This window comes from Pseudomonas sp. Ps21-P2, assembly GCF_039672565.1.
Lineage (GTDB): Bacteria > Pseudomonadota > Gammaproteobacteria > Pseudomonadales > Pseudomonadaceae > Aquipseudomonas.
This window is the reverse complement of record NZ_JBDFPL010000009.1, coordinates 114,576-172,246: the sequence shown is the minus strand read 5'-3', so window position 1 is coordinate 172,246 and position 57,671 is coordinate 114,576. Positions and strand designations below refer to the sequence as shown.

The following is a 57,671-nucleotide window of genomic DNA, read 5'->3' as shown; positions in this document are numbered from 1 at the left end:
CGCGGTTGGCTTCCCAGCGCGCGCGATACCGGCGCTTGTCGATGCCGACGAAATCCACCTCGGCGTAACCGCTGCCGGTGCCGCGACGCAGCAGGTTGCGCGGATCGTTGGTGCTGATATCCCCGTCGATCTCCGGTACGCGGGACTGGCCGATGTTGTTCAGCCGGGGGATCGCGCCGAACAGCGCCAGACAGAGGGCATCCAGCAGCGTGCTCTTGCCCGCGCCGGTGGGGCCGGTGATGGCGAACAGGCCGGCGCTGGCGAGGGGTTCGGCGGTGAAGTCCAGCTCAAACGGGCCAGCCAGCGAGGCGAGGTTTTTCAGGCGAATGGCGAGGATCTTCATGGCTGCTCGCTCTCCAGCTGCACGTCCTGAAGCAGGGTCGCAAAGTCCTGCAGCGTCTGTTCGTCGACCTCGCTGCCGTAACTGTCCTGCCACGCACGGCTGAACAGTTCCTGCGGGCTCAGTTGGTCCAGCTCGATCAAGTCTTGATTGGCGTCTTCATCGCGACCGCCCTTGCCGGCGTATTCGGCGGCGATGCGCACCAGTCGCACGGCCTTGCCTTCCAGCGCGGCCTCAATCTGGTTGCGCAGATCCGGCTGCGGCTCGTCCAGGCGTACGCGGACTTCGAGCCACGGTTGACGGTCGACGTCGGCCAGCAGGTCGATGTCCGGGAGATCCCGCAGTTGCAGCAACAGCTCGGCCAAGCTTGCCGGGCCGACCCGTTGCAGGTTCACGGCGCGGGGGATCAGCAGCGGTTTGACGCTGACCAGTGTGTCGCCGTCGCACTCGATTTCGAGGATCTGGTGCTGGTAGCCGATTTCCGAAAACGACAGGGGAATCGGCGAGCCGCAGTAGCGAATGCGGTCTTCGCCATTGATTCGCTGGGGTTTGTGCAGATGACCCAGGGCCACGTAGGTGATGCTCTCGCCGAACAGGCTGGCGGGCAGGGCTTCGGCGTTGCCGATGATCAGGCTGCGTTCGGAGTCTTCCGACACCGAGCCGCCGGCCATGTGCGCGTGGCTGATAGCGATCAGCGCCTGGCCTTTCTTGCGCCGCTGGTTTGCGGCGGCGATGAGCATTTCGTGGACCTGCCCGATGCCGCGCAGATAGTTATCGCCCAACGCGGCGCCGGTCACTTCGGCGGGGCGCAGCAAAGGCAGCGCCAGGCACCAGCCGACGACTTTGCCCTTGGCATTGCTCAGTGGCAGCAACAGGCGATCGACGTCGAGCACGCCATCGTCGAGCCAGAGCACCCGGCCCAGGGCGTGGGTGCGCAGGCGTCGCATCAGCGGCGCGGGCAGTTCGATGCGCGAGCCGGAATCGTGGTTGCCGGCGATCATGACGATGGTCAGCTGCGGGTTCTGCTCGTGGGCGCTGACGATGAAATCGTACAGGCGCTCCTGGGATTTGACCGGCGGATTGACCGTGTCAAAGATGTCGCCGGCGATCAGCAGAACATCCGGTTTGCGCTCGGCCAGACGGGCCAGCAGCCAGGTCAGAAAGCTGGCGTGTTCGAAATCTCGCTCCTGACCATGAAGGTTCTGGCCGAGGTGCCAGTCGGAGGTGTGGAACAGACGCATGGGGGTACCTTGGTTTAACGATCAGCCTGTTTTCCAGTGTTGCCGGAAAACGCGCTGATCGATGGAAATCATTTTGGATACAGCGGCGGCAGGCTGTCGCCTCCGTTCGGGTCCTGGGGGTTTTCAATGGCGGGCAGCGCTTTGACGGCGCGCCAGAGGTCTTCGCCCAGCCACAGTTTTTCGGTCTCGCTGTACAGCGCGCCATTCAATCCGTCCAGCGCATGGGACAGCGGCACGAAGCGCGCGGCCATGTCGGCCAGGGTTTCCGGTTGTTGACGGGCCCAGGCGTCCAGCGCCTGGCGGGTCGCGTGTGGGTCGTTGGCCAGGCACGCGCGTTTCAGGTCGTCGAGCACTGTACGCGGACTCGGCCCCGTTTGCGCGACCCGGGCCAGTGCCGGTTGCCACCGCCCGCGCCACCACAGGCCGAAGCCCAGCAGCGTGGTGAAACTCAACACCACCGTGCTCAACTGCCACGGCCACACCGGCGGACCGATCACCGTCACATTACCGTTATCGCTCACGGGCGTGTCCACGGCGAACGCCGGATTGAGGCTGACCTGCAAGGTGCGGGCGGGCAGGGCGCTGTGCTCCAGGTGATCTTCCTGGGTGTTCCACCAGACCAGATCGACAGCGGGAATCTCGATGGCGCCGGGACGATTGGGCACCAGCGCCTCGCGTTCCTCACGCACGCCGGTCAAGCCGCGCTCACCGGCCTGATTGCTCAGTTGCGGCTGGTCCGGGTAGCGCCGCAACGCGCTGACGTCGGTGGCAGGCAGCGGCGGCAATTGCGCGCTGGACAGCCCTTCGGCCTTCAATTGCAGGGTGCGGGTGAGGGAATCGCCGACCTGGCTGTGGGCAGGTTCCGGGCTCCAGTTTTCACTGAGGCTGACGCTGCGCGCCGGCAGCCATGGCGTATCGGCGGGGTAGTGCGCCGGTTGCGGCTTGACGTCGAGGGTCAGGGGCAGCGACGTCACGTGCATCAGTCGGCCGGGTTTCGGCCCGCTGGCAATCGCGCCGGGCGCCATGGCGGCGGCCGCAGCGGCGTCGGTGGTGTCCTGAACCAGCGTGGCGCTGAAGGCTTGGGCGGGGATGGTCAGCGCACCGCTGTGCTGCGGGTAAAGCGCATAGCGCATTTCGATCACGCCGTGGCGAATGCCATTGATCTGCTTCTCGTACGTGCGCGTGTCGCCAAGCTTTTCGATGCGCGCGTCGGGCACTTGCAGCGGTGTCAGGCTGCTGTCGTCGAACAGCGACACCGAGTGGTAGATGCGCACGGTGAGCAAGACCTGCGCCTGAACATACACGCTGTCCTGCTCAAGGCTCGCCTCCATGAATACCGGCGCAAGCTTCTGCTCCTGACCCTGGGCGGCGGGGCCGACGTCGACCACTTGCAGCACGATCGGCTGGCTGGTCATTTCGCCCAGCTTCAGCGGAGGGATTTCAATCGAGCCGCTGTGGCGCGGCATCAGCGTGATCAGCCAGCGGGTCGTCGCGTGAACATTGCCTTCCAGCGTGGTCAGGCTGTTGAGCTGGCGGGTGTCGCGGACCTCGAAGTCGGCGTCCAGCGCGCTCATGTCCGGTCGGCCGAAGACGGTCGCGTCGTCGGTTTCAAGGGTCAGTTCGACGGTTTCGCCGGTGTTGACGCGTGTGCGGTCAACGCTGGATTGCAGCGTGGAGCCTGCACTGTCGGCCTGGGCCAACGGCGCCACCAGGGCGAACAGGCACCACATTCCTGCGATCAGCAACCTGTGCAGACGACTCATCGGGTTCTTTCCTGATGCTGCTGTTGTTCGTACCAGAATTTGCGCCGCAACAGCTCACCGGGTTCGTCGGGGATCTGCCGCAGCCATTGTTCGAGCGCCTGTTTCTGCTCGCCATCGATCTGTCCGTCGGCCGGTTTTCCGGAGGCACGCGCCGGCTCGTCGCTGTCGGATCCCGCGCCGGAAGCCTGCTCGTCGGCGGCGTTTTGCTGATCGCTGGCCGAGCGGTCGGCATCGGCATCCTGCTGGGCTGACGGCGCACTCGATGACGACTGTCCGGTATTGCCTTCGCGGGCATTGTCGGCGTTCTCGTCACTCTCCGCCTTCTCGTCCGCTTTCGCCTGGTTCGACGCCGTGTTCTGCTCCAGCACCTTTTCCACCAACGCCTTGTTGGCTGACGCCGCCGGGAAGTCCGGTTGACGCTCCAGCGCCTGTTCATAGGCGTCGATGGCGGCTTCCAGCTCACCGCTTCGGGCCAGTGCATTGCCGCGATTGTAATGGTCGGCGGCGCTGCTGCCCTTGGCAAAGCGCTGGACGGCGCCGGCGTAGTCACCGGCCTGATACAGCGCGACGCCTTGCCACTGCGGATCCTCGAAATGCCGAGCGGCTTCCGCCGGATGATGACGCTTGAGCAAGTGTTCGCCCTGTTGGTCGGGGCGGCGCCACAGGTCTTCGAAACCGAAGGCATAGCTGGGTTGCGGCACGGCCATCAGCAACAGCGGCAGGCACAGCAACCAACCGCGTCGCCCGGCGCAACCGGCCAGCAGCAGAAGCGGCAGCAGCAACCAGTAGCCCTGATCGGCCCAGCGGTCGAGCCGCACCTTCTGGCCCTGGCTGATCAGGCTCTTCGGACCGTCGAGCAGACCGAGGTCGTTCAGGTCCTGATTGTCCAGGCGCAGCGAGGCATAGCGACCGCCCATGCTGTCGGCGAAATCCTTGAGCACCGGCCCGTCCAGACGCGGCACAAGGATGCCGCCCTGGGCGTCCTTCAGGAAACCGCCTTTCTCTTGGGTGACCGGCGCGCCTTCCGCGGTGCCGACCCCGAGCATCAGTAAAGGAGGGGCATCGCGTCCGGTCATCGCGGTGCGAATGCCCTGACGCTCGGCGTCGCTGAGGGACGAACCGATCCACAGCAGCCGTCCTTGGCCGAGGTCACCCTGTTCCAGCAAATCCAGCGCCTTGCGCACGGCGAGGTCTGCGCGTTGGCCGGCTTCAGGCATGATCGACGGCTTGATCGCATCCAGCAGGTTTTTGCTGGTCGCCAGATCATCGGACAGCGGCACCAGCGTGTGGGCGCTGCCGGCATACACGATGATCGCGGTCTGTGAATCGCTGCGCGCCTGCAACAGATCGAGCAACTTGCGTCGCGACTGTTCGAGTCGGGTGGGCGGGCTGTCAGCCGCGAGCATTTCCGGGGTCAGCTCCAGCATCACCACCAGTGGATCGACCGGCCGCTGGCTGTTCTGCTCAACCCGCTGCCAGCTCGGCCCGAGCAGTGCCATTAGCGCCAGCAACCAGCCAAGACCCAGCACCACCCACGGCAATTTGCTTTCCCGACCGCCGCCACCACTGAGCAGGGCGGAATGAAAGGCACTGGGAATAATCATCTGCCAGCGCCCGACGCGCTTCTGCCGATTCCATAACCGCCACAACAGCCAGCCGAGCGCCGGCAGCATCAGCAGCCAGCCTGGGCGGGACCAATGGGGCCAGAGACCGGACAGGAATTCGATCATGGGCGCCTCGTCAGGCGCTTCAAGTGCTGACGCCACTGCGTACGCCACACAAAGGTCGGCCGGCGCACGAAGAAGCGATAAAACGCGTTGTTCGGCCAGCGCTCCTGAACCACCAGCAGCAGGCTCAACAACAGCGCCATCGTCAGCGGTACGTGATAAAGCGCCCGCGCCGGACGTGCCTGGGTCGGTTGTTGCGTTACGGGCTCCAGCCGGTCCAGCGCCTTGCCGATGCTGGCGAGTTCGGCGCCGTTGCGCGCGCGGAAATACTGCCCACCGCTGACCGCAGCGATTTCCCGCAGCGCAGGCTCGTCCAGATCCAGGCTGGGGTTGAGGCCGAGAATGCTGGTGGCGCCTTTGTCGGGATCGGCGCCAATGCCGATCGGGTAGATTTTCACGCCTTCGCTGGCGGCCAGACGCGCGGCGGTTCGCGGGTCGATCTGGCCCGCGTTGTTGGCACCGTCGGTGACCAGAATCAGCACGCGGCTCTGGGCCGGACGCTGGCGCAGACGCTTCAACGCCAGCCCGATCGCGTCGCCAATGGCGGTGTTCTTGCCGGCAATGCCGATGCGCGCTTCGTCCAGCCAGACCCGCACAGTCTTGCGGTCGAAGGTCAGCGGCGCCTGCAGGTACGCCTGACTGCCGAACAGAATCAGGCCGATGCGATCGCCCTGACGGTGCTCAAGAAAGTCCCCCAGCAGCATCTTTACCAAGGTTAAACGGCTGACTTCGTCGTTTTTCCAGACCATGTCCGGGTAATCCATCGACCCCGACACGTCCACCGCCACCAGCAGATCGCGGCCACTGGCGGCAACCGGCAACGGCTCGCCCAGCCATTGCGGGCGGGCGGCAGCGACCAGCAGCAGGAGCCAGACGGTAATGAACGGCAACTGGCGCCGCCAGCCCGGCAAACGGGTTCGGGCGCGGCGACCGGCGAGGCCTTCCAGCTCGGGGAGAAAGCTGATTTTCAACGCCGCTTCGCCGCTGTCTGCGGCGGGTAGCACGAAGCGCATCACCCAGGGCAAGGGGAGGAGGGCGAAAAGCCACGGCCAGGCGAATTCAAACATGCTTGCGAATCCAGGTCTCGACCGACTGGGTCAGGCCGTTGATGGCCTTGTCATCGAGTTTGCATTCCGGCTTGTAGGCGCCCTCGACGAGGATCATCCAGCGCGTGAGGCCGGCGGCCGGGCAGCGGTTGTCGAGAAACGCCAGCCATTTGCGGCCGTTGAGGGTGTGGCTCTGGCTGTAGGGGTAGTGATTGCGGCACAGGCGCTTGAGCAGACCGTTGATCTGTTGCAGCCAGGCACCGGCCGGCGCGCCGTCGTAGGGTTTGGGCATCTGCGCGAGTTCGACCAGCGCGGCCTGGCGCAGCGGATCCAATGGCTCGACGGTTTCGCGGCTGGCCTTTTTCGGCAGCAGCGTGCGCGCGCGCCACAGGCCGTAGCCTAGCGCCGGCAGCAGGATCAGCAACAGCCACCAGCCCGGCGCGGGCGGCCAGAACCCGACCGGCTCCGGCAGGATCAGCGGTTGCAGCTGGTCCAGCGCACTCATGGCTGTTTCACCGGACGCTGGCCGTTGAGGTATTCGCGCAGTTGCTCGACCATTTCACGCTGGGTGCTCAGCGGCATCATCAGCACGCGCAGCTTCTGCGCCAGCAATTCCCAGCGCGCCTGACGCGCCTCGCCTTGGGCACGGTAGCTCTGACGCAAGTCGGCGTTCAGCGTGTCGAGCTCAAGGTGCGCGCCCCGGTCAGCGAAGCGCAATAAACCGGCGGCGGGCAACGCGTGATCCAGCGGATCGGACAGCGGCAGCAGCAACAGGTCGCAGTGCCGTGACAGCAGAGTCAGCTGTTGTTCTGCGGAGTCGGACAACGCGCGCTCGTCGCACAGGATGATCGCCAGACTGCCCGGACGCATCACTTCCCGCGCGCGGCGCAGCGCCACGCCGAACGTGTCGCGGTCGGCAGCGGCCTCGGTGTGCAGCGACTGATTGACCCGCACCAGCCGGTTCAGCAGTTGCAGCAGGCTTTGTTTGCTGCGTCGCGGTTTGATTTCGTAATGCTCGTTGTCACCAAACACCAGCCCGCCGACCCGGTCGTTGTGGCCCAGCGCAGCCCATCCCACCAACGCGGCGGCCTGGGCGGCGAGAACTGATTTGAACATCAGCCCGGAGCCGAAAAACAGGCGGCGGCTTTGCTCGACCATGATGAAAATCGGCCGCTCGCGTTCTTCGTGAAACAGTTTGGTGTGGGGCTCTTGCGTGCGGGCGGTGACGCGCCAGTCGATGGTCCTGACGTCGTCGCCGGCCTGATACACCCTGACCTGATCGAAGTCGACGCCGCGCCCGCGCAGCTTGGAGTGGTGCAGACCGATCAGCGGGCTGCGCTGGCTGGGCGTTGAAAACAGCTGCACTTCCCGCACGCGATGACGCATCTCAATGAGGTCGGCGAGGCTGATGCGGATGCCCGGTTGGGAGATCAGATAGGGTTGCATGGGCTCAGGCGACGGCCACGACGTCGAGAATGCGCTGGATCACACGGTCTTGATCGATGCCGGCTGCTTCCGCTTCGAACGACAGGATGATGCGATGACGCAGCACATCGAAGACCATCGCCTGGATGTCTTCGGGGCTGACGAAATCCCGCCCGGCCAGCCAGGCGTGGGCCCGGGCGCAGCGGTCCAGGGAAATAGAACCGCGGGGGCTGGCGCCGTAACCGATCCACTCGGCCAACTCGGCATCGAACTTGGCGGGCGTGCGGGTCGCCATCACCAGTTGCACCAGGTATTCCTCGACGGCATCGGCCATGTACAGACCGAGGATTTCCTTGCGCGCGGCGAAAATCGCCTGCTGGCTGACCCGGCGCTCGGGCTTGGTCTCGCCGTTGAGCGCTTCGCCCCGGGCCTGCTGGAGAATCTTGCGTTCGACGGTGGCGTCCGGGAAGCCGATCTTGACGTGCATCAGAAAACGATCGAGCTGCGCTTCGGGCAGCGGGTAGGTGCCTTCCTGCTCGATGGGGTTCTGCGTCGCCATCACCAGAAACAGCGGCGACAGGTCGTAGGTACTGCGCCCGACACTGACCTGACGCTCGGCCATCGCCTCCAGCAAGGCAGATTGCACCTTGGCCGGCGCGCGGTTGATTTCGTCGGCGAGCACCAGATTGTGGAAGATAGGGCCTTGCTGAAACACGAAACTGCCGGTTTCCGGACGATAGATCTCGGTGCCGGTGATGTCGGCCGGGAGCAGGTCGGGGGTGAACTGAATGCGATGGAATTGTGCTTCGATGCCTTCCGCCAGCTCTTTGATCGCTTTGGTCTTCGCCAGACCCGGCGCGCCTTCGACCAGCATGTGGCCGTCGGCCAACAGCGCGATCAGCAAGCGCTCAACCAGTTTCTCCTGCCCGAGAATCTGGGTGGAGAGAAAGGTCCGCAGCGCGATCAACGCTTCACGATGTTCCATCGATGACAGTTCCTGGCAGGAGAGGCAGCAGCGCCAAGTGGCGCCGAAGCTGGGGGCGTTACTTTAATCCATCGCAGGGGCGCCGACTAATCGGCCGGCGGGTTTTTTCGGCTTTTCAGCAAAGGACTGGGCTAAAACAAGAACTGTCTTACATTTGCGTCAACTGCCGCCCGGTGCTGCCGGGGTCTCAGTTGATCTGGCTGACGTACGTCCCGACACCGTTGAGGATGATCCGCAACGTGGCGTCCAGGTCGGTCAACTCATTGGCAGGTGTGTTGTGGCTAATGTCGTACGTGGTGTCGCCGCCCAGGGGTTTGGCATCGTTGGCGTCGATCTCGACCAACAGCCGGGTGGCGCTCAGGGTGACGGTGATGTTGTCTTCGACATGGACAGTGTCGTCACGAAACGTGATATCGACCTCATCCTCATCGGGGAAACGCGCGAGCAGAAACAGATCACCGGTGCTGCTGCCATGGCAGCAGGCCAGCGCCATATCATCCTCCTCCTCGTCGCATGGGTTATAGATGAAGCTGTCGGTGGTCATTTGCATGGCGGTAATTCCCGTGGATGGGTTCAGGGCAGGGATGGATTTTGCCAGTCCTGTGAGAGATTTGCTGAAGATTGCGGTGGGTGACGGGCCGAGTGGTCGGGTGGAGCCTGACCTGATGCGTTCGCTCCATTATTGATAGCGACCAAACCGGCCTCTTCCCGGCTAAAGCCGGTCCCACTAAAAAAGCATCGCGTACAGCCTGTGGGACCGGCTTCAGCCGGGAAGCTTTTGATCTGCTCCATGCTCTTGATCTTCATACGCAAAAAGTCCAGTCACCGCCAATCGCGACTTGGGTGCAGGCTGAACGCAGGTTTCGCGCAGTGGGTCGAGCCGCATGGATGCGGCGAGAGCGCCGTCAGGACATGGATGTCCGTTCGGCGCGGGCCCACGGAGCGGGACCGGAGTGAAGGAACCCTGACGAAGGAAGGGCCAAACCGAGAGCAGGCACTTTTGGTTACTTTTAGTGCTTTTTAAAAGTAACTCGCCGAAGGCGAAACCGAGGCCGCCAGGCCGACGCCCTTGATCCTGGCGCACTAAGCCACGCCGCAGGTCCAGGCCTGCAACCCGATGTCCGAATATGTCGCAGCATCGCAAGCAGATTCAGGGCGCCACTCGTTAAGCTGCACCCACGCCGAACAAATGTGACGGCACACACACCAAAAGCGTTAGTAAAAACAGGCAACGCGAAACGCGACGCCCCCTGTCACGTTATGCTGACTATCATCGACCAGACGCAAACGAGACAAACACACAAGCTCCACCCGACACACGCATCTCTCCTATATAAAAGCTCAAGCCAATCGGAGTACCACAGATGGCGTTCTTCACCGCAGCCAGCAAGTCCGACTTCCAGCACCAACTGCGAGCGGCACTGGCTCAGCACATCAGCGAACAGGCACTGCCACAAGTGGCGCTGTTCGCCGAGCAATTCTTCGGCATCATCTCCCTCGACGAACTCACCCAGCGCAGACTCTCTGACCTGGCCGGTTGTACCCTCTCGGCCTGGCGCCTGCTCGAACGCTTCGAGCACGGCACGCCCCAGGTCCGCGTCTACAACCCCGATTACGAGCGTCACGGCTGGCAGTCCACCCACACCGCCGTCGAAGTCCTGCACCACGACCTGCCCTTTTTGGTCGACTCGGTGCGTACCGAGCTAAACCGCCGCGGTTACAGCATCCACACGCTGCAGACCACCGTGCTGAGCGTCCGCCGTGACGCGAAAGGCCAGTTGCTCGAACTGCTGCCAAAAGGCACCACCGGCGGCGACGTCCTGCAAGAATCGCTGATGTACCTGGAGATCGACCGTTGCGCCAATGCCGCGGAGCTGAACGTGCTCGCCCGCGAACTGGAGCAGGTGCTGGGCGAAGTCCGCGTTGCCGTTGAAGACTTCGAGCCGATGAAAGCCAAGCTCCACGAGCTGCTGGTCGGCATCGACGCCACCGAATACAACATCGACCCCGAGGAGAAATCCGAGGTCAAGGTGTTCCTCGAGTGGCTGGTGAACAACCACTTCACCTTCCTCGGCTATGAAGAATTTACCGTCGACGACGAAGGCGAGGGCGGTCAGCTTCATTACGACCCGTCGTCCTTCCTCGGTCTGACCAAACTGCTGCGCGCAGGGCTCACTGCCGAAGACCTGCACATCGAGGGCTATGCAGTGAAGTACCTGCAGGAGCCGACCCTGCTGTCCTTCGCCAAAGCCGCGCACCCGAGCCGCGTGCATCGCCCGGCGTACCCGGACTACGTGTCGATCCGCCAGATCGACGCCGACGGCAAGGTCATCAAGGAATCGCGCTTCATGGGCCTGTACACCTCGTCGGTGTATGGCGAAAGCGTGCGCGCCATTCCGTACATCCGCCGCAAGGTTGCCGAAGTCGAGCGCCGTTCCGGCTTCGACGCCAAGGCCCACCTGGGCAAGGAACTGGCGCAGGTGGTTGAAGTGCTGCCCCGCGATGACCTGTTCCAGACCCCGGTGGACGAGCTGTTCACCACCGTCATGTCGATCGTGCAGATCCAGGAGCGCAACAAGATCCGCGTGTTCCTGCGCAAAGACCCCTACGGCCGTTTCTGCTACTGCCTGGCGTACGTGCCGCGGGACGTCTATTCCACCGAAGTCCGTCAGAAGATCCAGCAAGTGCTGATGGATCGTCTGAAGGCGACCGATTGCGAGTTCTGGACCTTCTTCTCCGAGTCGGTACTGGCGCGCGTTCAGCTGATCCTGCGTGTGGACCCGAAAGTCACCCTCGACATCGACCCGCAGCAGCTGGAAAACGAAGTCATCCAGGCCTGCCGTTCGTGGAAAGACGACTACGCCAGTCTGGTCATCGAAAGCTTCGGTGAAGCCCAGGGCACCAACGTGCTGGCCGACTTCCCTAAAGGTTTCCCGGCAGGCTACCGCGAGCGTTTCGCCGCACACTCCGCCGTGGTCGACATGCAACACGTGCTGAGTCTGTCCGAAGCCAATCCGCTGGTGATGAGCTTTTACCAGCCGCTGTCGGGCGACAAGGCGCAGTTGCACTGCAAGCTGTACCACGCTGACACGCCGCTGGCGCTGTCCGACGTGCTGCCGATTCTGGAAAACCTGGGCCTGCGTGTGCTCGGTGAATTCCCGTATCGCCTGCGCCATACCAACGGCCGCGAATTCTGGATTCACGACTTCGCGTTCACCTATGGCGAAGGTCTGAAACTGGACCTGCAACAGCTCAACGACACCCTGCAGGACGCCTTCGTCCACATCGTCCGTGGCGAAGCCGAAAACGACGCCTTCAACCGTCTGGTGCTGACGGCCGGTCTGCCGTGGCGCGACGTGGCGCTGCTGCGTGCCTACGCGCGTTACCTGAAGCAGATCCGTCTGGGCTTCGACCTGGGTTACATCGCCAGCACGCTGAACAACCACGCTGACATCGCTCGCGAGCTGACGCGTCTGTTCAAGACCCGCTTCTACCTGGCGCGCAAGCTCAGCGGCGGCGACCTCGACGACATGCAGCAGCGTCTGGAGCAGGCGATTCTGACCGCGCTGGACGGCGTGCAAGTGCTCAACGAAGACCGGATCCTGCGTCGCTACCTTGACCTGATCAAGGCGACCATGCGCACCAACTTCTATCAGACCGACGCCAACGGCCAGAGCAAGAGCTACTTCAGCTTCAAGTTCAACCCGCGCCTGATCCCAGAGCTACCGAAGCCAGTGCCGAAGTTCGAAATCTTCGTCTACTCGCCACGCGTCGAAGGCGTGCACCTGCGCTTTGGCAACGTGGCCCGTGGCGGCCTGCGCTGGTCCGACCGTGAGGAAGATTTCCGCACCGAAGTGCTGGGTCTGGTCAAAGCACAGCAAGTGAAGAACTCGGTCATCGTGCCGGTCGGCGCTAAGGGCGGCTTCCTGCCCCGTCGTCTGCCGACCACCGGGACCCGCGATGAAATCCAGGCCGAAGCGATTGCCTGCTACCGCCTGTTCATTTCCGGTCTGCTGGACATCACCGATAACCTGAAAGAAGGCGCACTGGTGCCGCCGGCCAACGTCGTGCGCCACGACGACGATGACCCGTACCTGGTCGTCGCCGCCGACAAAGGCACCGCGACCTTCTCCGACATCGCCAACGGTATCGCCATCGACTACGGCTTCTGGCTCGGCGACGCCTTCGCTTCCGGCGGCTCGGCGGGTTACGACCACAAGAAAATGGGCATCACCGCCAAGGGCGCGTGGGTCGGCGTGCAGCGCCACTTCCGCGAGCGCGGCATCAATGTGCAGCAGGACAGCATCAGCGTGATCGGCGTCGGCGACATGGCCGGCGACGTGTTCGGCAACGGCCTGTTGATGTCCGACAAGCTTCAGCTGGTGGCGGCCTTCAACCACCTGCATATCTTCATCGATCCGAATCCGGACCCGGCGAGCAGTTTTGTCGAGCGTCAGCGTCTGTTCGACCTGCCGCGTTCGGCGTGGACCGATTACGACACCAGCCTGATGTCCGAAGGCGGCGGTATCTTCCCGCGCAGCGCGAAAAGCATCGCGATCACCCCGCAGATGAAAGCACGCTTTGACATCACCGCTGACAAGCTGACCCCGACCGAACTGATGCACGCGCTGCTCAAGGCGCCAGTGGATCTGCTGTGGAACGGCGGCATCGGCACCTACGTCAAGGCCAGCACCGAATCCCACGCGGACGTCGGCGACAAGGCCAACGATGCACTGCGCGTCAACGGCAATCAGCTGCGCTGCAAAGTGGTGGGCGAGGGCGGCAACCTCGGCATGACCCAGCTGGGCCGTGTCGAATTCGGCCTGATGGGCGGCGCGACCAACACCGACTTCATCGACAACGCCGGTGGTGTGGACTGCTCCGACCACGAAGTAAACATCAAGATCCTCCTGAACGAAGTGGTCCAGGCCGGCGACATGACCGAGAAGCAGCGCAATCTGCTGCTCGAAAGCATGACCGACGAAGTGGGCAACCTCGTTCTCGGCAACAATTACAAGCAGACCCAGGCCCTGTCCCTGGCGGAGCGCCGTGCCTACGAGCGCATCGCCGAGTACAAACGCCTGATGAGCGACCTGGAAACGCGCGGCAAGCTGGACCGTGCCATCGAGTTCCTGCCGGCGGAAGATCAACTGGCCGAGCGCATCGCCGAGAAGAAGGGCCTGACCCGGGCCGAGCTGTCGGTGCTGATTTCCTACAGCAAGATCGACCTCAAGGAAGCGCTGCTGGAATCCCGCGTTCCGGATGACGACTACCTGGCCCGCGACATGGAAACGGCGTTCCCGCCGTCACTGGGCGCGAAGTTCTCCGAGTCGATGCGTCGTCACCGTCTGAAGCGCGAAATCGTCAGCACGCAGATCGCCAACGACCTGGTCAACCATATGGGCATCACGTTCGTGCAGCGGCTCAAAGAGTCGACCGGCATGACCGCTGCCAACGTGGCTGGGGCTTACGTGATCGTGCGTGACATCTTCCACCTCCCGCACTGGTTCCGTCAGATCGAGGCGCTGGACTACAAGGTCCCGGCCGAGATTCAACTGGCGTTGATGGATGAGCTGATGCGTCTGGGCCGTCGCGCGACGCGCTGGTTCCTGCGCAGCCGTCGCAACGAGCTGGACGCGGCCCGTGATGTGGCGCACTTCGGTCCGCACATCGCGGCGCTGGGTCTGAAGCTGGACGAGTTGCTGGAAGGGCCGACCCGTGAGGTCTGGCAGACGCGTTATCAGGAGTACGTGGCGGCGGGCGTGCCGGAGTTGCTGGCGCGGATGGTGGCGGGTACGAGTCATTTGTACACGCTGTTGCCGATCATCGAGGCGTCTGATGTGACCGGTCAGAATGCAGCGGATGTGGCGAAGGTGTATTTCGCGGTGGGCAGTTCGCTGGATGTGACGTGGTATCTGCAGCAGATCAGTGCGTTGCCGGTGGAGAACAATTGGCAGGCGCTGGCCCGTGAGGCGTTCCGTGATGATATCGATTGGCAGCAGCGGGCGATTACGGTGTCGGTGTTGCAGATGGCGAATGGTCCTGCGGATGTCGAGGAGCGTTTGAGTCTGTGGCTGGAGCAGCATTTGCCGATGGTCGAGCGCTGGCGCGCGATGTTGGTGGAGTTGCGTGCGGCAAGCGGTAACGATTATGCGATGTATGCGGTCGCTAACCGTGAGTTGCTGGATCTGGCGATGAGTGGGCAGACGGCTGTGGTGTGATGGTTTAGTCGGCTGTAAACGGAAGCCCCGCGTTGAGAGACGCGGGGCTTTTTTATGGAAGGATTCTTGAGGATGAGGGCCAGGCGCTCGGTGTTGTTTAAACTGTATAGCGATTAAAGCTATGAACGCTATTTCGAAAGGGTCCATGTATATACTTTACGCCAACGACTATTTGCGTTAGTTTTTTAATTCAAATAAGGAGATGTCATATGGACGCGAATATTGCAAAACAGCTAGAGGTTAGCCTAGACAAGGTTGATTCTGAGCCGGCAGAAATCTTTTTAGATAAGGATGGTGATGGTAACCGAATAAAATTGCACTATGCTTATCTGACTAAAAATTATCTTTATGGAAATAATGTCCGGGGAGAGACCAAGCCTACAGACTGGGTGCTCCGAATCGACTTTAACGCTGGCTTCAACCTGACGCCTGGCGATCATCAGATTCCGGTAGATCGGGTATCCATATTACTCGTCGAGGGAGGTAGCTTTCATTACACCAGCGGTGGAATGGGGCTTGATGGCACCCTCCATATAGACGGAATAAATCTTGAGACCGGTACAGTTGATGGCTATATCACGGATTTGGTAGCAGGTGGTAGTGGTCGACCCGACGGAACGCCAATGCCTTCAGCACATATCAAGAAGATCACTTTCAAATCCCCTGTTAGCGTGTGACAGGATAATGCTTTCGGCTGTTACCCTGTGAATCAGTGGTAATAGAATAGGTCGCTCTCTCGTTGTAGAGTTTTTTCGATGGGACGGGCTTCATCCGGGAAGACGCTCGCTCAGGCAAGCGAAGGTTGATGACACGACACCGTTCTTTTAAGAGCGAGCTTGCTCGCAAATGCTGTTGATCGTTCAAGGGGATTTAGTGGGACTGATTTATTTACTACGCTTCACCGTAAATTAATTCGCTCCCGAATTATGCCCTTCCGCTGAGTCAGGATGATTGTACCCACGCGCCGCGTGGGTATGCAGCCTGTGACACTCAGCGTCGCTCTTTCTAAAGCGCGGTTATTTCAATCGCGCCATGCTGATGGCGTCGACGAGGACGCCGTCGCGTATGGCGTAGTCCCGCAGGCGGCCTTCGGTTTCGAAGCCGAATTTGCGGTACAGCGCCAAAGCGGCTTCGTTATCGGCAAACACGGTGAGTTCAACTCGGTGTAGGTTCATCCAGTTGTCCGCGACTTCAAGCACGGCGGCCATCAGCCGCGACCCCACCCCTTTGCCCTGCCACCCCGCCGCCACGCCCATGCCGATGGCGCCCACATGACGCTGGCGAATGCGCGCGTATTGTTCCAGACCGATGTTGCCAATCACATGACCCTGATGCAAAGCGACCAGCTTCACCGAACGGTCATCCGCCCCCGCCAGCCGTTTGCGCCAGACATCGGCCGACTGATACGGCATCTGAAGCACCTGACGACACACACTGGGGTCGTTATACAACGCAGTGACACCCTCGATATGGGCCTCGGTAAAACGATGGATCACCACCTGATCAACAGCAACATTCACTGGATTCGTCCTTTGAAAACAGAAAGAGGGGACAGTCTAAGCGGCTGACTGCGGACCTGGCTACGGCTACCAGGGTGCACAATCAACAGCATTCGCGAGCAAGCTCGCTCCCACGGGGACGGCGTCGCTTCATCGGCCTTCGCCCGCCTGAACTGGCGCCTTCCCGGCTAAAGCCGGTCCCACTAAAAGCAACGCATGCAGCCAGTGGGGCCGTCTTCCCGGCTAAAGCCAGTCCTACAAAAAGCATGCGCTCTGTCAGTAGGACCGGCTTTAGCCGGGAAGCTTTTGATCTGCTTTTGATCTGCTTTTCGCTTTTGATCTTCATACACAAAAAGCCCATTCACCGCCAAACGCGACTTTGGTGCAGGCTGAACGCAGGTCTCGTGGAGTGGGCCGAGCGGCATGGATGCCGAGAGAGCCGCCCCCCGCCATGGATGGCGGATGGCGGCGGGCCCACGGAGCGAGACCGGAGTGAAGGAACCCCGAGGAACGAGGGGCCCAGCCGAGAGCAGGCACCCTTGGTTACTTGGGGTGCTTTTCCAAGTAACTCGCCGAAGGCGAAACAGTCTGCCCCCAAGCAGACCCTATCAGCGTCAACGCACAATTCCCGGCTGGAGCCGGTCCTACTAATACACTAGCCATAAAAAAACCCCGCCGAAGCGGGGTTCTCTCAACACGGTCTCAGCTATTAAGCCTGAACAACCGGGATATTAGCGTTCGCTGCAGCCTCACGGAATTCCGCGATCTGATCGAAGCTCAAGTAACGGTAAACATCGGCAGCCATACTGTCGATCTTGCCCGCGTACTCCATATACTCCTCGACCGTCGGCAGACGACCCAGAATCGACGCCACCGACGCCAACTCAGCCGACGCCAGATACACGTTCGCCCCATCACCCAAACGGTTCGGGAAGTTACGGGTCGACGTCGACACCACCGTCGAATTCGGCTCAACACGTGCCTGGTTACCCATGCACAGCGAACAGCCCGGCATTTCCATGCGCGCGCCAGCCTTGCCGTAAATGCCGTAGTAACCTTCCTCGGTCAACTGATGAGCGTCCATCTTCGTCGGCGGCGACAGCCACAGACGCGTCGGCAACTGACCCTTCACCTGCTCCAGCAACTTGCCGGCGGCGCGGAAGTGGCCGATGTTGGTCATGCACGAACCGATGAACACCTCGTCGATCTTCTCGCCAGCGACGCTCGACAACAGACGGGCATCGTCCGGGTCGTTCGGCGCGCAGAGCACAGGCTCTTTCACGTCGGCCAGATCGATCTCGATGATCTCGGCGTATTCCGCGTCAGCATCGGCTTCCAGCAGTTCTGGGTTGGCCACCCAGGCTTCCATCGCCTGAGCACGACGCTCCAGGGTACGCGGGTCGCCGTAGCCTTCGCCGATCATCCAGCGCAGCAGGGTGATGTTCGACTTCAGGTACTCGGCGATCGACTCTTTCGACAGCTTGATGGTGCAACCAGCGGCAGAGCGTTCGGCCGAAGCGTCGGACAGTTCGAAAGCCTGTTCGACGGTCAGGGTTTCCAGACCTTCGATCTCCAGAATGCGACCGGAGAACGCGTTCTTCTTGCCTTTCTTCTCGACCGTCAGCAGGCCTTTCTGAATGGCGTAGTACGGAATCGCATGAACCAGGTCGCGCAGGGTGACGCCCGGTTGCAGCTTGCCCTTGAAACGAACCAGGATCGACTCCGGCATGTCCAGCGGCATGACGCCAGTGGCAGCGGCGAACGCGACCAGCCCGGAACCGGCCGGGAACGAGATACCGATCGGGAAACGGGTGTGGGAGTCACCACCGGTACCGACGGTGTCCGGCAGCAGCATGCGGTTCAGCCAGCTGTGGATGATGCCGTCGCCCGGACGCAGGGAAACGCCGCCACGGGTCATGATGAAGTCAGGCAGCGTGTGGTGAGTCTTGACGTCGATCGGCTTCGGATACGCCGCGGTGTGGCAGAACGACTGCATCACCAGATCGGTTGAGAAGCCCAGGCACGCCAGGTCTTTCAGTTCGTCACGGGTCATGGGACCGGTGGTGTCCTGAGAACCGACGGTGGTCATCTTCGGCTCGCAGTAAGTGCCCGGACGGATACCGTCGGTGCCGCAGGCCTTTCCGACCATCTTCTGCGCCAGGGTGAAACCCTTGGTGCTGGCAGCGGGAACGTCAGGCAGCTTGAACAGCGTCGAAGGCGGCAGGCCCAGTTCGGTGCGGGCCTTGCCGGTCAGGCCACGGCCGATGATCAGCGGAATACGGCCGCCAGCGCGGACTTCGTCAAGCAGCACAGGCGTCTTCAGTTCGAAGGTCGCCAGGACTTCGTCGGTGCCATGTTTGGTGACTTTGCCGGCATACGGGTAAACGTCGATGACGTCGCCCATGTTGATGTTCGATACGTCGAACTCGATCGGCAGGGCGCCCGCATCTTCCATGGTGTTGTAGAAGATCGGTGCGATCTTGCTGCCGAAGCAGAAGCCGCCGGCACGCTTGTTCGGCACGTTCGGGATGTCGTCGCCGAAGAACCACAGCACCGAGTTGGTGGCCGATTTACGCGAGGAACCGGTACCGACCACGTCACCGACGTAGGCGATAGGGAAACCCTGGCTGCGCATGTCTTCAATCTGCTGCATCGGACCGATGGAGCCTTGCACGTCAGGGACGATGCCATCGCGGGCCATTTTCAGCATGGCCAGGGCGTGCAGCGGGATGTCCGGGCGGGACCAGGCGTCAGGCGCAGGCGACAGGTCGTCGGTGTTGGTTTCGCCGGTGACCTTGAAGACGCGCAGGCTGATCTTTTCGGCCAGGGTCGGACGCTTCTGGAACCACTCGCCGTCAGCCCAGGACTGCAGCACGCCCTTGGCGTGTGCGTTGCCGTTCTTGGCTTTTTCAGCGACGTCGTGGAAGGCATCGAACATCAGCAGGGTGTGCTTCAGTTGCTCTGCAGCGACGGGTGCCAGCTCGGCGTCGTCCAGCAGATCAACCATGGTCACGATGTTGTAGCCGCCCTGCATGGTGCCGAGCAGTTCGACGGCGCGCTTCTTGTCCAGCAGAGGGGAATGAACTTCGCCCTTGGCCAGGGCAGAAAGGAAACCGGCTTTGACGTAGGCAGCTTCGTCAACGCCCGGTGGAACGCGATTGGTGATCAGGTCAAGCAGGAAAGCTTCTTCGCCAGCCGGTGGGTTTTTCAGCAGCTCGACCAGGCCTGCAGTTTGTTCGGCGTTAAGCGGCTGGGGCACGATACCCTGGGCGGCACGCTCTTCGATGTGTTTACGGTAGGCTTCAAGCACAGTATTACCCTCATCAGTGGTCCCAAATGGGTGTCCGGGACGCTCATCCAGAGAAGGTCCGCATCGGCGCTCTCGAACTTTTTAAAGTTTCTTGGCAGGAAGCTGACGATCTCCAACAGAAGCTGTTTTCAAAGTTTTACGCCTGCATGATCGGTCGGGGAGGGGACGCGAGGGACTCGCGTCAAACCGGACTGCGGGGCGGGCTTTGTACGATAAGTGGCTCGCCGGCTTATCGTAAAAAGCCCTGACTGTGCTCGTGACGCTTTGAAAACAGCTTCCAACGGACATTGGCGCCTTAAAAGGCCCGGTGATTCTACGGTAAAAAACCGCTGAAGTTAAGTTAGCCCCTACAGGTTGAAGGGTGTACCTCGTTAGACAAAGGGCTAACATGCCGGCTTGTTTCGTTCGCCGTCGTGTTCCCTTGCCATGCCCAATCAAATCATCAAGACGCCCTGCGTGGGCCTGTGCTCCACCGTCTACGGCGACCTCGTGTGCCGGGGATGCAAGCGCTTTCACCACGAAGTGATCCACTGGAACGGCTACGACGAGGATGCAAAGCGCGCCGTCTGGCTGCGCCTTGAACAGCTGCTGGTGCAAGTGATGGCGGGGAAAGTCGAGGTGTTCGACCCGGCCAGGCTGCGGGCGCAACTGGAGCAGCGCAAGATTCGCTTCGTTCCCCATCAGTCGGAATATTGCTGGGCCTACCAGCTGATTGCCCGGGGCGCGAGGGTGATCAACCAGCTGGACGCCTACGGCATGGTGCTACTGCCGGAGTTTCGCGACTGGTCGCTGCCTGAGCTGCGCGATGCCATTGATCGGGAATTCTTCCTGCTGTCCGAAGCGCACTACGAGCGCTACATCGCGCCCGGCTTCCTCAAGGATGCGATGGGCGCGGTTTGATCGTGACCTGATTCTCGCGCCCGGTCCCGACAATCCATGCTTTTCATCTGCGCACGCTGGCTCTGCCCGTCAGGCTCCGTATAATGCTGCGCCTTGCCCAGCCAGCCATCCGTGAACCCATGCAGATCTATCCAGAAATCGACGCTTTCCTGCTTTGCCCCACGCCCGACAGTTGGGTTCAGGCCGCCTTGCAGAATCTGGATATCCTGCTGATCGATCACGCCAACAATGAAAAGAAGGCCGCCGGCGCAGCGTTTCAGTTCATGTTCCAGTACAACGACAAGTTCGACCTGCTGGCCAAGATGTCCCGGCTGGCGCGCGAAGAGCTGCGTCACTTCGAACAAGTGATCGGCATCATCAAGAAGCGCGGCATTCCGATGGACAACATCAGCTCGGCGCGCTATGCCGGGTCGCTGCGCAAACTCGTTCGTACCCACAACCCGTATCGCCTGACCGACGCGCTGGTCGTCGGCGCCATCGTCGAAGCGCGCTCGTGCGAACGCTTCGCCGCCCTAGTGCCGCATCTGGACGAAGACCTGTCGAAGTTCTACGCCAGCCTGCTCAAGTCCGAAGCCCGGCATTTTCAGGACTACCTGAAACTCGCCTACACCTACGGCACTGAAGCGGACGTCGACGCCAAGATCGAAGAAATCCGCCTGGCCGAGCGCGAGCTGATCCTGAGCCCGGATGAAGATTTCCGCTTCCACAGCGGTGTGCCGGCGCTCTAAGCCACTCTAGAAACCTACCCATTCAGCAGGCGAACTACGTTCGTCCGAATTCGCGCACCCTAAATATTGTTTCATTGTGTGTTTACTGCCTAGGCAGTAAGATCCCCTCCATTCACTGCCTAAGCAGATAATGGGTGGCTATCAATGGCGCATTTCACTCCTGAAAATTTTCACGACAGTCTGCTGGGCATGTTGCTGGGCCGGACTGAACAATTGAAAAACCGCATCCTCGACCGGCATCTCGAGCCTCACGGCGTCACTGCGCAGCAGTTCAAAGTGCTGGTAATGATCGCGCGTTTCTGCGCTGAGACCCCGGCCGACATCTGCCGCATGTTGAATCTCGACAGTGGTTCGATGACCCGGATGCTCGACCGTCTGGAGCAGAAAAACCTGCTGTCCCGCGCGCGCTCGGAATCCGATCGGCGTCAGGTGCAACTGGTGCTGACCGAGGAAGGCAAGGCGCTCTCCGACCTGTTGCCGGAAATCGGCGCACACGCGATGAACGAGATGGTTGGCGTGCTGGAAGACAGCGAGCTGCTGGCCCTGGAAAAGATTCTGACGAAAATTCTGGTTGCCTCGGGCGACCCCATCACGATTGCCCGGATTGCCGAACAATGATCACTCACCTTCAGCGGGGCTCGACCCTGCGCACGTCCCTGAGCCTGATAGTCGTGGCACTGGTGCTGGCCGGTTGCGCCAGTTCCAAAGGCCTGAAAACCGAAGCCGTCGGCATCGATGCCAACAGTCTGCAGACCGCTCAAAGCCTCAATGGCATCACCCTGTCGCCGGCCGCCTGGCCGAAGCGCGACTGGTGGACCAGCCTGGGCGATCCACAACTCAATAGCCTGATCACCGAAGCACTGCGCGACAGTCCGGACATGCAGATCGCTGCCGCCCGGACCCATCAGGCGACCGCGCAGGCCTATGCCGCCGACGCCGAACGCATGCCGACCGTGGATGCCGACGCCAGCGTCAGCCGTTCGCGACTGGCCCGTGATCAGGACCCGACCGGGGCAGGCGGGCGCTACAGCACTTTGCGCAGCCTGAGCGCCGGCTTCAATTACAACTTTGACCTGTGGGGCGGCCAGCGTGCGGCCTGGGAAGCGGCGTTGGGCCAGGCCCGTGCCAGTGAAGTCGACCAGCAAGCAGCGCAATTGACCCTCGCCGCCGATGTCGCCCGCGCTTACAGCGACCTGGGCCAGGCCTACATCGTCCGTGACTTGGCGGCCGAAGACCTCAAGCGCACAAGTCAATTGCTTGACCTGGGATCGCGACGCTTCAAGTCGGGCATCGACAGCGAGTACCAGTACGAGCAGACCCAGAGCCTGGAAGCCAACTCTCGCGAGTCGTTGGCGGACGCGGAAAAAAGCCTGCGCAGCGCCAAGATCCAGCTGGCGGTGCTGATGGGCAAAGGCCCGGACCGTGGCGAACAACTGAGCCGACCTGCGGTGCTGCAACCTGCTGTCGTGGCCCTGCCGTCGGTGGTGCCCGCTGAGTTGCTGGGCCGTCGCCCGGACCTGGTGGCAGCGCGCTGGCGGGTTGAAGCGGCGAGCAAGAACATCGACGTCAGCAAGACCAACTTCTACCCGAACCTCAACCTGAGTGCGTCGGCGGGTGTTGAGTCGCTGCTGGGTGATGCGATGTTCGGCTCGGCCAGTCGCTTCTTCAACGTCGCGCCGACGGTGTCGCTGCCGATCTTCGACGGCGGCCGTCGCCGTGCCGATCTGGATGCGCGGGACGCCGACTATGACCTCGCCGTGGCGCAGTACAACAAGACGCTGGTCCGGGCGCTGGGGGATGTCAGCGATGGCATCGGTCAGTTGCGCGACATCCGCCGTCAGATCGAAGCGCGCCAGCAGGCGACCGACGTGATTCAGAAATCCTACGACACCGTCGTTCAGCGCTACTCCTCGGGGATCGGCAACTACCTGGACGTGCTGAGCGTCGAGCAACAACTGCTGCAATCGCAACGCCAACAGGCTGATCTCAACGCGGAACGAATCGATCTTTCGATCCAGTTGATGCAGGCCCTCGGGGGAGGCTTCGAAGACAGCAAGCCCGGCGACAACGCCGCCCCGGTCGTCCCGTCAACTGCTTCGCTGACTCATTAAGGTAATCGTCATGGCCACTGCCACTACCGACAACAACGCTACAAACGAAGAAAAGGACGTCAACGCCTCCGCGCCTGACAAGGCCGCTGACAAGGCCGCCGAGCAGACCAAACCGACCAAGAACCCGCGCAAGCGCAAGCTGCTGTTGCTCGGCCTGCTGCTGATCGTGGTGCTTGGCGTCCTTGGCGTCTGGGCCTGGTACGAAATGTACGGTCGCTGGAGCGAGAGCACCGACGATGCCTATGTAAACGGCAACGTCGTGGAGATCACCCCCCAAGTCACCGGCACCGTGGTCAGCATCGGCGCCGACGATGGCGACCTGGTCCGCGAGGGGCAGGTGCTGGTGCAGTTCGACCCTAATGACGCCGAAGTGGCGCTGCAAAGTGCCGAAGCCAATCTGGCAAAAGTAGTGCGTCAGGTGCGTGGCCTGTACAGCAACGTCGACGGCATGAAAGCGCAACTGGCCGCCCAGCGCGCCGAAGTGCAGAGAGCCCAGGACAACTTCAACCGTCGTCGCAGTCTGGCGGCCGGCGGGGCGATTTCCCAGGAAGAGCTGTCCCACGCCAAGGATGACCTGACCACCGCGCAGAATGCGTTGACCAACATTCAGCAGCAGCTGGCAACCAGCACTGCGCTGGTGGACGACACTCAGGTCTCTTCGCACCCGGACGTCAAATCGGCGGCCGCGCAACTGCGTCAGGCTTACCTGAGCAATGCGCGCAGCACGCTGATCGCGCCGGTCACCGGTTACGTCGCCAAGCGCACCGTGCAACTGGGTCAGCGGGTTCAGCCGGGCACAGCGCTGATGGCGGTGATTCCCCTCGACCAGCTGTGGATCGACGCCAACTTCAAGGAAACCCAGCTCGGCCAGATGCGCATCGGCCAGCCGGTGGACATCGAAGCCGACCTGTACGGCGGCGACGTCAAATACAGCGGCACCGTGGACAGCGTCGGCGCCGGTACCGGCAGTGCGTTTGCATTGTTGCCCGCACAGAACGCCACCGGTAACTGGATCAAGATCGTCCAGCGTATTCCGGTGCGGATTCACATCAACGCCGACGAGCTGGCCAAGCATCCGCTGCGCATCGGCCTGTCGACCACCGTTGACGTGAACCTTCACGACCAGAGCGGTCCGGTGCTGGCGCAGCAACCGCCGAAGCAGCCGCTGTTCACCACCGATGTCTACGCCAAACAACTGGCCGACGCCGACACGATGATCGCCCGCGTGATCCACGAGAACAGCGCGTCAACCAGCGGCAAGACAGCCCAGCGCTGATTCGCCAATCCATCTGCCACGGCCTGTGTGTACAGGCCGTGGTGATCTTTGAGTGTCAAAGGATTCGCGATGAGTACGAACGCTCCCGCTTCTTTTACGCCGCCAAGCCTGTTGCTGACCACCATCGGCCTGTCGCTGGCGACTTTCATGCAAGTGCTCGACACGACCATCGCCAACGTGGCCTTGCCGACCATCTCCGGCAACCTAGGCGTGAGCTCGGAGCAGGGCACGTGGGTCATCACCTCGTTCGCGGTCAGTAACGCCATCGCGCTGCCGCTGACCGGCTGGCTGAGCCGGCGCTTCGGCGAGGTGAAGCTGTTTCTGTGGGCCACGCTGCTGTTCGTCACCGCCTCGTTTCTCTGCGGCATTTCCACCTCGATGCCTGAGCTGGTGGGCTTTCGAGTGTTGCAGGGCATGGTTGCCGGGCCGTTGTACCCGATGACGCAAACGCTGCTGATCGCCGTTTATCCCCCTGCGAAACGGGGGATGGCATTGGCATTGCTGGCGATGGTGACGGTCGTGGCGCCGATTGCCGGGCCGATTCTCGGCGGCTGGATCACCGACAGTTACAGCTGGCCGTGGATCTTCTTCATCAACGTGCCGATCGGACTGTTCGCGGCGTTCGTTGTGCGTCAGCAGATGGCTACCCGGCCGGTCAGCACCAGTCGCCAGCCCATGGATTACGTCGGTCTGATTACGCTGATCATCGGCGTGGGCGCGCTGCAGATCGTGCTCGACAAAGGCAATGATCTGGACTGGTTCGAGTCGAACTTCATCATTATCGGCTCGGTGATTTCGGCGATTGGCCTGGCGGCATTTGTCATCTGGGAAATGACGGATGATCACCCGGTGGTCAACCTGCGGCTGTTTGCGTTTCGCAACTTTCGCTACGGGACGATCTGTCTGGTGGCGGGCTACGCGGGGTTCTTCGGGATCAACCTGATTCTGCCCCAGTGGCTGCAAACGCAGATGGGTTACACGGCGACCTATGCAGGGCTGGCGGTGGCGCCACTCGGGGTGCTGCCAGTATTGATGTCGCCCTTCGTGGGACGTTATGCGCATAAATTCGACTTGCGCCTGCTCGCCGGCCTCGCGTTTCTGGGGATTGGCCTGAGTTGCTTCATGCGAGCAAGTTTCACCAGTCAGGTGGATTTCGAGCACATCGCCCTGGTGCAGTTGTTCATGGGTGCAGGCATTGCGCTGTTCTTCATGCCGACCTTGAGCATCCTGCTTTCCGACCTGCCGCCGTCGCAGATCGCCGACGGCTCGGGGCTGGCGACCTTCCTGCGTAACCTCGGTGGCAGCTTCGCGGCCTCCTTGACTACGTGGATCTGGATCCGCCGCGCCGATCAGCACCACGCCTATCTGAGCGAAAGCGTGAACGCCTACGAGCCAACGACGCGGCATGCGCTGGAGACGCTGGGTGGGGCGAGCAATCAGGCGTATGCACAGCTCGATTCGATGGTCACCAGCCAGGCGTACATGATGTCCACGGTGGACTACTTCTACATGATGGGCTGGGTGTTCCTGTCGCTGATCCTGATCATCTGGCTGGCCAAACCACCGTTTACCGCGAAGGCGGCGCCTGGGGGAGGGCATTGATGCTGGGGCAGGTGGGCTGAGTGCGGGATAAGCACCATTGTCCAGACAGCTGCTGTTTTGAGCTGCAAATACAATACTTGTGGGAGTGACCGGGGTGGCGCTCCACCTTGCTCACGAAGACGGTATTTCAGCCGCTGAAGATTCAGCGGATGTACCGGCCCCTTCGCGAGCAAGCTCGCTCCCACAGGTCCCCCGTCCGACAATCATCGGTCCTCAGCCCTGACGGTCAGGCCTCAAAGGCAAACGACTCCAGGTGAAAGCCCGACTCATCGATCCGCAGCAACCATCCCTCGCGATCCCAATCCCCCAGCACGATGCGCTGCGCCATGGTCTCACCCAGTGGAACGTCGTGAACCGCAGGGCGATGGGTGTGACCATGAATCAGCGTCTTCACCCCCGACTCGTTCATCACCCGCGGCACTTCTTCGGGCGTGACGTCGACAATGTCGCTGGCCTTCATCCGCGTCTGCGCACGGCTTTCGCTGCGTAGCTTGCGCGCCAGCTTGTGCCGTGTGCTCAACGGCAGATGCCGCAGCACCCACAGCGTCAGCGGATGGCGCAGGTAACGGCGCATACGCATGTAGGCTTCGTCCCGCGTACACAGGCTGTCGCCGTGCATCAGCAGCACCGGTTCGCCATTGAAATTCACGACGCTCGGGTCCTTGAGCAGCGTGCAGCCCGCCGCTTTGCAAAACCCCTGACCGATCATGAAGTCGCGATTGCCATGCATCAGGAACACCCGCGTGCCGCTGTCGCTCAGCGTACGCAGCGCCTGGCAAATCGAGCGCTGAAAGGGCGACATGGCGTCATCGCCAATCCAGGCTTCGAAGAAATCCCCAAGGATGTACAGCGATTCAGCCTCGCGCGCGCGCCCATTCAGCAGACCGAGAAACGCCCGGGTAATGTCCGGGCGTCCTTCTTCCAGGTGCAGATCGGAGATCAGCAGTATCACTCAATGATCTCGGCTTTCTCGATGATCACGTCGTCAGCCGGAACGTCTTGATGACCGGCCTTGGACGTGGTGGCGACGCCCTTGATCTTGTCGACCACGTCAGTGCCTTCGACGACGTCAGCGAACACGGCGTAACCCCAACCCTGCACGGTCTTGGCGCTGTGGTTGAGGAAACTGTTGTCGGCGACGTTGATGAAGAACTGCGCCGAGGCTGAATGGGGCTCCATGGTGCGGGCCATGGCCACTGAATACTTCTTGTTCGGCAGGCCGTTGTCAGCTTCGTTCTGGATGCTCGGGCGCTTGTCTTTCTTCTCTTTCATGCCAGGCTCGAAGCCGCCGCCCTGAATCATGAAATTGCCGATCACGCGGTGAAACACGGTGTTTTCGTAGTGGCCTGCTTTGACGTATTCGATGAAGTTGGCGACAGTCAGCGGCGCCTTTTCTGCGTTCAATTGCAGAACGATTTCACCGTGGTTGGTGGTCAGCTTTACTTTCGACATGGTCAGCTCGCTCTTTGAAGTCGTAATGGGAGGCAGTGATCGCAGCAGTCGGCCATCGGAATGCGAGGCCAGTCCTGCGGATTCACTTCAGGCGCGCAGTTTACAGAGGGTAGCCGTTGCTCGGGTAGTTGCGATTGAGCAGCAGGTTCCGCCGCTGACCGGGCGCCCATCTCGGCAGTTTTGTCACAGCGCGCTGTCAGGGGCTTGACAGCTTCGGCTATGATAGGCGCTTTGATTTAACCGGCCTTCCTGGCCGCGACCCGTACAAGGATCCTATGAGCAAGCCCACTCAAGATGCCGCTGCGAATTCCAAGGCAGGCCCAGCCATTCCAACCAACTTCCTGCGCCCCATCGTGCAGGCTGACCTGGATTCGGGCAAGCACACCCAGATCGTGACCCGCTTCCCGCCGGAGCCCAACGGCTACCTGCACATCGGTCATGCCAAGTCGATTTGCGTCAACTTTGGTCTGGCTCAGGAATTCGGCGGCGTCACGCATCTGCGCTTCGACGACACCAACCCGGCGAAGGAAGACCAGGAATACATCGACGCCATTGAAGCCGACGTCAAATGGCTGGGCTTCGAGTGGTCCGGCGAAGTGCGTTATGCCTCGCAGTACTTCGACCAGCTGTACGCCTGGGCGGTCCATCTGATCGAGACGGGCAAGGCCTACGTCGATGACCTGACCCCCGAGCAGGCTCGCGAATACCGCGGCACCCTGACCGAGCCGGGCAAGAACAGCCCGTTCCGCGATCGTAGCGTCGAAGAAAACCTCGACCTGTTCAGCCGCATGAAGGCCGGCGAGTTCGAAGACGGCGCCCGTGTCCTGCGCGCCAAGATCGACATGGCTTCGCCGAACATGAACCTGCGCGATCCGATCCTCTACCGTATTCGTCACGCCCATCACCACCAGACCGGTGATAAGTGGTGCATCTACCCCATCTACGATTTCACCCACGGTCAATCGGACGCCATCGAAGGCATCACCCACTCGATCTGCACCCTGGAATTCGAGAGCCATCGCCCGCTCTACGAGTGGTTCCTCGATAACCTGCCGGTGCCGTGCAAGCCGCGCCAGTACGAGTTCTCGCGCCTGAACCTGAACTACACCATCACCAGCAAGCGCAAGCTCAAGCAACTGGTCGATGAAAAGCACGTGCACGGCTGGGACGATCCGCGCATGTCGACGCTGTCGGGCTTCCGCCGTCGCGGTTATACACCGGCGTCAATCCGCAATTTCTGCGAAATGATCGGCACCAACCGTTCCGACGGCGTGGTCGATTTCGGCATGCTGGAATTCAGCATCCGTCAGGACCTGGACCACAACGCCCCGCGCGCCATGTGCGTGCTGCGTCCGTTGAAAGTCGTGATCACCAACTACCCGGAAGGCCAGGTCGACCACCTCGAACTGCCGCGCCATCCGCAGAAGGAAGAGCTCGGCGTGCGCAAGCTGCCGTTTTCCCGCGAGATCTACATCGACCGTGACGACTTCATGGAAGAGCCGCCGAAGGGCTACAAGCGCCTGGAGCCGAACGGTGAAGTGCGCCTGCGTGGCAGCTACGTGATTCGCGCCGACGAAGCGATCAAGGACGCCGACGGCAACATCGTCGAGCTGCGTTGCTCCTACGACCCGGAAACCCTGGGCAAGAACCCTGAAGGCCGCAAGGTCAAAGGCGTTGTGCACTGGGTGCCGGCAGCGGAAAGCATCGAATGCGAAGTGCGCTTGTACGACCGTCTGTTCCTGTCGGCAAACCCTGAGAAAGCAGAAGAGGGCAAGACCTTCCTGGACAACATCAACCCAGGCTCCCTGCAGGTGTTGACCGGTTGTCGCGCTGAACCGTCGTTGGCTGACGCTCAGCCGGAAGACCGTTTCCAGTTCGAACGCGAAGGCTATTTCTGCGCGGATCTGAAGGACTCGAAACCCGGTCATCCGGTCTTTAACCGGACTGTGACGCTCCGCGATTCGTGGAGCTAAGGTAGGCAACGTGCTTTCTATCTACAACACGCTCAGCAAGAGCAAAGAAGTCTTCAAACCGCTGGATGGCAACAAGGTGCGCATGTACGTCTGCGGGATGACCGTGTACGACTACTGCCACCTGGGCCACGGCCGCAGCATGGTGGCGTTCGACGTGGTTACCCGCTGGCTGCGTTTCAGCGGCTACGACCTGACCTACGTGCGCAACATCACCGACATCGACGACAAGATCATCAACCGCGCCCGTGAAAACGGTGAAGCGTTCGATGCCCTGACCGCGCGCATGATCGACGCGATGCACGAGGACGAAGCGCGCCTGAACATCCTCAAGCCGGACATGGAGCCGCGCGCCACCGATTACATCGGCGGCATGCACGACATGATCCAGCGCCTGATCGACAAGGGCTATGCCTACGCACCGGGCAATGGCGACGTGTATTACCGCGTCGGCAAATTCCTCGGCTACGGCAAGCTGTCGCGCAAGAAGATCGAAGACCTGCGCATCGGTGCGCGGATCGAAGTCGACGAAGCCAAGGACGACCCCCTGGATTTCGTGCTGTGGAAAGGCGTCAAGCCGGGCGAACCGAGCTGGGAATCGCCGTGGGGCGCCGGGCGTCCGGGCTGGCACATCGAATGCTCGGTGATGTCCACCTGCTGCCTGGGTGAGACCTTCGACATTCATGGTGGCGGTAGCGATCTGGAATTCCCGCACCACGAAAACGAGATTGCCCAGAGCGAAGCCGCAACCGGCAAGACCTACGCCAACGCCTGGTTGCACTGCGGCATGATCCGCATCAATGGCGAGAAGATGTCCAAGTCCTTGAACAACTTCTTCACCATTCGCGACGTGCTGGATAAATACCACCCGGAAGTGGTGCGTTACCTGCTGGTGTCGAGCCACTACCGCAGCGCGATCAACTATTCCGAAGACAGTCTGAAGGAATCGAAAGGCGCGCTGGAGCGGTTCTATCACGCGCTCAAAGGCTTGCCGGTCGCTGAGCCTGCGGGTGGTGAGGCGTTCGTCGAGCGTTTTTCGAATGCCATGAACGACGACTTCGGGACCCCGGAAGCCTGCGCCGTGCTGTTCGAGATGGTCCGCGAGATCAACCGTCTGCGCGACAGCGATGTCAACGCAGCGGCAGGTCTGGCGGCTCGCTTGAAGGAGCTGGCCAGTGTGTTGGGCGTGTTGCAACTGGAAGCCGATGACTTCCTGCGCGCCGGCGCTGAAGGGCGGGTGGATGCCGCCGAAGTCGAAGCCTTGATCGCCGCACGCCTGCAGGCGCGCGCTGACAAGAACTGGGCTGAAGGCGACCGCATCCGCGATCAACTCACCGCCATGGGCGTGGTGCTGGAAGACAGCAAGGGCAGCACGACATGGCGGTTGGCGGATTGATCAGCCGCGCACACGGTTGATGTGGGAGCGACCGGGGTGGCGCTCCACCTTGCTCGCGAAGGCGGCGTTTCGAACGCTGAATATTTGGCGGATGTACTGGCCTCTTCGCGAGCAAGCTCGCTCCCACAGTTCATCTGTCACCCGTTACATCTGCGGTGATTGTTCCCGTTCTGGGTGGAACAATCAGTCTCACGAAGTTCGTTTGGCAAATTGTTGATGTCGACTGACCTGCTGCTTTTGGCGCCTAGGTGCTTTAGGCCAGAACAGCAAGTGACGTGTACCTGGCAACCATCGCGTCTGACGTAATTAGCTTCATCGGTTCAGTAATGGCGGCAGCAACGATTAGCCTATCGAATGGGTCGCGATGATGGTGTTCCAGATCTTTGACTGCGATTGCATGTTCAACGCTGACAGGGAGCTCGATAAAGCCGCTGTCTCGGCAGTACTCGCGAATCTCCTCGAGATCGGCCGTTAGTTTCCCCAAGCCAATCTTTATCGACATCTCCCAAAACGTGGCGGCGCTGATGTAAACCTCAGTAGCGGTTTCGATCAGTTTTTTTGCTTTAGGAGAAAGCTTCGGGTCGTCAGTCAGAGCCCACAGAAGAATATGAGTATCCAGCAGTATCCTCATGGGCGACTGCCTTCGAAATCATCCAGCACAGAGTCAGAAAGCGGTGCATCGAAGTCGTCCGGTAGTTGGAGAATACCTTTCATAGCACCGATGCGTTTACCGGTGGGCCGCCCGATCGGGACGAGGCGCGCCATTGCGCGACCATGTTTAGCGATCGTGATGGTCTGGCCCGCCGCAGCGTCATCTACCAGTTTTGACAGGTTGTCCTTGGCCTCACCGAGGGGGACGATAATCATGACGTATGCTCGCATTCGGAAATATTGGCCAAATATAGCCATATAATTCTTCTTGCCCAAGCCACCGTTACATTTCTGTGCTGATTGTGGAGACGCCCCGCGTGGGAATGCCTCGTCTGACACTCCGCATCCCGGTTTTGCTGGCTCTGCGCGCTAGCGACAAACCCCAATCAAAACCCCTGTTCCCGCAGTCGCTTGTACAGCGTATTCCGGCTCACCCCCAGCCGCTTCGCCAGCTGCGAGATATTTCCGCCTGCCGCCTGCAACAACTCGCTCAGTTCCTCAGGCGTATCCAGCGCAGCCTTGCGGTTGAGCACTGTCTCGGGCTCGACACGTTCACACCCCATCGCCAAGTCCGCAAAAAAGTCTTCCGGCAGATGCTCGGTGGAGATCGGCTGATCGTCGGCGAGCGCCAACGCCACCTGAATCACGTTGCTCAACTGCCGCAGGTTTCCCGGCCACGGGTGCCGTTCGAACAGCTCCATCACCTGAGGCTCGAAGCCCGCTGTCTGCTGCGGTTCGCGGTGCTGTTCCCAGATGGCACGCACCAGCGCGGGCTTGTCGCTGCGATCCCGCAGCGGCGGCAGCTCCAGGTTCAGGCCACTGATGCGGTAGTACAAATCCTGTCGAAACCGCCCGTTCTGCACATGCTCGCGCAGTGAACAATGGGTCGCGGAAATTACCCGGATGTCCACCGGGTACAACTCGCTGCTGCCCACCGGCTGCACGCACCGCTCCTGCAACACCCGCAGCAAGCGCGCTTGAACCGGCAGCGGCATGTCGCCGATCTCGTCGAGGAACAGCGTGCCTTTGTCCGCCTTGCGGATCAGCCCGATGCTGCCTTTATGGTGAGCCCCGGTGAACGCGCCTTTTTCGTAGCCAAACAGTTCGGCTTCGACCAGCTCCGACGGGATCGCTGCGCAGTTCACGGCAATCATGGGCTGATCGGCGCGGGAGCTGGCACGGTGCAGGGCCTTGACGAACACTTCCTTGCCCACACCCGTTTCACCGAGGATCAACAGCGGGACGTTCTTCTCCAGCAGTCGCTGACCCTGGCGCGCCGCTTTCTCAACCCGCTCATCACCCAGCCCTGGCTCACTGGCGCCAACGGTGACCGACCGTGACACAACCGGTACTTGCACCGGAGTTGGCACCGGCACCGTTCTGAGCTTGAGCACCGGCGCCTTCGGCCGCTTCAGCACGCAATGAAAACGGTTGTGGCCCGAGGCCTGAAGCGGAAAGGGCTGGCCTTCCATTTGATCTAGCAGGTCGGTGATCGGCGCCTTGAACAGGTTTTCGATGTTGGCGTTGAGCAGGCTGACGCCCAGCAGATTGTCGGCACGGCGGTTGGCGCAGAGCACCCGGCCGCTTTCGTCGAACACCAGCAGCCCGGCCCACTGGCTGTCGAGGTTGTTCAGGCCGGTGTTGAACACCAGCTGGAAATGGCTGTGCTGGAACTGGTCGAGGATCAGTCGGTTTTCGATGGTCTGGCCCATCATCTTGACCATCCCCAGGGTGTGGGAGGGCGGCAGGAAGCTGTCGCTGGACACATCGAGCACCGCGATCATCCGCCGCGACGCATCGAAAATCGGCGCTGCCGACCCGGTCATGAAACGGTTGGCCTTGAGAAAGTGTTCATCGTGTTCAATGTGAACAGCCTGTTCACAGGCCAGGGCCGTGCCGATGGCATTGGTGCCGGCGCCTTGCTCCAGCCAGCTGGCGCCGGCGACGAAACCCGGTTGTTGATCCGGCTCGACGAAGCGCTTGTTGCCCCAGGAATTGAGCACCTGGCCTTGCTGATCGGCGAGCAGGATCAGGCAATTGGAATTGCTCAGGATGTTCTCGTAGAAGGGCAGCACCTGCTGATGGGTGGTCTGCACCAGTGAATGATGGCGCTCGAGCAGTTGCGAAACCTGCTGATCGGGCAGGCGACCGAAAGACGGGCGTGACTGATGGTCGAGGCCGAACTCGCGGCAACGGGCCCACGAGTCCTGAATGATGCTGTCGTGGCTGGGGGATGCGCCTGCTGTGGCCATGAAATGGCTCCGTCCGAGTACTTTTATTTATTGTTGTCGAGATGCCGCTAGGCAGAGCATCCCTGCTCGAAAACGTCCACCCATTGTTGTTCAGGATTGTTCAAAGTCAATGTTCATTTTGTTCAGGTGTTCAGCCTTTCCTGTTCATTTATGTTCATCAACGAATGCCGATCTGTGCGGCAAATTGTCGCAACTGCTCTAGTCCGCGTATTCCAGCCAGAAAGCGCCTGAGCAGGCGGGTTGGCACGATTGTCGCTATCCAACAAGCGGTCAGCACAATCGGTCAACGGATGTCGCGACCTGCCATACGGCACATACGCAACACCCCGAACAAAACAAATAAAAAGGGCACGCCATGTCTCTCACGCTTGAGCACGTCAGCCGCGCCGTCGACGGTCAGATCTGGATCGACGATGCTTCGCTGAGCTTTGAACCCGGCTCATTCAACGTATTGCTGGGGCGCACCTTATCAGGCAAAACCAGCCTGATGCGCTTGATGGCCGGTCTGGACAAGCCAGACAGCGGCCGGGTACTGATGAATGGCAAAGATGTCACCCAGGTCGCGGTGCGTCATCGCAACGTCTCGATGGTTTATCAGCAGTTCATCAACTATCCGAGCATGACCGTCTACGACAACATCGCCTCGCCGCTGCGCCAGGCCAAGATGTCGAAGGACGAAATCGAGCGCCGGGTTCGCGAAACCGCGAAGATGCTGCGCATCGAAAAATTCCTCAGCCGTCATCCCCTCGAATTGTCCGGCGGCCAGCAGCAGCGCACGGCCATGGCGCGGGCGCTGGTCAAGGACGCCGAGCTGATTCTGTTCGATGAGCCGCTGGTCAACCTCGACTACAAGCTGCGTGAAGAGCTGCGTCAGGAAATGCGCCAGCTGTTCGAAACGCGCAATACCATCGCTATCTACGCCACCACCGAGCCGAACGAAGCGCTGGCGCTGGGCGGGACCACCACGATTCTGCACGAAGGCCGCGTGATCCAGAGCGGCCGGACGCCCGAGGTGTATCACCAGCCGAAAACCGTGCTGGCCGCCGAGTTGTTCTCCGAGCCGCCGATCAACCTGATGCCCGGTCGCATCGAAGGCAACGAAGTCAGCTTCGCCAACTTCGTGCACTTCCCGCTGAACGTCGACCTGCGCACCATCGGCGACGGCGAGTACCGCTTTGGCGTGCGCCCGAGCCACCTGAGTCTGGTGCCGTCCAACGACGACGACCTCGAGCTGGCGGTGACCGTCGAGCTTGCCGAGATCAGCGGTTCGGAAACCTTCCTGCACGTGCGCAACGAGCATTTCTCGCTGGTGCTGCATTTGCCGGGCGTCCATGAGTACGACGTGGACACGCCTATTCGCGTGTACATCCCGACTCACAAACTGTTCGTATTCGATCAGCAGGGCGGCCTGATTCAGGCGCCGGGCCTGCGCATGGCGAGGGTTGCCTGATGGCCGAGATCCGCTTGCAAAAACTCGCGCACAGCTACAGCGCCAATCCGACCGGCCCTGAAGACTATGCCATCCGGGAAATGACCCACATCTGGGAGCAGGGCGGTGCGTATGCCTTGCTCGGCCCGTCCGGCTGCGGCAAATCGACCCTGCTCAATATCATCTCCGGCCTGCTCAGCCCGTCCGAAGGCAAGGTCATGTTCGACACCACGGTGGTCAACGACATGTCGCCGGAGGAGCGCAACATCGCTCAGGTTTTCCAGTTTCCGGTGGTCTACGACACCATGACGGTGTACGACAACCTCGCGTTTCCGCTGCGCAATCAGGGCATGCCGGAAGCGAAAGTAAAGATCAAGGTGCAGGAAATCGCCGACGTGCTGGATCTGCAGCCGTTGTTGAGCAAGAAAGCCAAAGGCCTCACCGCTGACGAAAAACAGAAAGTCTCCATGGGCCGCGGACTGGTCCGCGATGACGTGTCGGCGATTCTGTTCGACGAACCGCTGACCGTGATCGACCCGCACCTGAAGTGGAAGCTGCGCCGCAAGCTCAAGCAGATTCATGAGCAGTTCAACATCACCATGGTCTACGTCACCCACGATCAGTTGGAGGCTTCGACCTTCGCCGACAAGATTGCGGTGATGTACGGCGGCCAGATCGTCCAGTTCGGCACCCCACGCGAACTGTTCGAAAAGCCGCACCACACCTTCGTCGGCTACTTCATCGGCAGCCCGGGTATGAACCTCATCGAGGTCAAGCCTGAAGCCGGCGGCGTGGGCTTTGGCGGCATTCATCTGCCGTTGTCCGAAGCCTTGCAGCAGCGCCTGGCCGCCACTCAGTGGAGCACGTTGAAAGTCGGGATTCGTCCCGAGTTCGTGCACGTCTGGGACGGCCCGGTTGATGACGCCATGCAGGCTGAAGTGACCTACGTCGAGGACCTGGGGACCTACAAGATCCTCACCCTGAAACTGGCCGGCCAGCTGTTGAAAGTGCGCGTGCAGGAAGACAAGCCGGTGCCCCAGGGCCAGGCCTGGATCAGTTTCCCCGCGCAATGGCTGATGCTCTACGCCGATGAATTTCTGCTGGAGGCCGCGGCGAACACACTGCCGGCCAGCGAGGTGTCCCATGACTAAAGTGCAAAACAACAAGGCCTGGTGGCTGGTGCTGCCGGTGTTCCTGCTGGTGGCGTTCAGCGCCATCATTCCGATGATGACCGTGGTCAACTATTCGGTGCAGGACATCTTCGACCAGTCCAGCCGTTATTTCGTCGGCGCCGACTGGTTCCGGCAAGTGCTGCAGGACCCGCGCCTGCATGACTCGCTGCTGCGTCAGTTCATCTACTCCGCCTGCGTGCTGCTGATCGAAATCCCGCTGGGCATCGGCATCGCCCTGACCATGCCGACCAAGGGACGCTGGTCGTCGGTGTGCCTGATCGTCATGACCATTCCGCTGCTGATCCCCTTCAACGTGGTCGGCACGATCTGGCAGATCTTCGGCCGTGGCGACATCGGTCTGCTGGGCTGGATCCTCAACGATGTGCTGGGCATCAGCTACAACTACGCGGCCAATGCGTCGGACGCCTGGGTGACCGTGCTGGTCATCGACGTCTGGCACTGGACCTCGCTGGTGGCGTTGCTGTGCTATTCGGGTCTGCGCGCCATTCCGGACGTGTACTACCAGGCGGCGCGGATTGATCGGGCATCCAACTGGGCGGTGTTCCGACACATCCAGCTGCCGAAGATGAAGAGCGTGCTGCTCATCGCGGTGATGCTGCGCTTCATGGACAGCTTCATGATCTACACCGAGCCGTTCGTGCTGACCGGTGGCGGTCCGGGCAACTCGACGACCTTCCTCAGCCAGACCCTGACGACCATGGCTCTCGGCCAGTTCGACCTGGGCCCTGCGGCGGCGTTCTCGCTGGTGTATTTCCTGATCATTCTGTTGGTGTCGTGGGTGTTCTACACCGCCATGACCCACAGCGAAAAGAACTGAGGAGCGCCCATGAACAAGCGCGAGAAAGTGTCGTTCAAAAAGCTCATACCGCTGTGGATCTACCTGCTGTTTCTGCTGGTGCCGATCTACTGGCTGGTCAACATGTCGTTCAAGACCAACACCGAAATCCTCGGCGGCCTGACCCTGTTCCCACAGGATTTCACGCTCGCGAACTACAAGGTGATCTTCACCGACGAAAGCTGGTACAGCGGCTACATCAACTCGCTGTACTACGTCTGCCTGAATATGGTGATATCGCTGAGCGTCGCATTGCCTGCGGCCTACGCGTTTTCACGCTATCGTTTCCTCGGCGACAAACACTTGTTCTTCTGGCTCCTGACCAACCGGATGGCGCCACCTGCGGTTTTCCTGCTGCCATTCTTCCAGCTGTATTCGTCCATCGGCCTGTTCGACACGCACATTGCGGTAGCGTTGGCGCACTGCCTGTTCAACGTGCCGCTGGCGGTGTGGATTCTGGAAGGCTTCATGTCCGGCGTTCCCAAGGAAATTGACGAAACGGCCTACATCGACGGCTATAGCTTTCCCAAGTTCTTCGGCAAGATTTTCATCCCGCTGATTGGCTCGGGCATCGGTGTGACGGCGTTCTTCTGCTTCATGTTCTCCTGGGTCGAGTTGCTGCTGGCGCGGACGCTGACCTCGGTTAACGCCAAGCCGATCGCGGCAGTCATGACCCGCACCGTTTCGGCGTCGGGGATCGATTGGGGGGTGCTGGCGGCGGCGGGGGTGTTGACCATTCTGCCGGGCATGCTGGTTATCTGGTTCGTTCGTAATCACGTGGTCAAGGGCTTCGCTCTTGGTCGTGTCTGAGGAGTCGAAAAATGGAGTGGATGTCCTGGACCCTGCCAACTGCTATTTTCTTTGCGTCCATCGCTGCGATTCTGGTTGCGATGACGGCCTGGGAACTGCGTTCGGCGAGCATTGAACGTCGTGGTTTTCTACCGATTGCCACCACACGCGGCGATCGTCTGTTCATCGGCCTGCTCGGAAGTGCCTACCTGCATCTGCTGGTCATCGGCGCGACGAGCTGGGATATCTGGGTGGCCTCCGGGCTTTCCCTGGTCTGGCTGTTGGTAGTGATGCGTTGGGGTTGAGAAGGTTTAAGCGAAGGTTGAAACGCGGGATCACATAAGAATCAACACAAGAGGTGTCTATGTTCAATAAGAAAAACAAGCTGCGACATAGTGTGACGGTAGCGACGATGGTAATGCTCAGTGGCTTGAGCGTGTCGGCCTGGGCCGACCAGTACGAGGATGCGGCCAAGAAGTGGGCCGACAGCGAGTTCAAGCCGAGCACGCTCTCCGATGCCGAGAAGCTCAAGGAACTGGAGTGGTTCATCAAGGCCGCCGAGCCGTTCCGCGGCATGGACATCAAGGTGGTTTCCGAAACCTTGACCACCCATGAATATGAATCCAAAACCCTGGCCAAGGCGTTCACCGAAATCACCGGCATCAAGGTCACCCACGACCTGCTGCAGGAAGGCGACGTGATCGAGAAGCTGCAGACCGCCATGCAGTCCAACCAGAGTATCTATGACGGCTGGGTCAACGACTCCGACCTGATCGGTACGCACTTCCGCTACGGCAAGGCGATGTCTCTGACAGACCTGATGGCCAGCCCGGAAGGGGCGAAAGTCACTTCTCCGACGCTTGACCTGAAGGACTTCATCGGTACCTCGTTCACCACGTCGCCTGAAGTCAAAGACGCGTCCGGCAAAGTCATCACGCCGGCCAAGCTGTATCAACTGCCTGATCAACAGTTCGCCAACCTGTACTGGTTCCGCGCCGACTGGTTCGAGCGTCCTGATCTGAAAGAGAAGTTCAAAGCCAAATACGGCTACGAGCTGGGCGTTCCGGTGAACTGGTCCGCTTATGAAGACATCGCCAAGTTCTTCAGCGAAGACGTCAAAGAGCTCGACGGCAAGAAAGTCTATGGCCATATGGACTACGGCAAGAAAGACCCGTCCCTGGGCTGGCGCTTCACCGATGCCTGGTTCTCCATGGCCGGCAGCGGCGACAAAGGTTTGCCGAATGGTCTGCCGGTCGACGAGTGGGGCATTCGCGTAGAAGACTGCCACCCGGTCGGTTCGAGCATCACCCGTGGCGGCGACACCAACGGCCCGGCCGCTGTGTACGCCACTCAGAAGTACATCGACTGGCTCAAGGCCTACGCGCCGCCTGAAGCGGCGGGCATGACGTTCTCCGAGTCCGGCCCGGTGCCGTCCCAGGGTAACGTCGCTCAGCAGATCTTCTGGTACACCGCTTTCACCGCTGACATGACCAAGCCGGGTCTGCCGGTCATGAACGCCGATGGCACGCCGAAATGGCGGATGGCGCCATCGCCAAAAGGTCCTTACTGGAAAGAGGGCATGAAGCTGGGTTATCAGGACGTGGGTTCCTGGACCTTCCTCAAGTCCACCGAAGAGAAGAAACGCCTGGCCGCCTGGCTCTACGCGCAGTTCGTGACGTCGAAGTCCGTCTCGCTGAAGAAAACCATCGTGGGCCTGACGCCGATTCGCGAATCGGACATCAACTCCAAAGAGATGACCGCCCTGGCACCGAAACTCGGTGGTCTGGTGGAGTTCTATCGCAGCCCCGCCCGCGTGCAATGGTCGCCAACCGGCACCAACGTTCCGGATTATCCGAAGCTGGCGCAGCTGTGGTGGAGTCATGTGGCTGAAGCCGTTACCGGCGAGAAAACCGCGCAGGCGGCCCTCGACGGTCTGGCCAAGGATCAGGATGCAATCATGACCCGCATCGAGCGCTCTAAGGTCCAGGAACCAAGCGGTTGCGCGCCGAAGATGAACCCGGAAACCTCGGCCGAAGAGTGGTACACCAAGGCCGAGAAGAGCAACGGTGCATTCCTCGCGCCCCAACGCAAACTGGCCAACGAGAAACCGAAGGGCGAAACCATCGCTTACTCGGACCTCTTGAAGAGCTGGGAAGCCGCGAAGAAGTAACTTGCACGCTTCTACGTTCTGCGCATAAAAAAACGGCACCCTCGGGTGCCGTTTTTCATGTGCGCGCTTTGGCACTCGGGGCTTGGGAAATCAGCCGTGAAGCGTCTCAGCCGCATACAGCGTGTTTTCCAGCAGGCAGGCGCGGGTCATCGGGCCAACGCCGCCTGGTACCGGCGTGATCCAGCCGGCGCGGGGCAGGGCGGTTTCGTACACCACGTCGCCCACCAGCTTGCCGTCATCCTGACGGTTGATGCCGACGTCGATGACGATGGCGCCTTCCTTGATCCACTCGCCCTTGACCAGGCCCGGCTTGCCCGCCGCCACGACCACCAGATCGGCGCGACCGACGTGTCCGGCCAGATCCTGGGTGAAACGATGGGTCACGGTTACGGTGCAGCCCGCCAGCAGCAGCTCCATCGCCATTGGACGACCGACGATGTTGGACGCGCCCACGACGACAGCGTCCTTGCCGTACAGATCGACACCGGTGCTTTCCAGCAGGGTCATGATGCCCTTGGGCGTGCATGGGCGCAGCAGCGGAATGCGCTGGGCCAGCCGGCCCACGTTGTAGGGGTGGAAGCCGTCGACGTCTTTATCCGGGCGGATGCGTTCCAGCAGGCTGGAGGATTCCAGATGCTCGGGCAGCGGCAGTTGCAGCAGGATGCCGTCGATGGCCGGGTCGTCATTGAGACGATCGATCAGATCGGTCAGTTCGGTCTGGGTGGTTTCACTGGGCAGGTCATAGGCCTGGGAGATGAAGCCGACCTCTTCGCAGTCTTTGCGTTTGTGCGAGACGTAAACCTGAGAGGCGGGGTCGCTGCCGACCAGGATGACCGCGAGGCCGGGCGTGCGCAGGCCTTGCTCGCGACGCTGGGCGACTCGTTGGGCGATCTGCTGGCGCAGGTTGGCTGCGATCGCTTTGCCGTCTATTAGTTTTGCAGTCATTACGCGTGATTAACCATCGGAAGGGGAGGGAAAAAGAGCGCGCATTCTCGCATGACCTGACGCATGGGCAAAGACGGTTGGTCCGCTTAATAAGCTAAGCCCTTTAATTAACTGAATTTTTTAGAAAAAAGTGTTGACGACCTTTTGGACCGTCTATAAGATTCGTCGCACTTGTCGGGCACAACCCCACACAGGATAAGCCGGAAGCGGCGGATCAAGTCGAAAGGTTGAATAAGTCAGGTAGAGTTAAGATCGGCTCAGCGTGATTGAAAGCTCTTAATTTGCAGTCTCACGAAGGCAAATGAAATAAGTGCCCGTAGCTCAGCTGGATAGAGCATCCGCCTTCTAAGCGGATGGTCGCAGGTTCGAGTCCTGCCGGGTGCGCCATTAGGCAGCTTTGGCACAAGTAGCATTCAGTTTGAATGCGTCGGTTACACGCAATATGGTGGGCGTAGCTCAGTTGGTAGAGCACGGGATTGTGACTCCCGTTGTCGAGGGTTCGATCCCCTTCGTCCACCCCATATTCGAAAAGGCGCCAGATTCATAATCTGGCGCCTTTGCTTTAAGCGCTTCAAACGCGGATGTGGTGGAATTGGTAGACACACTGGATTTAGGTTCCAGCGCCGAAAGGTGTGAGAGTTCGAGTCTCTCCGTCCGCACCAGTTAAAGCTCTCGCAACACCTGGGGTGTTGAGGGATGAAAGAAAGCCGCCTTGTGCGGCTTTTTTTGTTTCAGCGTACTGCGTTTTAACGCAGTGCGAGCTTGATGGGCCCATGACACAGGGCTCGTCCGGTGTGCTTCCAGGGACTGGATCATGTTTCGGTCGTCCTTTTGCTTCCTTTATATAGGGGCGTATCAGGTGCGTTCCAGACACCTCCCGCAGGCTGAAACAGTCGTCTGTGATTCCCGGGCTGCATGCCACTTTATTTACCCTTGTTCAGTAGGGTGACTTCTTGAGTTTGACCCACTAGAATGCTTGCCCTTGATTCTGGGGTCGGAAACGGCCGGCTAACGTCTGTGCAACGAGGAATATCCATGCAAGTTTCTGTTGAAAACACTTCCGCTCTCGAGCGCCGCATGACCATTGGCGTGCCCGCTGAGCGCATCGAGACTGAAGTCAACAAGCGTCTGCAGCAGACCGCACGTAAAGCCAAGATCCCGGGCTTCCGCCCAGGCAAAGTGCCTATGAGCGTGATCCGCCAGCGTTACGAAGACGGTGCTCGTCAGGAAGCACTGGGCGACCTGATCCAGGCGACCTTCTACGAAGCCGTCGTCGAGCAAAAGCTGAACCCGGCTGGCGCACCTTCCGTTGAGCCAAAGACCTTCGAAAAGGGCAAGGACCTCGAGTACATCGCTACTTTCGAAGTGTTCCCTGAATTCACCGTTGCCGGTTTCGACTCTATTTCCGTCGAGCGTCTGTCGGCTGACGTCGCTGATTCCGATCTGGACAACATGCTGGAAATCCTGCGCAAGCAGAATGTCAGCTTCGAAGTCGTTGATCGTGCGGCACAAAACGAAGATCAGTTGAACATCGACTTCGTCGGCAAGATCGACGGTGAAGCATTCGCTGGCGGTTCGGCCACCGGTACTCAGCTGGTGCTGGGTTCGGGTCGCATGATCCCGGGCTTCGAAGACGGTCTGGTCGGCGCCAAAGCCGGTGAAGAGAGCGTTCTGAACCTGACCTTCCCTGAGGATTATCAGAATCTTGAACTGGCCGGCAAAACCGCCGAGTTCACCGTCACGGTCAACACCGTGTCGGCACCGACCCTGCCTGAGCTGAACGAAACGTTCTTCAAGCAGTTCGGCATCAAGGAAACCAACCTCGAAGGCTTCCGCACCGAAGTTCGCAAGAACATGGAGCGCGAGCTGCGTCAGGCCATCAAGTCCAAGGTCAAGAATCAGGTAATGGACGGTCTGCTGGCCGCCAACCCGATCGAAGTGCCTAAAGCGCTGCTGGAAAACGAAGTGAACCGTCTGCGCGTTCAGGCTGTTCAGCAGTTCGGCGGCAACATCAAGCCTGACCAACTGCCGGCAGAGCTGTTCGAGGAGCAGGCCAAGCGCCGCGTCGAACTGGGTCTGATCGTGGCTGAAGTCGTCAAGCAATTCGACCTCAAGCCTGACGACACCCGCGTTCGCGAGCTGATCCAGGAAATGGCTTCCGCTTACCAGGAGCCAGAGCAGGTTGTGGCCTGGTACTACAAGAACGAACAGCAAATGAACGAAGTTCGTTCGGTTGTGCTGGAAGAACAAGTTGTGGATACTGTTTTGCAGAAAGCGAGCGTGACCGACAAAGCGGTCTCGTACGAAGAGGCAGTCAAGCCGGTTGAAGCTCCACAAGCCGACTGATTTCCTTCTCTCGTTCGAAAACACCATAAGCCAGCCTTCGCGCTGGCTTATGCGTATTCAAGACATGACTATTTGGGAGTGAATGCGAGACATGTCCCGCAATTCTTATATTCAGCAGAACTCTGACATCCAGGCCGCTGGCGGCCTGGTCCCGATGGTTATTGAGCAGTCCGCCCGTGGCGAGCGCGCCTATGACATCTACTCCCGCCTGCTCAAGGAACGCGTCATTTTCCTGGTCGGTCCGGTTGAAGATTACATGGCCAACCTCATCTCGGCGCAGCTGCTGTTCCTTGAAGCGGAAAACCCGGACAAGGACATCCATCTTTACATCAACTCCCCAGGCGGTTCGGTGACTGCGGGCATGGCGATCTACGACACCATGCAGTTCATCAAGCCGGACGTTTCCACGACCGTCATGGGTCAGGCGTGCAGCATGGGCGCTTTCCTTTTGGCCGGTGGTGCCAAGGGCAAGCGTTTCGCACTGCCGAACTCCCGCGTCATGATTCACCAGCCGTTGGGCGGTTTTCAGGGCCAGGCGTCGGACATTGATATCCACGCGAAGGAAATCCTGTTCATCCGTCAACGTCTGAACGAACTGCTGGCGCACCACACCGGCCAGACGCTGGAAGCGATCGAGCGCGACACCAACCGCGACAACTTCATGAGCGCCGAACGCGCTGCTGAATACGGTTTGGTGGACTCGGTGATCGACCGGCGTCAAATGACCAAATGATTGCGTGAAGGGCAATAATCCCGGGCGGTTGATACATCCGTGCCGCCTGTGGACTTGAAAAATCGAGCAATTGCCCTCATCTTGTGTTGCAAGCCTACCGGATTGGATCGATCGAATGACTGACACCCGCAACGGCGAGGACAACGGCAAGCTGCTTTATTGCTCCTTCTGCGGCAAAAGCCAGCATGAAGTGCGCAAGTTGATTGCCGGCCCCTCGGTATTTGTTTGTGACGAGTGCGTCGACCTGTGCAACGACATCATCCGCGAGGAGGTGCAGGAAGCACAGGCCGAGAGCAGCGCGCATAAACTGCCATCGCCTAAAGAAATCAGCGGCATCCTCGACCAGTACGTCATTGGTCAGGAACGTGCCAAAAAGGTTCTCGCAGTAGCGGTGTACAACCACTACAAGCGGCTGAACCAGCGCGACAAGAAAAACGACGACGTTGAACTGGGCAAGAGCAACATCCTGCTGATCGGCCCGACGGGCTCCGGCAAGACTTTGCTGGCGGAGACGCTCGCTCGTTTGCTCAACGTTCCGTTCACCATTGCCGATGCCACCACCCTGACCGAAGCCGGTTATGTGGGTGAGGACGTCGAGAACATCATTCAAAAGCTGTTGCAGAAGTGCGATTACGATGTCGAGAAGGCCCAGATGGGTATCGTCTACATCGACGAAATCGACAAGATTTCGCGCAAGTCCGACAACCCTTCCATCACTCGTGATGTGTCGGGCGAAGGCGTACAGCAAGCCCTGCTGAAGCTGATCGAAGGCACCGTGGCTTCCGTACCGCCTCAAGGTGGTCGCAAGCACCCACAGCAGGAATTCCTGCAGGTGGACACGCGCAATATCCTCTTCATCTGTGGCGGTGCGTTCTCTGGCCTGGAAAAGGTCATCCAGAATCGCTCCACCAAAGGCGGCATCGGCTTTAACGCCGAAGTACGCAGCAAGGAAGAGGGCAAGAAGGTCGGCGAATCCCTGCGTGAAGTCGAGCCTGACGATCTGGTCAAGTTCGGTCTCATCCCGGAGTTCGTGGGTCGTCTGCCTGTTCTGGCGACGCTGGACGAGCTGGACGAAGCTGCTCTGATGCAGATTCTGACCGAGCCGAAGAACGCGCTGACCAAGCAATACGGCAAGCTGTTCGAGATGGAAGGCGTGGACCTTGAGTTCCGCCCGGATGCGCTGAAATCGGTTGCCCGTCGTGCGCTTGAGCGCAAGACCGGTGCTCGCGGTCTGCGCTCCATCCTCGAGGGCGTTCTGCTCGACACCATGTACGAGATCCCGTCGCAGTCCGACGTGAGCAAGGTGGTGATCGACGAGAGCGTGATCGAGGGCACCTCCAAGCCGCTGTTGATTTACGAAAACAGCGAGCCACCTGCCAAGGCGGCACCCGACGCGTAGCCTGCTGGCAACGCACAGGGCGACTGGAAACGAAAAGGGCCCTCGGGCCCTTTTCGCGTTTCCTTCAAAGCCGGTCTGCGTTTCCGAGTCCTTTCGCTTTAACTCAAGCCGGCGCTTGTTTTTTTAAGATTCAACCCCCATCTTGATTTTCAGCTTATTTATATCTGTTTTATATCTGTCCATGGCCTGAAGGCCGCCGTAGAGGCGAAATCATGAAGACGACCATTGAACTGCCTCTCTTGCCACTGCGCGATGTTGTGGTTTACCCGCATATGGTTATCCCGCTGTTCGTGGGGCGCGAGAAGTCGATCGAGGCCCTGGAAGCAGCGATGTCCGGCGACAAGCAGATCCTGCTGCTTGCCCAACGAAACCCGGCCGATGACGATCCCGGTGAAGAGGCGCTGTACAACGTTGGCACCGTTGCCACCGTGCTGCAGTTGCTGAAGCTGCCGGACGGCACTGTGAAGGTTCTGGTCGAAGGCGAGCAGCGTGGCTCGGTCGAGCGCTTCATTGAGGTGGACGGCCACTGCCGCGCCGAGGTTGCGCTGATCGATGAGGTCGACGCGCCGGATCGTGAATCCGAAGTCTTCGTTCGCAGCCTGCTGGCTCAGTTCGAACAATACGTGCAGCTTGGCAAAAAAGTCCCGGCCGAAGTGCTTTCCTCCCTCAACAGCATTGATGAGCCGGGTCGTCTGGTCGACACCATGGCTGCCCACATGGCGCTGAAGATCGAGCAGAAGCAGGAAATTCTCGAAATCATTGACCTGTCGGCCCGTGTTGAGCACGTGCTGGCGTTGCTGGATGCCGAAATCGACTTGCTGCAGGTCGAGAAGCGCATCCGCGGTCGCGTGAAAAAGCAGATGGAGCGCAGTCAGCGCGAGTACTACCTGAATGAGCAGATGAAGGCCATTCAGAAGGAGCTCGGAGACAGCGAGGAAGGCCATAACGAAATCGAGGAGCTGAAAAAGCGCATCGATGCCGCCGGCCTGCCCAAAGACGCGATGACCAAGGCCACCGCCGAGCTGAACAAGCTCAAGCAGATGTCGCCGATGTCTGCCGAGGCCACCGTCGTTCGCTCCTACATCGACTGGCTGGTCCAGGTGCCGTGGAAGGCACAGAGCAAGGTCCGTTTGGACCTCGCCCGTGCGGAAGACATCCTCGACGCCGATCACTATGGTCTGGACGAAGTCAAAGAGCGGATCCTCGAATACCTCGCCGTTCAAAAGCGCGTGAAGAAAATTCGTGGCCCGGTGCTGTGCCTGGTCGGTCCTCCTGGTGTGGGTAAAACTTCGCTGGCCGAGTCGATTGCTCACGCCACCAACCGCAAGTTCGTCCGCATGGCCCTTGGCGGCGTGCGCGATGAAGCTGAGATTCGCGGTCACCGTCGTACCTACATCGGTTCGATGCCAGGTCGTCTGATCCAGAAAATGACCAAGGTCGGTGTGCGTAACCCGCTGTTCCTGCTCGATGAAATCGACAAGATGGGCAGCGACATGCGCGGTGACCCGGCGTCGGCGTTGCTGGAAGTGCTCGACCCCGAGCAGAACCACAACTTCAACGACCATTACCTGGAAGTCGACTACGACCTGTCCGACGTGATGTTCCTGTGCACCGCCAACTCGATGAACATTCCGCCGGCGCTGCTCGACCGTATGGAAGTCATCCGTCTGCCCGGCTACACCGAAGACGAGAAGATCAACATCGCGACCAAGTACCTCTCGCCCAAGCAGATCGCTGCCAACGGCTTGAAGAAAGGCGAGATCGAGTTCGAAGTCGAGGCGATTCGCGACATCATCCGGTATTACACCCGTGAAGCCGGCGTGCGTAGTCTTGAGCGTCAAATCGCCAAGGTGTGCCGCAAGGCGGTCAAGGAACACGCTCACGAGAAGCGTTTTTCGGTGACCGTGACAGCGGACATGCTCGAGAACTTCCTTGGCGTGCGCAAATTCCGTTACGGCCTGGCCGAGCAGCAGGACCAGGTAGGTCAGGTGACCGGTCTGGCCTGGACGCAGGTCGGCGGCGAGCTGTTGACCATCGAAGCGGCGGTTGTTCCGGGCAAGGGTCAGTTGATCAAGACCGGTTCGCTGGGTGATGTGATGGTCGAGTCGATCACTGCCGCGCTGACGGTTGTGCGTAGCCGTGCGAAGAGCCTGGGCATCCCTCTGGACTTCCATGAGAAGCGCGACACGCACATCCATATGCCGGAAGGTGCGACGCCTAAAGACGGCCCGAGCGCAGGCGTAGGCATGTGCACGGCGCTGGTGTCGGCACTGACGGGGATTCCGGTCCGCGCCGACGTGGCCATGACGGGTGAAATCACCCTGCGCGGACAGGTACTGGCTATCGGTGGTCTCAAGGAGAAATTGCTGGCCGCTCACCGTGGTGGCATCAAGACCGTGATCATCCCCGAAGAGAACGTGCGAGATCTCAAAGAGATCCCGGACAACATCAAGGCCGACCTGCAGATCAAACCGGTTAAATGGATTGACGAGGTCCTCCAAATTGCGCTGCAATACGCGCCGGAGCCCTTGCCGGACGTGGCTCCCGAGATGGTTGCCAAGGATGAAAAGCGCGAGTCTGACGCCAAGGAGAGGATCAGCACGCATTAGTCTGGGAGGCCTTCCTTGACAGGTTTTTGGAGCCCTTGCTATAAAGCGGCTCTTCAAGCCTGTTCAGGCCGCTCAGTGTTCGTTTGGTTACACCAAAAAAAACTTAGAAATACTCAAATATATAAGGGGACTTAGAGTGAACAAGTCGGAACTGATTGATGCCATCGCCGCATCCGCTGACATCCCGAAAGCTGCTGCTGGCCGTGCGCTGGACGCTGTAATCGAATCCGTCACTGGCGCTCTCAAGGCTGGCGACTCTGTTGTACTGGTAGGCTTCGGCACTTTCTCCGTCACTGATCGTCCTGCCCGTACCGGCCGTAACCCTCAGACCGGTAAAACCCTGGAAATTCCAGCGGCCAAGAAACCAGGCTTCAAAGCCGGTAAAGCTCTGAAAGAAGCCGTCAACTAAGTTTCTTTTTACTTTGCCCGCCCAGGACAGCGTTATCTCTGTTCGGGGCGTGAAGCGGCAAGTGCGGTTGCTCAAGCGCTGGACTGTCACTCGGGGAACGCACATCGAACCCCGTCCGCTTTGCAAGTTACGAGAAGGCGCATCCTCGGATGCGCCTTTCTTCTATCCGGATTCAACCCACGCTCCGCGTTACCGTGTGCAGCAGCCTGGTGAGTCGAGTACAACCCTCTGGGGGATACATGCTGCAGAATATCAGGGACAATTCACAGGGATGGATTGCCAAAACCATCATCGGGGTCATCATCGCTCTGATGGCCCTGACCGGGTTCGATGCCATTTTCCGGGCCACCAGCCACTCGCAGGATGCTGCGAAGGTCAATGGCGAGGAAGTCACCCAGGCAGAACTGGGTCAAGCGGTTGAAATGCAACGCCGCCAGCTGATGCAACAGCTGGGCAAGGATTTTGACCCTGCAATGCTCAACGAAAAGATGCTGCGTGATTCGGCCCTCAAAGGCTTGATCGACCGCAAGCTGTTGTTGCAGGGCGCCGCTGATTCGAAGTTCGGTTTCTCCGAAGCCGCTCTGGATCAACAGATGTTGCTGACCCCTGAATTTCAGGTCGACGGTAAATTCAGCGCTGATCGCTTCGATCAGGTCATTCGCCAGCTCGGTTATTCCCGTCTGCAGTTCCGCCAGATTCTGGGTCAGGAAATGCTGATCGGCCAGATTCGTGCCGGTATCGGCGGCAGCGCATTCGTCACTGACGCTCAAGTCGACGCCTTCGCCCGCCTCGAAAAGCAGACCCGCGATTTCGCCACCCTGACGTTGCCGGCCGATCCGACCAGCGCGAAAGTCACCGACGACGAGGTCAAGGCGCACTACGATCAGCACGCGAAAGAGTTTTTGAGTCCTGAGCAAGTGGTGCTCGACTACATCGAACTGAAGAAGTCTTCGTTCTTCGACAAGGTGTCGGTGAAGGATGAAGACCTGCAGGCGGCTTATCAGAAAGAGATCGCCAACCTGGCCGAGCAGCGCCGCGCGGCGCACATCCTGATCGAAGTCAACGACAAGACCACGGACGCTCAGGCCAAAGCCAAGATTGAAGAAATCCAGCAGCGCGTGGCCAAAGGTGAAGATTTTGCTGCGCTGGCCAAGGAGTTGTCTCAGGATCCGGGCTCGTCGACCAAGGGCGGTGACCTGGGCTACGCCGGCAAGGGTGTCTATGACCCGGCCTTTGAAGACGCGCTGTACGCGCTGAACAAGGATCAGGTTTCCGCCCCTGTTCGCAGTCAGTTCGGCTGGCACTTGATCAAGCTGCTGGGCGTTGAAGCGCCGTCGGTACCGACGTTCGCCAGCCTGAAGGAGAAGCTGACCCACGAGCTGAAGTCTCAGCAGGTCGAGCAGAAGTTCGTCGATGCGAGCAAGAAGCTGGAAGATGCGGCGTTCGAAGCGTCCGATCTGTCTCAGCCGGCTCAGGACCTGGGTCTGAAAGTGCAGACGACTGCGCCGTTCGGTCGCGAGGGTGGCGAAGGCATTGCAGCCAACCGTGCGGTGATTCAGGCGGCTTTCAGTCCGGAAGTGGTGGAAGAGGGTTCCAACAGTTCTGCGCTGGAGCTGGATCCTGAGACCGTGGTGGTGGTGCATGTCAAAGAGCACCGTCAGCCTGAGCAACTGCCACTGGAAGCGGTGTCGGCGCCGATTCGCGCGCAACTGGCGAAAGAACATGCCAGCGATGCGGTGAAGGCCAAGGGCGAGGCGCTGCTGGCATCCCTGCGTGACGGCAAGGTGCCGTATGCGGCGACCAAGCAGGAAGGTCAGAGCTGGAAGGTCGTGGAAGCGGCCTCACGCAGCCAGGAGGGTGTTGATCCTCAGGTGCTGCAGTCGGTGTTCCGTATGCCGAAGCCGGAAGGCAAGGACAAGCCGGTTTATGGCAGTCTGACGGCAGCGGATGGCAGCTTTGTGATTGTGCGTCTGAACGGCGTGAATCAGGCGGCTCCGGCGTCGGATGAGGAGAAGAGCCAGTACCGTCGTTTCCTGTCATCCCGTGAGGGGCAGCAGGATTTCGCGGCCTACCGTAAGCAGTTGGAAGCGGCGGCGAAGATCGAGAAGTATTGATCGACGCAGGATGCTGTTAACAGAAAGCCCCGATTCGCGAGAGTCGGGGCTTTTTTGTATTCGCTGGGGTAGGGCAAGATCAAGAGCGTCTGCCTGGGGGCAGACTGTTTCGCCTTCGGCGAGTTACTTGAAAAAGCCCCAAGTAACCAAGGGCTTGTGCTCCTGGTTGGGCCCGACTTCGTCGGGTTCCTTCACTCCGGTCTCGCTCCGTGGGCCCGCGCCGAACGGACATCCATGTCCTGACGGCGCTCTCGCCGCATCCATGCGGCTCGGCCCACTGCGCGAGACCTGCGTTCAGCCTGCACCCAAGTCGCGATTTGTGGTGTTTGGGCTATCGCGTAAAAGAGCAACGGCAAAGGCAAAAGCAAAAGCAAAAGCTTCCCGGCTGAAGCCGGTCCTACAGTACGTATGCGGTCCAACAGCAGGCGCGCGGTGCTTTCAGTGGGACCGGCTTTAGCCGGGAAGCCTTTGATCTGCACTTGATCTTGATCTTCATACACATAACGCCCAGACAACGCCTATCGCGACTTGGGTGCAGGCCGAACGCAGACGACGGGGAGTGGGCCGAGCGGCATGGATGCCGCGAGAGCGCCGCTAGGGCATGGATGCCCGTTCGGCGCGGGCCCACGGAGCGTCGTCGGAGTGAGGGAACCCGACGAAGTCGGGCCAAACCGGGAGCAAGCACCCTTGGTTACTTGGGGACGGTGCGACTTTCGACTTTTCCAGGTAACTCGCCGGAGGCGAAATATCCGCCATTAGGCAGATCCAGTAAGCGCCACCGTGATCTCGAATTCTCACGTCGAAAGCAGCGCCAAACGTAGGACGAAAAAAAACGGCAGATCATTAAGCCCCAGGGCCGTCTGATCCACCGCTTTCGCCAGCTAGCCGGCGCTTGCAGGTCTTGCGCCCGTCTTCAGCGCGTCATCACGCTGAAAACGGGCAGGCAACCATCAACCTTCCAGATCACCCATTGCCGTGGTGTTGAAACCACCGTCGACGTACATGATCTCGCCGCTGACACCGGACGCCAGGTCAGAGCACAGGAACGCGCCAGCGTTACCCACTTCTTCAATGGTCACGTTGCGACGCAGTGGAGTCTGCGCCTCGTTCGCGGCCAGCATTTTGCGGAAGTTCGAGATACCCGACGCCGCGAGGGTACGGATCGGGCCAGCCGATACTGCGTTGACGCGGGTACCTTCCGGGCCGAGGCTGCGGGCCAGGTAACGGACGCCGGCTTCAAGGCTGGCCTTGGCCATGCCCATCACGTTGTAGTTCGGCATGGTGCGCTCGGCGCCCAGGTACGACAGCGTCAACAGGCTGCCATTGCGGCCCTTCATCAGGTCGCGGCCGGCTTTGGCCAGGGCCACGAAGCTGTAGGCGCTGATGTCGTGAGCGATGCGGAAACCTTCACGGGTGGTGGCTTGGGTGAAGTCACCGTCCAGCTGGTCGCCCGGCGCGAAGCCCACGGAGTGCACGATGCAGTCCAGGCCGTCCCACTTCTTGCTCAGTTCTTCGAAAACCTTGGCGATTTCTTCGTCGCTGGCGACGTCGCAAGGGAAGCACAGATCAGCGTTCGAACCCCAGCTCTCGGCGAATTCCTCGACGCGCTTCTTGAGTTTTTCGTTCTGATACGTGAAGGCAAGCTCAGCGCCCTCGCGGTGCATGGCGGCAGCGATACCGGATGCGATGGACAATTTGCTGGCGACACCGACGATCAGGACGCGCTTACCGGCGAGAAAACCCATTGTTTTGTTCCTCTTCAGGTTAATCGACAGCTGCCGGCGCCAAGAAGGCGGCCTCCAGCAGCTGCTGTGTATAAGGATGTTGCGGCGCGGCGAAGATGTCTTCTGCCACACCCTGTTCGACCACTTGGCCTTGTTTCACCACCATCAGTTGGTGGCTTAACGCCTTGACCACCGCCAGATCATGGCTGATGAACAAATACGTCAGGTTGTACTTGGTTTGCAGGGAGCGTAACAGCTCCACCACTTGACGCTGAACGGTGCGGTCGAGGGCCGAAGTCGGCTCGTCCAGCAAAATCAGCGCCGGTTTTAACACTAATGCCCGGGCAATGGCGATCCTTTGCCGTTGTCCCCCGGAAAACTCATGGGGATAGCGGTGCCGGGTCGCTGGATCAAGGCCCACTTCCTTGAGCGCTTCGACCACCGCCGCTTCCTGCTCCACCGGCGTGCCCATCTTGTGGATCCGCAGGCCTTCGCCAACGATGTCACACACCGACATGCGCGGGCTGAGGCTGCCGAACGGGTCCTGAAACACCACCTGCATCTGTCGCCGCAGCGGCCTGACCTGATGCTGATTCATTCCCGCCAGCGATTGCCCATGAAAGCGTATCTCGCCTTCGCTGCGAATCAACCGCAGGATCGCCAGGCCCAGCGTCGATTTGCCCGAGCCGCTCTCGCCGACAATCCCCAGCGTCTGGCCCTTGGGCAGACTGAAGTGAATGCCGTCGACGGCCTTGACGTGATCGACAGTGCGCTTGAACACGCCTTTCCTGATCGGAAACCAGACCCGCAGGTCCTCGACTTCCAGCATCGGTGCGCCCGGCGGATTGTTCGCTGGCCCGCCTTTGGGCTCTGCGCTGAGCAGTTCACGGGTGTACGGATGCTGCGGCGCGCGGAACAGCTCTTCGCACGATGCCTGTTCGACGATGCAACCGCGCTGCATGACACATACTCGGTTGGCAATTTGCCTGACGACGTTCAAATCGTGGCTGATCAGCAGCAAGGCCATGCCCAGCCGGGCCTGCAATTCCTTGAGCAGCTCGAGGATTTTCAGCTGCACGGTGACGTCCAGCGCGGTGGTAGGCTCATCGGCGATCAATAGCTCGGGCTCGTTGGCCAGGGCCATCGCAATCATCACCCGCTGGCGCTGGCCGCCAGACAGCTCGTGGGGCAGGGCTTTCAGGCGCTTGGCGGGTTCCGGAATGCCCACCAGATCCAGCAGCTCCAGCGTGCGTCGCGTTGCGGCTTTGCCGGTCAGGCCCTTGTGCAGGCCGAGCACTTCGTTGATCTGTTTTTCGATGGACTGCAGCGGATTCAGCGAGGTCATCGGCTCCTGGAAGATCATCGCGATGCGATTGCCGCGAATGCCCCGCAGGCGCTTCTCACTGACTTTCAGCAGGTCGTCACCCGCGTAGCGAATCGTCCCGGTCGGGTGGCGCGCCAGCGGGTAGGGCAGCAGCCGCAGGATCGAGTGGGCGGTGACTGACTTGCCCGATCCGCTTTCGCCGACCAGCGCCAGGGTTTCGCCCTTGCGGATGTCGAAGCTGATGCCTTCGACCACCCGCTGCACGTTGGTGCCGTTCACGAATTCGACGGAGAGGTCGCGGATCTCGACCAGATTGTCCTGATTCATCTCATTTCCTCGGGTCGAATGCGTCGCGGGCGGATTCGCCGATGAACACCAGCAGGCTCAACATGATCGCCAGCACGGCAAAGGCACTGATGCCCAGCCACGGCGCCTGCAGGTTGGATTTGCCTTGCGCCACCAGTTCGCCCAGCGAAGGCGAGCCCGCGGGCAGGCCGAAGCCGAGGAAGTCCAGCGCGGTCAGCGTGCCGATCGCGCCGGTGAGAATGAACGGCATGAAGGTCATGGTCGAGACCATTGCGTTGGGCAGGATGTGGCGGAACATGATTGCGCCGTTCTCCATGCCTAGCGCCCGGGCGGCGCGCACGTATTCCAGGTTGCGGCCGCGCAGGAACTCAGCGCGCACCACATCCACCAGGCTCATCCACGAAAACAGCAGCATGATTCCCAGCAGCCACCAGAAGTTGGGCTGGACGAAGCTGGCGAGGATGATCAGCAAATACAGCACCGGCAACCCGGACCATATCTCCAGGAAGCGCTGGCCGATCAGATCGACCCAGCCGCCGTAAAAGCCCTGCAGCGCCCCGGCGATCACGCCGATGATCGAGCTGAGGATCGTCAGCGTCAGGGCGAACAGCACCGACACGCGGAAGCCGTAGATCACCCGCGCCAGCACGTCACGGCCCTGATCGTCGGTGCCCAGCAGGTTCTCCCGCGAAGGCGGCGCAGGGGCCGGAACCTTCAGGTCGTAGTTGATGCTCTGGTAGCTGAACGGAATCGGTGCCCACAGCGTCCAGCCGTCTTTGGCCGCCAGCAGCTCCTTGATGTACGGGCTCTTGTAGTTGGCTTCCAGCGGGAATTCGCCGCCAAAGGTGGTTTCCGGGTAGCGCTTGAACACCGGGAAGTACCACTCGCCGTCGTAGCGCACGGCCAGCGGCTTGTCGTTGGCGATGAGCTCGGCGCCCAGGCTGGCGCCGAACAGGATCAGAAACAGCCACAGCGACCACCAGCCACGCTTGTTGGCCTTGAAGCGTTCGAAACGGCGTCGATTGAGAGGGGACAGCGTCATATCAATGATCCCTGCGGTCGAAGTCGATGCGTGGGTCAACCAGCGTGTAGGTCAGGTCGCCGATCAGTTTCACCACCAGCCCCAGCAGGGTGAAGATGAACAGGGTGCCGAACACCACCGGGTAATCGCGGTTGATCGCGGCTTCGAAGCTCATCAGGCCAAGGCCGTCGAGGGAAAAGATCACTTCCACCAGCAGGGAGCCGGTGAAGAAGATGCCAATGAACGCCGACGGGAACCCCGCGATCACCAGCAGCATGGCGTTACGGAACACGTGGCCGTAAAGAACACGGCGTTGGGTCAGGCCCTTGGCCTTGGCGGTGATCACGTACTGCTTGCCGATTTCATCGAGAAAGCTGTTTTTCGTCAGCAGGGTCATGGTGGCGAAGTTGCCGATGACCAGCGCGGTGATCGGCAGCACCAGGTGCCAGAAGTAGTCGCCCACTTTGCCCAGCCAGCTCATCTCATCAAAGTTGCTCGACGTTAATCCGCGCAACGGGAACCAGTCGAAATAGCTGCCGCCGGCGAATACCACGATCAGCAGGATGGCGAACAGGAACGCCGGGATGGCATAGCCGACGATAATCGCCGAGCTGGTCCAGACGTCGAAATGGCTGCCGTGTCGCGTGGCTTTGGCGATCCCCAGGGGGATCGACACCAGGTACATGATCAGCGTGCTCCACAGCCCGAGGGAGATCGACACCGGCATCTTCTCCACGATCAGGTCGATGACCTTGGCGTCGCGAAAGAAGCTGTCGCCGAAATCCAGATGGGCGTAGTTCTTGACCATGATCCACAAGCGTTCCGGCGCCGATTTGTCGAAGCCGTACATGTGCTCGATTTCCTTGATCAGGCTCGGGTCCAGGCCCTGGGCACCGCGATAGGTCGAGCCGGCCACCGAGACTTCCGCGCCGCCGCCCGCGATGCGGCTGGTGGCGCCTTCGAAGCCTTCGAGCTTGGCGATCATCTGCTCCACCGGCCCACCCGGTGCCGCCTGGATGATGACGAAGTTGATCAGCAAAATGCCGAACAGGGTCGGGATGATCAGCAGCAAGCGCCGCAGGATGTAGGCCAGCATGTTATTGCTCCGTGCCTTTTGATGACTCGGCGTCGGCCGGCACTTGATCTGGCGCGACTTGCACGGGAATGGCCGGCGTCGCGTCGGGTTTGACCCACCAGGTCACGGTGCCGATGTCGTACAGCGGGGTTTTGCCCGGGTGGCCCAAGTGATCCCAGTACGCCACGCGCCAGGTCTTGATGTGCCAGTTCGGGATCACGTAGTAGCCCCACAGCAGCGCACGGTCGAGGGCGCGAGTGTGGTCGATCAGGCTCTGGCGCGAGTCGGCGTTGATCAAGCCGTTCACCAGCGTGTCCACCGCCGGGTCCTTGAGGCCGATCACGTTGTAGCTGCCCGGTTTGTCGGCGGCGGAGGAGTCCCAGTATTCGCGCTGTTCGTTACCCGGCGAGCTCGATTGCGGGAAACTGCCGACGATCATGTCGTAGTCCCGTGAGCGGCGGCGGGTGATGTACTGGGAGACGTCGACCCGACGGATTTCCAGGTCGATACCGATGTCGGCCAGGTTACGTTTATACGGCAGCAACACGCGCTCGAATTCGGTCTGGGCGAGCAAAAACTCGATTGTGACGGGCTTGCCTTCGGTGTCGACCATCTTGTCGCCGACGATCTTCCAGCCGGCTTCCTTGAGCAACTGGAACGCCTTGCGCTGCTGCTCGCGGATGATGCCGCTACCATCGGTGACCGGCAGCTTGAATTCCTCGGTGAACACCGATTCCGGCAGCTTGCCGCGCAGGGGTTCGAGGATCTTCAGCTCGGCCGGCGTCGGCAGGCCTTTGGCGCCCATGTCGGAATTGTCGAAATAGCTTTTGGTACGCGTATAGCTGCCGAAGAACAGCTGCTTGTTGGTCCACTCGAAGTCGAGCAACAGGCTGAGGGCCTGACGCACCCGCACGTCCTGAAACATCGGTTTGCGCAGATTGAAGATAAAGCCCTGCATGCCCTGGGGGTTGCCGTTGGGAATTTCTTCCTTGATCAGACGGCCCTGTCTGACAGCCGGAACGTCATAGGCCGTCGCCCAGTTCTTCGCCGCCATTTCCTGCCAGTAGTCGAAGGCACCGGCTTTCAATGCTTCGAGGGCCACCGTGTTGTCGCGGTAGTAGTCAGTGGACAGCCGGTCGAAGTTGTAGAAGCCCTTGTTGATCGGCAGGTCCTTGCCCCAGTAATCCTTGACCCGCTCGTAGCGCACCGAGCGCCCGGCCTTGACCTCGACCACCTTGTACGGCCCGCTGCCCAGCGGAATTTCCAGGTTGCCCTTGCTGAAGTCGCGGGTAGCCCACCAATGTTTTGGCAACACCGGCAACTGGCCGAGGATCAGCGGCAGCTCGCGGTTGTCG

At 60.5% G+C, this 57,671-nt stretch carries 44 protein-coding genes and 3 tRNA genes (2 of these 47 cut by a window edge); 25 read left to right on the top strand and 22 right to left on the bottom strand.

Going from position 1 to position 57,671, the window contains the following annotated elements:
• The 9 genes from ABEH28_RS22240 to ABEH28_RS22200 all read right to left on the bottom strand — a co-directional run.
• Positions 1–343, bottom strand: the start of a protein-coding gene (locus ABEH28_RS22240) for an AAA family ATPase (protein ID WP_346631099.1). It extends 3,305 nt beyond the left edge of the window; 343 of the gene's 3,648 nt are visible here — the first part of the coding sequence; the start codon lies at positions 341–343; its stop codon lies off the left edge, out of view.
• A complete protein-coding gene (locus tag ABEH28_RS22235; protein WP_346631098.1) occupies positions 340–1,581 on the bottom strand; it encodes an exonuclease SbcCD subunit D C-terminal domain-containing protein in 1,242 nt (413 codons plus the stop codon). Before ABEH28_RS22235 ends, ABEH28_RS22240 begins: the two co-directional genes overlap by 4 nt.
• A gap of 68 nt (positions 1,582–1,649) precedes the next feature.
• The gene (locus ABEH28_RS22230) at positions 1,650–3,311 is read right to left on the bottom strand and encodes a BatD family protein (protein ID WP_346631155.1); all 1,662 of its coding nucleotides are present in this window, start codon (positions 3,309–3,311) and stop codon (positions 1,650–1,652) included.
• A gap of 29 nt (positions 3,312–3,340) precedes the next feature.
• Entirely contained in the window at positions 3,341–5,062 is a 1,722-nt protein-coding gene (locus tag ABEH28_RS22225; RefSeq protein ID WP_346631154.1) for a tetratricopeptide repeat protein, read from the bottom strand.
• An 8-nt stretch (positions 5,063–5,070) separates the two neighbouring features.
• A complete protein-coding gene (locus tag ABEH28_RS22220) occupies positions 5,071–6,138 on the bottom strand; it encodes a VWA domain-containing protein (protein ID WP_346631097.1) in 1,068 nt (355 codons plus the stop codon).
• Positions 6,131–6,622: a DUF4381 domain-containing protein gene (locus tag ABEH28_RS22215; RefSeq protein ID WP_122624726.1), complete on the bottom strand. Its 492-nt coding sequence runs from the start codon at positions 6,620–6,622 to the stop codon at positions 6,131–6,133. The genes ABEH28_RS22220 and ABEH28_RS22215 overlap by 8 nt, the downstream gene beginning before the upstream one ends.
• Positions 6,619–7,563, bottom strand: coding sequence for a DUF58 domain-containing protein (locus ABEH28_RS22210; protein ID WP_172611290.1), 945 nt, complete (start codon positions 7,561–7,563; stop codon positions 6,619–6,621). The genes ABEH28_RS22215 and ABEH28_RS22210 overlap by 4 nt, the downstream gene beginning before the upstream one ends.
• 4 nt (positions 7,564–7,567) lie before the next feature.
• Positions 7,568–8,527, bottom strand: coding sequence for a MoxR family ATPase (locus tag ABEH28_RS22205; protein WP_037013687.1), 960 nt, complete (start codon positions 8,525–8,527; stop codon positions 7,568–7,570).
• A gap of 187 nt (positions 8,528–8,714) precedes the next feature.
• Positions 8,715–9,077 (bottom strand): hypothetical protein, encoded by a 363-nt coding sequence (locus ABEH28_RS22200; RefSeq protein WP_346631096.1) that lies wholly within the window; start codon positions 9,075–9,077, stop codon positions 8,715–8,717.
• A gap of 814 nt (positions 9,078–9,891) precedes the next feature.
• Here ABEH28_RS22200 and ABEH28_RS22195 point away from each other — a divergent pair.
• Both ABEH28_RS22195 and ABEH28_RS22190 read left to right on the top strand, forming a co-directional pair.
• Positions 9,892–14,748: an NAD-glutamate dehydrogenase gene (locus ABEH28_RS22195; protein WP_346631095.1), complete on the top strand. Its 4,857-nt coding sequence runs from the start codon at positions 9,892–9,894 to the stop codon at positions 14,746–14,748.
• 209 nt (positions 14,749–14,957) lie between these two features.
• The gene (locus ABEH28_RS22190; RefSeq protein ID WP_192171039.1) at positions 14,958–15,425 is read left to right on the top strand and encodes a hypothetical protein; all 468 of its coding nucleotides are present in this window, start codon (positions 14,958–14,960) and stop codon (positions 15,423–15,425) included.
• Positions 15,426–15,764: 339 nt separating this feature from the next.
• Here the strand turns inward: ABEH28_RS22190 and ABEH28_RS22185 are convergent, their stop codons facing one another.
• A complete protein-coding gene (locus ABEH28_RS22185) occupies positions 15,765–16,268 on the bottom strand; it encodes a GNAT family N-acetyltransferase (protein ID WP_192171040.1) in 504 nt (167 codons plus the stop codon).
• A gap of 688 nt (positions 16,269–16,956) precedes the next feature.
• Complete coding sequence (acnB, locus tag ABEH28_RS22180) at positions 16,957–19,557, bottom strand: bifunctional aconitate hydratase 2/2-methylisocitrate dehydratase (RefSeq protein ID WP_346631094.1); 2,601 nt, start codon at positions 19,555–19,557, stop codon at positions 16,957–16,959.
• A 426-nt stretch (positions 19,558–19,983) separates the two neighbouring features.
• Between acnB and ABEH28_RS22175 the strand changes: the two genes are divergently transcribed.
• From ABEH28_RS22175 to ABEH28_RS22150, 6 genes are all read left to right on the top strand, one after another.
• Positions 19,984–20,457, top strand: coding sequence for a DUF1289 domain-containing protein (locus ABEH28_RS22175; RefSeq protein ID WP_065986417.1), 474 nt, complete (start codon positions 19,984–19,986; stop codon positions 20,455–20,457).
• Positions 20,458–20,576: 119 nt separating this feature from the next.
• Complete coding sequence (gene miaE, locus ABEH28_RS22170; RefSeq protein ID WP_346631153.1) at positions 20,577–21,185, top strand: tRNA isopentenyl-2-thiomethyl-A-37 hydroxylase MiaE; 609 nt, start codon at positions 20,577–20,579, stop codon at positions 21,183–21,185.
• Between the two features lie 144 nt (positions 21,186–21,329).
• A complete protein-coding gene (locus ABEH28_RS22165) occupies positions 21,330–21,803 on the top strand; it encodes a MarR family transcriptional regulator (RefSeq protein ID WP_192174116.1) in 474 nt (157 codons plus the stop codon).
• The gene (locus ABEH28_RS22160; protein WP_346631093.1) at positions 21,800–23,296 is read left to right on the top strand and encodes an efflux transporter outer membrane subunit; all 1,497 of its coding nucleotides are present in this window, start codon (positions 21,800–21,802) and stop codon (positions 23,294–23,296) included. Before ABEH28_RS22165 ends, ABEH28_RS22160 begins: the two co-directional genes overlap by 4 nt.
• A 10-nt stretch (positions 23,297–23,306) precedes the next feature.
• Positions 23,307–24,572, top strand: coding sequence for an HlyD family efflux transporter periplasmic adaptor subunit (locus tag ABEH28_RS22155; protein WP_346631092.1), 1,266 nt, complete (start codon positions 23,307–23,309; stop codon positions 24,570–24,572).
• 69 nt (positions 24,573–24,641) lie between these two features.
• A complete protein-coding gene (locus ABEH28_RS22150; RefSeq protein WP_133773439.1) occupies positions 24,642–26,174 on the top strand; it encodes a DHA2 family efflux MFS transporter permease subunit in 1,533 nt (510 codons plus the stop codon).
• Between the two features lie 226 nt (positions 26,175–26,400).
• On the opposite strand, the gene ABEH28_RS22145 is transcribed toward ABEH28_RS22150, so the two are convergent.
• The gene (locus ABEH28_RS22145; protein ID WP_346631091.1) at positions 26,401–27,126 is read right to left on the bottom strand and encodes a UDP-2,3-diacylglucosamine diphosphatase; all 726 of its coding nucleotides are present in this window, start codon (positions 27,124–27,126) and stop codon (positions 26,401–26,403) included.
• Entirely contained in the window at positions 27,123–27,626 is a 504-nt protein-coding gene (locus ABEH28_RS22140) for a peptidylprolyl isomerase (RefSeq protein WP_282372162.1), read from the bottom strand. The genes ABEH28_RS22145 and ABEH28_RS22140 overlap by 4 nt, the downstream gene beginning before the upstream one ends.
• Positions 27,627–27,901: 275 nt before the next feature.
• Here ABEH28_RS22140 and ABEH28_RS22135 point away from each other — a divergent pair, with 275 nt between their 5' ends.
• Together ABEH28_RS22135 and cysS are read left to right on the top strand one after the other, a co-directional pair.
• Positions 27,902–29,599: a glutamine--tRNA ligase/YqeY domain fusion protein gene (locus tag ABEH28_RS22135; protein ID WP_192174110.1), complete on the top strand. Its 1,698-nt coding sequence runs from the start codon at positions 27,902–27,904 to the stop codon at positions 29,597–29,599.
• 10 nt (positions 29,600–29,609) lie between these two features.
• Positions 29,610–30,992, top strand: coding sequence for a cysteine--tRNA ligase (gene cysS / locus ABEH28_RS22130; RefSeq protein WP_192174109.1), 1,383 nt, complete (start codon positions 29,610–29,612; stop codon positions 30,990–30,992).
• A 253-nt stretch (positions 30,993–31,245) separates the two neighbouring features.
• On the opposite strand, the gene ABEH28_RS22125 is transcribed toward cysS, so the two are convergent.
• The 3 genes from ABEH28_RS22125 to ABEH28_RS22115 all read right to left on the bottom strand — a co-directional run bounded on the left by ABEH28_RS22125 (position 31,246) and on the right by ABEH28_RS22115 (position 33,895).
• On the bottom strand, positions 31,246–31,623 hold the full coding sequence (locus tag ABEH28_RS22125) for a type II toxin-antitoxin system VapC family toxin (protein ID WP_074892086.1): 378 nt from the start codon (positions 31,621–31,623) through the stop codon (positions 31,246–31,248).
• On the bottom strand, positions 31,620–31,859 hold the full coding sequence (locus ABEH28_RS22120) for a type II toxin-antitoxin system prevent-host-death family antitoxin (RefSeq protein WP_065986546.1): 240 nt from the start codon (positions 31,857–31,859) through the stop codon (positions 31,620–31,622). The genes ABEH28_RS22125 and ABEH28_RS22120 overlap by 4 nt, the downstream gene beginning before the upstream one ends.
• Before the next feature lie 170 nt (positions 31,860–32,029).
• Positions 32,030–33,895: a sigma-54-dependent Fis family transcriptional regulator gene (locus ABEH28_RS22115; protein WP_346631090.1), complete on the bottom strand. Its 1,866-nt coding sequence runs from the start codon at positions 33,893–33,895 to the stop codon at positions 32,030–32,032.
• Positions 33,896–34,250: 355 nt separating this feature from the next.
• Between ABEH28_RS22115 and ABEH28_RS22110 the strand changes: the two genes are divergently transcribed.
• From ABEH28_RS22110 to ABEH28_RS22085, 6 genes are read left to right on the top strand one after another with little or no spacing between them, the layout of a single operon-like run.
• Positions 34,251–35,345: an ABC transporter ATP-binding protein gene (locus ABEH28_RS22110; protein ID WP_346631089.1), complete on the top strand. Its 1,095-nt coding sequence runs from the start codon at positions 34,251–34,253 to the stop codon at positions 35,343–35,345.
• Entirely contained in the window at positions 35,345–36,475 is a 1,131-nt protein-coding gene (locus tag ABEH28_RS22105) for an ABC transporter ATP-binding protein (protein WP_192174106.1), read from the top strand. Before ABEH28_RS22110 ends, ABEH28_RS22105 begins: the two co-directional genes overlap by 1 nt.
• Positions 36,468–37,334: a sugar ABC transporter permease gene (locus ABEH28_RS22100; RefSeq protein WP_122537610.1), complete on the top strand. Its 867-nt coding sequence runs from the start codon at positions 36,468–36,470 to the stop codon at positions 37,332–37,334. Before ABEH28_RS22105 ends, ABEH28_RS22100 begins: the two co-directional genes overlap by 8 nt.
• A 27-nt stretch (positions 37,335–37,361) precedes the next feature.
• Positions 37,362–38,162, top strand: a complete 801-nt coding sequence (locus ABEH28_RS22095; protein ID WP_074892149.1) for a carbohydrate ABC transporter permease — start codon at positions 37,362–37,364, stop codon at positions 38,160–38,162.
• Positions 38,163–38,173: 11 nt separating this feature from the next.
• Complete coding sequence (locus ABEH28_RS22090) at positions 38,174–38,446, top strand: DUF2160 domain-containing protein (RefSeq protein ID WP_065986436.1); 273 nt, start codon at positions 38,174–38,176, stop codon at positions 38,444–38,446.
• Between the two features lie 59 nt (positions 38,447–38,505).
• Complete coding sequence (locus ABEH28_RS22085; protein ID WP_192174105.1) at positions 38,506–40,311, top strand: ABC transporter substrate-binding protein; 1,806 nt, start codon at positions 38,506–38,508, stop codon at positions 40,309–40,311.
• A gap of 90 nt (positions 40,312–40,401) precedes the next feature.
• Here the strand turns inward: ABEH28_RS22085 and folD are convergent, their stop codons facing one another.
• Positions 40,402–41,256, bottom strand: a complete 855-nt coding sequence (folD, locus tag ABEH28_RS22080; RefSeq protein ID WP_133776580.1) for a bifunctional methylenetetrahydrofolate dehydrogenase/methenyltetrahydrofolate cyclohydrolase FolD — start codon at positions 41,254–41,256, stop codon at positions 40,402–40,404.
• Between the two features lie 310 nt (positions 41,257–41,566).
• Between folD and ABEH28_RS22075 the strand changes: the two genes are divergently transcribed.
• The 9 genes from ABEH28_RS22075 (at position 41,567) to ABEH28_RS22035 (ending at position 50,866) form a co-directional block, all read left to right on the top strand.
• Positions 41,567–41,643 (top strand) — tRNA-Arg (locus tag ABEH28_RS22075).
• A gap of 58 nt (positions 41,644–41,701) precedes the next feature.
• Positions 41,702–41,777: transfer RNA gene (locus ABEH28_RS22070), tRNA-His, on the top strand.
• A gap of 56 nt (positions 41,778–41,833) precedes the next feature.
• Positions 41,834–41,918, top strand: a tRNA-Leu gene (locus ABEH28_RS22065).
• Positions 41,919–42,291: 373 nt separating this feature from the next.
• On the top strand, positions 42,292–43,602 hold the full coding sequence (gene tig, locus ABEH28_RS22060; RefSeq protein ID WP_192174104.1) for a trigger factor: 1,311 nt from the start codon (positions 42,292–42,294) through the stop codon (positions 43,600–43,602).
• A 91-nt stretch (positions 43,603–43,693) separates the two neighbouring features.
• On the top strand, positions 43,694–44,335 hold the full coding sequence (clpP, locus tag ABEH28_RS22055) for an ATP-dependent Clp endopeptidase proteolytic subunit ClpP (RefSeq protein WP_122537614.1): 642 nt from the start codon (positions 43,694–43,696) through the stop codon (positions 44,333–44,335).
• A gap of 115 nt (positions 44,336–44,450) precedes the next feature.
• The gene (gene clpX / locus ABEH28_RS22050; RefSeq protein WP_037013640.1) at positions 44,451–45,734 is read left to right on the top strand and encodes an ATP-dependent Clp protease ATP-binding subunit ClpX; all 1,284 of its coding nucleotides are present in this window, start codon (positions 44,451–44,453) and stop codon (positions 45,732–45,734) included.
• A gap of 212 nt (positions 45,735–45,946) precedes the next feature.
• Positions 45,947–48,343: an endopeptidase La gene (gene lon, locus ABEH28_RS22045; RefSeq protein WP_192174103.1), complete on the top strand. Its 2,397-nt coding sequence runs from the start codon at positions 45,947–45,949 to the stop codon at positions 48,341–48,343.
• Between the two features lie 121 nt (positions 48,344–48,464).
• On the top strand, positions 48,465–48,752 hold the full coding sequence (locus ABEH28_RS22040; RefSeq protein ID WP_272631174.1) for an HU family DNA-binding protein: 288 nt from the start codon (positions 48,465–48,467) through the stop codon (positions 48,750–48,752).
• A 239-nt stretch (positions 48,753–48,991) separates the two neighbouring features.
• Positions 48,992–50,866: a SurA N-terminal domain-containing protein gene (locus ABEH28_RS22035; protein ID WP_346631088.1), complete on the top strand. Its 1,875-nt coding sequence runs from the start codon at positions 48,992–48,994 to the stop codon at positions 50,864–50,866.
• 950 nt (positions 50,867–51,816) lie between these two features.
• Here the strand turns inward: ABEH28_RS22035 and fabI are convergent.
• The 5 genes in view from fabI to ABEH28_RS22010 are tightly spaced (at most 19 nt apart) and all read right to left on the bottom strand, a layout consistent with a single transcriptional unit that may run on beyond the window.
• Positions 51,817–52,611, bottom strand: a complete 795-nt coding sequence (gene fabI / locus ABEH28_RS22030) for an enoyl-ACP reductase FabI (RefSeq protein WP_037013635.1) — start codon at positions 52,609–52,611, stop codon at positions 51,817–51,819.
• Between the two features lie 19 nt (positions 52,612–52,630).
• Entirely contained in the window at positions 52,631–54,241 is a 1,611-nt protein-coding gene (locus ABEH28_RS22025; protein WP_346631087.1) for an ABC transporter ATP-binding protein, read from the bottom strand.
• Position 54,242: 1 nt separating this feature from the next.
• Positions 54,243–55,262: an ABC transporter permease gene (locus tag ABEH28_RS22020; protein ID WP_074891214.1), complete on the bottom strand. Its 1,020-nt coding sequence runs from the start codon at positions 55,260–55,262 to the stop codon at positions 54,243–54,245.
• A 1-nt stretch (position 55,263) separates the two neighbouring features.
• A complete protein-coding gene (locus ABEH28_RS22015) occupies positions 55,264–56,337 on the bottom strand; it encodes a microcin C ABC transporter permease YejB (protein WP_122624745.1) in 1,074 nt (357 codons plus the stop codon).
• Position 56,338: 1 nt separating this feature from the next.
• Positions 56,339–57,671, bottom strand: the 3' portion of a protein-coding gene (locus tag ABEH28_RS22010; protein WP_346631086.1) for an extracellular solute-binding protein. It continues 563 nt past the right edge of the window; 1,333 of the gene's 1,896 nt are visible here — the last part of the coding sequence; the start codon falls outside the window, past its right edge; the stop codon is at positions 56,339–56,341.

Excerpts from the sequence above, each read along its gene's own strand:
- ABEH28_RS22120 (WP_065986546.1), bottom strand. The coding sequence starts at position 31,859 with ATGATTATCGTCCCCCTCGGTGAGGCCAAGGACAACCTGTCAAAACTG.
- ABEH28_RS22035 (WP_346631088.1), top strand. The coding sequence starts at position 48,992 with ATGCTGCAGAATATCAGGGACAATTCACAGGGATGGATTGCCAAAACC.
- ABEH28_RS22190 (WP_192171039.1), top strand. The coding sequence starts at position 14,958 with ATGGACGCGAATATTGCAAAACAGCTAGAGGTTAGCCTAGACAAGGTT.
- lon (WP_192174103.1), top strand. The coding sequence starts at position 45,947 with ATGAAGACGACCATTGAACTGCCTCTCTTGCCACTGCGCGATGTTGTG.
- ABEH28_RS22135 (WP_192174110.1), top strand. The coding sequence starts at position 27,902 with ATGAGCAAGCCCACTCAAGATGCCGCTGCGAATTCCAAGGCAGGCCCA.
- ABEH28_RS22110 (WP_346631089.1), top strand. The coding sequence starts at position 34,251 with ATGTCTCTCACGCTTGAGCACGTCAGCCGCGCCGTCGACGGTCAGATC.
- ABEH28_RS22175 (WP_065986417.1), top strand. The coding sequence starts at position 19,984 with ATGCCCAATCAAATCATCAAGACGCCCTGCGTGGGCCTGTGCTCCACC.
- ABEH28_RS22165 (WP_192174116.1), top strand. The coding sequence starts at position 21,330 with ATGGCGCATTTCACTCCTGAAAATTTTCACGACAGTCTGCTGGGCATG.
- ABEH28_RS22150 (WP_133773439.1), top strand. The coding sequence starts at position 24,642 with ATGAGTACGAACGCTCCCGCTTCTTTTACGCCGCCAAGCCTGTTGCTG.
- ABEH28_RS22230 (WP_346631155.1), bottom strand. The coding sequence starts at position 3,311 with ATGTGGTGCCTGTTCGCCCTGGTGGCGCCGTTGGCCCAGGCCGACAGT.
- miaE (WP_346631153.1), top strand. The coding sequence starts at position 20,577 with ATGCAGATCTATCCAGAAATCGACGCTTTCCTGCTTTGCCCCACGCCC.
- ABEH28_RS22015 (WP_122624745.1), bottom strand. The coding sequence starts at position 56,337 with ATGCTGGCCTACATCCTGCGGCGCTTGCTGCTGATCATCCCGACCCTG.
- ABEH28_RS22160 (WP_346631093.1), top strand. The coding sequence starts at position 21,800 with ATGATCACTCACCTTCAGCGGGGCTCGACCCTGCGCACGTCCCTGAGC.
- tig (WP_192174104.1), top strand. The coding sequence starts at position 42,292 with ATGCAAGTTTCTGTTGAAAACACTTCCGCTCTCGAGCGCCGCATGACC.
- ABEH28_RS22020 (WP_074891214.1), bottom strand. The coding sequence starts at position 55,262 with ATGACGCTGTCCCCTCTCAATCGACGCCGTTTCGAACGCTTCAAGGCC.
- ABEH28_RS22210 (WP_172611290.1), bottom strand. The coding sequence starts at position 7,563 with ATGCAACCCTATCTGATCTCCCAACCGGGCATCCGCATCAGCCTCGCC.
- ABEH28_RS22220 (WP_346631097.1), bottom strand. The coding sequence starts at position 6,138 with ATGTTTGAATTCGCCTGGCCGTGGCTTTTCGCCCTCCTCCCCTTGCCC.
- ABEH28_RS22200 (WP_346631096.1), bottom strand. The coding sequence starts at position 9,077 with ATGCAAATGACCACCGACAGCTTCATCTATAACCCATGCGACGAGGAG.
- ABEH28_RS22215 (WP_122624726.1), bottom strand. The coding sequence starts at position 6,622 with ATGAGTGCGCTGGACCAGCTGCAACCGCTGATCCTGCCGGAGCCGGTC.
- clpX (WP_037013640.1), top strand. The coding sequence starts at position 44,451 with ATGACTGACACCCGCAACGGCGAGGACAACGGCAAGCTGCTTTATTGC.
- ABEH28_RS22195 (WP_346631095.1), top strand. The coding sequence starts at position 9,892 with ATGGCGTTCTTCACCGCAGCCAGCAAGTCCGACTTCCAGCACCAACTG.
- clpP (WP_122537614.1), top strand. The coding sequence starts at position 43,694 with ATGTCCCGCAATTCTTATATTCAGCAGAACTCTGACATCCAGGCCGCT.
- ABEH28_RS22090 (WP_065986436.1), top strand. The coding sequence starts at position 38,174 with ATGGAGTGGATGTCCTGGACCCTGCCAACTGCTATTTTCTTTGCGTCC.
- ABEH28_RS22140 (WP_282372162.1), bottom strand. The coding sequence starts at position 27,626 with ATGTCGAAAGTAAAGCTGACCACCAACCACGGTGAAATCGTTCTGCAA.
- ABEH28_RS22125 (WP_074892086.1), bottom strand. The coding sequence starts at position 31,623 with ATGAGGATACTGCTGGATACTCATATTCTTCTGTGGGCTCTGACTGAC.
- ABEH28_RS22115 (WP_346631090.1), bottom strand. The coding sequence starts at position 33,895 with ATGGCCACAGCAGGCGCATCCCCCAGCCACGACAGCATCATTCAGGAC.
- fabI (WP_037013635.1), bottom strand. The coding sequence starts at position 52,611 with ATGGGTTTTCTCGCCGGTAAGCGCGTCCTGATCGTCGGTGTCGCCAGC.
- ABEH28_RS22235 (WP_346631098.1), bottom strand. The coding sequence starts at position 1,581 with ATGCGTCTGTTCCACACCTCCGACTGGCACCTCGGCCAGAACCTTCAT.
- ABEH28_RS22205 (WP_037013687.1), bottom strand. The coding sequence starts at position 8,527 with ATGGAACATCGTGAAGCGTTGATCGCGCTGCGGACCTTTCTCTCCACC.
- ABEH28_RS22105 (WP_192174106.1), top strand. The coding sequence starts at position 35,345 with ATGGCCGAGATCCGCTTGCAAAAACTCGCGCACAGCTACAGCGCCAAT.
- folD (WP_133776580.1), bottom strand. The coding sequence starts at position 41,256 with ATGACTGCAAAACTAATAGACGGCAAAGCGATCGCAGCCAACCTGCGC.
- ABEH28_RS22085 (WP_192174105.1), top strand. The coding sequence starts at position 38,506 with ATGTTCAATAAGAAAAACAAGCTGCGACATAGTGTGACGGTAGCGACG.
- ABEH28_RS22025 (WP_346631087.1), bottom strand. The coding sequence starts at position 54,241 with ATGAATCAGGACAATCTGGTCGAGATCCGCGACCTCTCCGTCGAATTC.
- ABEH28_RS22100 (WP_122537610.1), top strand. The coding sequence starts at position 36,468 with ATGACTAAAGTGCAAAACAACAAGGCCTGGTGGCTGGTGCTGCCGGTG.
- ABEH28_RS22155 (WP_346631092.1), top strand. The coding sequence starts at position 23,307 with ATGGCCACTGCCACTACCGACAACAACGCTACAAACGAAGAAAAGGAC.